51 protein-coding genes, 1 pseudogene and 2 CRISPR repeat arrays (1 of these 54 cut by a window edge) are annotated in these 56,059 nt (G+C 66.4%); of the genes and pseudogenes, 12 read left to right on the forward strand and 40 right to left on the reverse strand.

What is annotated here, in order from left to right:
- Positions 1-108 precede the first annotated feature (108 nt).
- A CRISPR array of direct repeats spans positions 109-1,037; the repeat unit is 28 nt; unit sequence GTTCACTGCCGCGTAGGCAGCTCAGAAA.
- A gap of 36 nt (positions 1,038-1,073) precedes the next feature.
- Positions 1,074-1,880: an IS5 family transposase gene (locus LL964_RS17150; protein WP_104588556.1), complete on the reverse strand. Its 807-nt coding sequence runs from the start codon at positions 1,878-1,880 to the stop codon at positions 1,074-1,076.
- A 47-nt stretch (positions 1,881-1,927) separates the two neighbouring features.
- Positions 1,928-4,417: a CRISPR direct-repeat array (repeat unit 28 nt; unit sequence GTTCACTGCCGCGTAGGCAGCTCAGAAA).
- 217 nt (positions 4,418-4,634) lie between these two features.
- Positions 4,635-5,267, reverse strand: a complete 633-nt coding sequence (locus LL964_RS17155; protein WP_104588555.1) for a TetR/AcrR family transcriptional regulator — start codon at positions 5,265-5,267, stop codon at positions 4,635-4,637.
- Positions 5,268-5,364: 97 nt separating this feature from the next.
- Between LL964_RS17155 and LL964_RS17160 the strand changes: the two genes are divergently transcribed.
- Entirely contained in the window at positions 5,365-6,435 is a 1,071-nt protein-coding gene (locus LL964_RS17160) for an MBL fold metallo-hydrolase (RefSeq protein WP_104588554.1), read from the forward strand.
- A 193-nt stretch (positions 6,436-6,628) separates the two neighbouring features.
- Here LL964_RS17160 and lepB read toward each other — a convergent pair whose 3' ends face one another.
- The 6 genes and pseudogenes from lepB to arfB form a co-directional block, all read right to left on the reverse strand.
- Positions 6,629-7,258: a signal peptidase I gene (lepB, locus tag LL964_RS17165; protein ID WP_104588553.1), complete on the reverse strand. Its 630-nt coding sequence runs from the start codon at positions 7,256-7,258 to the stop codon at positions 6,629-6,631.
- A 412-nt stretch (positions 7,259-7,670) separates the two neighbouring features.
- On the reverse strand, positions 7,671-9,836 hold the full coding sequence (gene dcp / locus LL964_RS17170; RefSeq protein WP_104588552.1) for a peptidyl-dipeptidase Dcp: 2,166 nt from the start codon (positions 9,834-9,836) through the stop codon (positions 7,671-7,673).
- A gap of 196 nt (positions 9,837-10,032) precedes the next feature.
- Positions 10,033-11,042, reverse strand: a pseudogene (locus tag LL964_RS17175) (isoaspartyl peptidase/L-asparaginase family protein).
- A gap of 165 nt (positions 11,043-11,207) precedes the next feature.
- Positions 11,208-11,489: a DUF7660 family protein gene (locus tag LL964_RS20180; RefSeq protein ID WP_104588551.1), complete on the reverse strand. Its 282-nt coding sequence runs from the start codon at positions 11,487-11,489 to the stop codon at positions 11,208-11,210.
- Positions 11,490-11,649: 160 nt separating this feature from the next.
- On the reverse strand, positions 11,650-12,279 hold the full coding sequence (locus LL964_RS17180; protein WP_104588550.1) for a lysophosphatidylcholine acyltransferase: 630 nt from the start codon (positions 12,277-12,279) through the stop codon (positions 11,650-11,652).
- Positions 12,280-12,281: 2 nt separating this feature from the next.
- Positions 12,282-12,713, reverse strand: a complete 432-nt coding sequence (gene arfB / locus LL964_RS17185) for an alternative ribosome rescue aminoacyl-tRNA hydrolase ArfB (protein WP_047694425.1) — start codon at positions 12,711-12,713, stop codon at positions 12,282-12,284.
- Positions 12,714-12,800: 87 nt separating this feature from the next.
- Between arfB and LL964_RS17190 the strand changes: the two genes are divergently transcribed.
- Positions 12,801-13,343: a DUF2059 domain-containing protein gene (locus LL964_RS17190; RefSeq protein WP_104588549.1), complete on the forward strand. Its 543-nt coding sequence runs from the start codon at positions 12,801-12,803 to the stop codon at positions 13,341-13,343.
- A gap of 373 nt (positions 13,344-13,716) precedes the next feature.
- Here LL964_RS17190 and LL964_RS17195 read toward each other — a convergent pair whose 3' ends face one another.
- The 6 genes from LL964_RS17195 to oleC all read right to left on the reverse strand — a co-directional run bounded on the left by LL964_RS17195 (position 13,717) and on the right by oleC (position 20,650).
- Positions 13,717-14,526 carry a pseudouridine synthase gene (locus LL964_RS17195; protein ID WP_228329475.1) on the reverse strand — a complete coding sequence of 270 codons (810 nt, stop codon included), beginning with the start codon at positions 14,524-14,526 and terminating at the stop codon, positions 13,717-13,719.
- A 243-nt stretch (positions 14,527-14,769) separates the two neighbouring features.
- Positions 14,770-16,443: a ubiquinone biosynthesis regulatory protein kinase UbiB gene (gene ubiB, locus LL964_RS17200; protein WP_104588547.1), complete on the reverse strand. Its 1,674-nt coding sequence runs from the start codon at positions 16,441-16,443 to the stop codon at positions 14,770-14,772.
- The gene (locus tag LL964_RS17205) at positions 16,440-17,084 is read right to left on the reverse strand and encodes a ubiquinone biosynthesis accessory factor UbiJ (RefSeq protein WP_104588546.1); all 645 of its coding nucleotides are present in this window, start codon (positions 17,082-17,084) and stop codon (positions 16,440-16,442) included. Before LL964_RS17205 ends, ubiB begins: the two co-directional genes overlap by 4 nt.
- Positions 17,085-17,655: 571 nt before the next feature.
- Complete coding sequence (locus tag LL964_RS17210) at positions 17,656-17,814, reverse strand: DUF1328 domain-containing protein (protein WP_003468167.1); 159 nt, start codon at positions 17,812-17,814, stop codon at positions 17,656-17,658.
- A 64-nt stretch (positions 17,815-17,878) separates the two neighbouring features.
- Complete coding sequence (gene oleD / locus LL964_RS17215) at positions 17,879-18,889, reverse strand: 2-alkyl-3-oxoalkanoate reductase (RefSeq protein ID WP_104588545.1); 1,011 nt, start codon at positions 18,887-18,889, stop codon at positions 17,879-17,881.
- 99 nt (positions 18,890-18,988) lie between these two features.
- Positions 18,989-20,650, reverse strand: coding sequence for an olefin beta-lactone synthetase (gene oleC, locus LL964_RS17220; protein ID WP_104588544.1), 1,662 nt, complete (start codon positions 20,648-20,650; stop codon positions 18,989-18,991).
- A 353-nt stretch (positions 20,651-21,003) separates the two neighbouring features.
- Between oleC and LL964_RS17225 the strand changes: the two genes are divergently transcribed.
- Positions 21,004-21,387, forward strand: a complete 384-nt coding sequence (locus tag LL964_RS17225; RefSeq protein ID WP_104588578.1) for a YkgJ family cysteine cluster protein — start codon at positions 21,004-21,006, stop codon at positions 21,385-21,387.
- Positions 21,388-21,523: 136 nt separating this feature from the next.
- On the opposite strand, the gene LL964_RS17230 is transcribed toward LL964_RS17225, so the two are convergent.
- The 5 genes from LL964_RS17230 to LL964_RS17250 all read right to left on the reverse strand — a co-directional run bounded on the left by LL964_RS17230 (position 21,524) and on the right by LL964_RS17250 (position 25,460).
- Positions 21,524-22,441: an alpha/beta fold hydrolase gene (locus tag LL964_RS17230; RefSeq protein ID WP_104588543.1), complete on the reverse strand. Its 918-nt coding sequence runs from the start codon at positions 22,439-22,441 to the stop codon at positions 21,524-21,526.
- 21 nt (positions 22,442-22,462) lie between these two features.
- Positions 22,463-22,795: a hypothetical protein gene (locus LL964_RS17235; RefSeq protein ID WP_104588542.1), complete on the reverse strand. Its 333-nt coding sequence runs from the start codon at positions 22,793-22,795 to the stop codon at positions 22,463-22,465.
- Positions 22,788-23,951: a protein adenylyltransferase Fic gene (fic, locus tag LL964_RS17240; RefSeq protein WP_104588577.1), complete on the reverse strand. Its 1,164-nt coding sequence runs from the start codon at positions 23,949-23,951 to the stop codon at positions 22,788-22,790. Before fic ends, LL964_RS17235 begins: the two co-directional genes overlap by 8 nt.
- A 70-nt stretch (positions 23,952-24,021) precedes the next feature.
- Positions 24,022-25,038: a 3-oxoacyl-ACP synthase III gene (locus tag LL964_RS17245; protein WP_104588541.1), complete on the reverse strand. Its 1,017-nt coding sequence runs from the start codon at positions 25,036-25,038 to the stop codon at positions 24,022-24,024.
- A 101-nt stretch (positions 25,039-25,139) separates the two neighbouring features.
- Positions 25,140-25,460, reverse strand: coding sequence for a DUF4156 domain-containing protein (locus tag LL964_RS17250; protein WP_104588540.1), 321 nt, complete (start codon positions 25,458-25,460; stop codon positions 25,140-25,142).
- 383 nt (positions 25,461-25,843) lie between these two features.
- On the opposite strand from LL964_RS17250, the gene LL964_RS17255 reads away from it, so the two are divergent.
- Entirely contained in the window at positions 25,844-26,305 is a 462-nt protein-coding gene (locus LL964_RS17255; protein WP_104588539.1) for an XAC0231 family protein, read from the forward strand.
- Between the two features lie 27 nt (positions 26,306-26,332).
- A complete protein-coding gene (locus LL964_RS17260) occupies positions 26,333-26,809 on the forward strand; it encodes a tRNA (cytidine(34)-2'-O)-methyltransferase (RefSeq protein ID WP_104588538.1) in 477 nt (158 codons plus the stop codon).
- Between the two features lie 251 nt (positions 26,810-27,060).
- Here LL964_RS17260 and LL964_RS17265 read toward each other — a convergent pair whose 3' ends face one another.
- The 6 genes from LL964_RS17265 to poxB all read right to left on the reverse strand — a co-directional run bounded on the left by LL964_RS17265 (position 27,061) and on the right by poxB (position 34,715).
- Positions 27,061-28,335, reverse strand: coding sequence for an MFS transporter (locus LL964_RS17265; protein ID WP_104588537.1), 1,275 nt, complete (start codon positions 28,333-28,335; stop codon positions 27,061-27,063).
- A gap of 103 nt (positions 28,336-28,438) precedes the next feature.
- Complete coding sequence (locus LL964_RS17270) at positions 28,439-29,044, reverse strand: hypothetical protein (RefSeq protein ID WP_104588576.1); 606 nt, start codon at positions 29,042-29,044, stop codon at positions 28,439-28,441.
- Positions 29,045-29,178: 134 nt separating this feature from the next.
- Positions 29,179-29,976: a hypothetical protein gene (locus LL964_RS17275; protein WP_104588536.1), complete on the reverse strand. Its 798-nt coding sequence runs from the start codon at positions 29,974-29,976 to the stop codon at positions 29,179-29,181.
- Between the two features lie 213 nt (positions 29,977-30,189).
- Positions 30,190-31,530 carry a sigma-54-dependent transcriptional regulator gene (locus LL964_RS17280; RefSeq protein WP_104588535.1) on the reverse strand — a complete coding sequence of 447 codons (1,341 nt, stop codon included), beginning with the start codon at positions 31,528-31,530 and terminating at the stop codon, positions 30,190-30,192.
- Positions 31,515-32,957 (reverse strand): sensor histidine kinase, encoded by a 1,443-nt coding sequence (locus LL964_RS17285; protein WP_104588534.1) that lies wholly within the window; start codon positions 32,955-32,957, stop codon positions 31,515-31,517. The genes LL964_RS17280 and LL964_RS17285 overlap by 16 nt, the downstream gene beginning before the upstream one ends.
- Positions 32,958-33,005: 48 nt before the next feature.
- Positions 33,006-34,715, reverse strand: a complete 1,710-nt coding sequence (poxB, locus tag LL964_RS17290; RefSeq protein WP_208621483.1) for a ubiquinone-dependent pyruvate dehydrogenase — start codon at positions 34,713-34,715, stop codon at positions 33,006-33,008.
- A 346-nt stretch (positions 34,716-35,061) separates the two neighbouring features.
- On the opposite strand from poxB, the gene LL964_RS17295 reads away from it, so the two are divergent.
- Positions 35,062-35,658 (forward strand): OmpO family porin, encoded by a 597-nt coding sequence (locus LL964_RS17295; protein WP_104588575.1) that lies wholly within the window; start codon positions 35,062-35,064, stop codon positions 35,656-35,658.
- A gap of 413 nt (positions 35,659-36,071) precedes the next feature.
- Here the strand turns inward: LL964_RS17295 and LL964_RS17300 are convergent, their stop codons facing one another.
- From LL964_RS17300 to LL964_RS17325, 6 genes are all read right to left on the reverse strand, one after another.
- Positions 36,072-37,097 (reverse strand): NAD(P)H-dependent glycerol-3-phosphate dehydrogenase, encoded by a 1,026-nt coding sequence (locus LL964_RS17300; RefSeq protein WP_104588532.1) that lies wholly within the window; start codon positions 37,095-37,097, stop codon positions 36,072-36,074.
- A 14-nt stretch (positions 37,098-37,111) separates the two neighbouring features.
- Positions 37,112-37,627: a protein-export chaperone SecB gene (secB, locus tag LL964_RS17305; RefSeq protein WP_104588531.1), complete on the reverse strand. Its 516-nt coding sequence runs from the start codon at positions 37,625-37,627 to the stop codon at positions 37,112-37,114.
- 109 nt (positions 37,628-37,736) lie between these two features.
- Positions 37,737-38,171 (reverse strand): rhodanese-like domain-containing protein, encoded by a 435-nt coding sequence (locus tag LL964_RS17310; RefSeq protein ID WP_104588530.1) that lies wholly within the window; start codon positions 38,169-38,171, stop codon positions 37,737-37,739.
- A gap of 76 nt (positions 38,172-38,247) precedes the next feature.
- Positions 38,248-38,670 (reverse strand): hypothetical protein, encoded by a 423-nt coding sequence (locus LL964_RS17315; RefSeq protein WP_104588574.1) that lies wholly within the window; start codon positions 38,668-38,670, stop codon positions 38,248-38,250.
- 28 nt (positions 38,671-38,698) lie between these two features.
- Positions 38,699-39,169 (reverse strand): YiiD C-terminal domain-containing protein, encoded by a 471-nt coding sequence (locus LL964_RS17320; RefSeq protein ID WP_167395427.1) that lies wholly within the window; start codon positions 39,167-39,169, stop codon positions 38,699-38,701.
- A 255-nt stretch (positions 39,170-39,424) separates the two neighbouring features.
- Complete coding sequence (locus LL964_RS17325) at positions 39,425-40,234, reverse strand: glycosyltransferase family 25 protein (RefSeq protein WP_104588529.1); 810 nt, start codon at positions 40,232-40,234, stop codon at positions 39,425-39,427.
- A 221-nt stretch (positions 40,235-40,455) separates the two neighbouring features.
- Here LL964_RS17325 and LL964_RS17330 point away from each other — a divergent pair, with 221 nt between their 5' ends.
- The 3 genes from LL964_RS17330 (at position 40,456) to LL964_RS17340 (ending at position 43,569) form a co-directional block, all read left to right on the forward strand.
- Entirely contained in the window at positions 40,456-41,226 is a 771-nt protein-coding gene (locus LL964_RS17330) for a uroporphyrinogen-III synthase (protein ID WP_104588528.1), read from the forward strand.
- Positions 41,227-41,329: 103 nt separating this feature from the next.
- A complete protein-coding gene (locus LL964_RS17335; RefSeq protein WP_104588527.1) occupies positions 41,330-42,307 on the forward strand; it encodes a uroporphyrinogen-III C-methyltransferase in 978 nt (325 codons plus the stop codon).
- Positions 42,304-43,569, forward strand: a complete 1,266-nt coding sequence (locus tag LL964_RS17340; RefSeq protein WP_104588526.1) for a heme biosynthesis protein HemY — start codon at positions 42,304-42,306, stop codon at positions 43,567-43,569. The genes LL964_RS17335 and LL964_RS17340 overlap by 4 nt, the downstream gene beginning before the upstream one ends.
- Before the next feature lie 188 nt (positions 43,570-43,757).
- On the opposite strand, the gene LL964_RS17345 is transcribed toward LL964_RS17340, so the two are convergent.
- Both LL964_RS17345 and LL964_RS17350 read right to left on the reverse strand, forming a co-directional pair.
- The gene (locus tag LL964_RS17345) at positions 43,758-44,303 is read right to left on the reverse strand and encodes a hypothetical protein (protein WP_167395424.1); all 546 of its coding nucleotides are present in this window, start codon (positions 44,301-44,303) and stop codon (positions 43,758-43,760) included.
- A 119-nt stretch (positions 44,304-44,422) separates the two neighbouring features.
- Positions 44,423-45,718 carry an acetyl-CoA C-acetyltransferase gene (locus tag LL964_RS17350; protein ID WP_104588525.1) on the reverse strand — a complete coding sequence of 432 codons (1,296 nt, stop codon included), beginning with the start codon at positions 45,716-45,718 and terminating at the stop codon, positions 44,423-44,425.
- A gap of 88 nt (positions 45,719-45,806) precedes the next feature.
- Between LL964_RS17350 and LL964_RS17355 the strand changes: the two genes are divergently transcribed.
- Together LL964_RS17355 and LL964_RS17360 are read left to right on the forward strand one after the other, a co-directional pair.
- Positions 45,807-46,691, forward strand: a complete 885-nt coding sequence (locus LL964_RS17355) for a hypothetical protein (protein ID WP_167395423.1) — start codon at positions 45,807-45,809, stop codon at positions 46,689-46,691.
- Complete coding sequence (locus LL964_RS17360; RefSeq protein ID WP_167395422.1) at positions 46,688-47,125, forward strand: VOC family protein; 438 nt, start codon at positions 46,688-46,690, stop codon at positions 47,123-47,125. The genes LL964_RS17355 and LL964_RS17360 overlap by 4 nt, the downstream gene beginning before the upstream one ends.
- Positions 47,126-47,361: 236 nt before the next feature.
- On the opposite strand, the gene LL964_RS17365 is transcribed toward LL964_RS17360, so the two are convergent.
- The 7 genes from LL964_RS17365 to glnA form a co-directional block, all read right to left on the reverse strand.
- Positions 47,362-48,009, reverse strand: coding sequence for a superoxide dismutase family protein (locus LL964_RS17365; protein WP_104588523.1), 648 nt, complete (start codon positions 48,007-48,009; stop codon positions 47,362-47,364).
- Between the two features lie 47 nt (positions 48,010-48,056).
- The gene (locus LL964_RS17370) at positions 48,057-48,656 is read right to left on the reverse strand and encodes a superoxide dismutase family protein (RefSeq protein WP_167395421.1); all 600 of its coding nucleotides are present in this window, start codon (positions 48,654-48,656) and stop codon (positions 48,057-48,059) included.
- Between the two features lie 630 nt (positions 48,657-49,286).
- Positions 49,287-50,714, reverse strand: a complete 1,428-nt coding sequence (gene ntrC, locus LL964_RS17375; RefSeq protein ID WP_104588522.1) for a nitrogen regulation protein NR(I) — start codon at positions 50,712-50,714, stop codon at positions 49,287-49,289.
- Positions 50,707-51,762 (reverse strand): two-component system sensor histidine kinase NtrB, encoded by a 1,056-nt coding sequence (locus LL964_RS17380; protein ID WP_425478198.1) that lies wholly within the window; start codon positions 51,760-51,762, stop codon positions 50,707-50,709. The genes ntrC and LL964_RS17380 overlap by 8 nt, the downstream gene beginning before the upstream one ends.
- A 259-nt stretch (positions 51,763-52,021) precedes the next feature.
- Positions 52,022-53,461: an ammonium transporter gene (locus tag LL964_RS17385; RefSeq protein WP_167395420.1), complete on the reverse strand. Its 1,440-nt coding sequence runs from the start codon at positions 53,459-53,461 to the stop codon at positions 52,022-52,024.
- A 22-nt stretch (positions 53,462-53,483) separates the two neighbouring features.
- Positions 53,484-53,822 (reverse strand): P-II family nitrogen regulator, encoded by a 339-nt coding sequence (locus tag LL964_RS17390; RefSeq protein WP_002808480.1) that lies wholly within the window; start codon positions 53,820-53,822, stop codon positions 53,484-53,486.
- Positions 53,823-54,099: 277 nt separating this feature from the next.
- Complete coding sequence (glnA, locus tag LL964_RS17395) at positions 54,100-55,509, reverse strand: type I glutamate--ammonia ligase (RefSeq protein WP_104588520.1); 1,410 nt, start codon at positions 55,507-55,509, stop codon at positions 54,100-54,102.
- Between the two features lie 222 nt (positions 55,510-55,731).
- On the opposite strand from glnA, the gene LL964_RS17400 reads away from it, so the two are divergent.
- Positions 55,732-56,059: the start of an undecaprenyl-diphosphate phosphatase gene (locus LL964_RS17400; protein WP_104588519.1), read on the forward strand. It continues 467 nt past the right edge of the window; only the first 328 of its 795 coding nucleotides appear in the window; it begins with the start codon at positions 55,732-55,734; the stop codon falls past the right edge of the window.

The raw sequence follows: 56,059 nt of genomic DNA on the forward strand, positions 1-56,059 counted from the left end.
TCAAAAGGCCACCATCGTGGCCCAGGTGGGTCACTTTTACTTCGGCGCTGTGGGTCAGTTTTACATCGGCGCTAACACCTACAGCGTGCGAGCGCAGATCACCAGCGCGTTCACTGCCGCGTAGGCAGCTCAGAAATGCTTGACCGCCTGGCGCAGCTTGTTGAACTCGTTCACTGCCGCGTAGGCAGCTCAGAAAAAGTCCTTCGCCGCCCAGGCCAAGTTCTCAGCGTTCACTGCCGCGTAGGCAGCTCAGAAAGCAACGTAAACAGGTTGAAGATCACGATCGATGTTCACTGCCGCGTAGGCAGCTCAGAAAACCTGGTCCACTCAGCCCGGCTACTCCGTTCAGTTCACTGCCGCGTAGGCAGCTCAGAAATGGACCAGTAAGGTGCATAGCGATCGAAGTGAGTTCACTGCCGCGTAGGCAGCTCAGAAACAGACACGGCGACAGCGCATATGGCGGATGCGGTTCACTGCCGCGTAGGCAGCTCAGAAAACGGCTTGGCAGGCGCGGAGCTGGTCGTCGGCGTTCACTGCCGCGTAGGCAGCTCAGAAAGCCCAGCATCTGGAATGGCTCCGCATACGCAAGTTCACTGCCGCGTAGGCAGCTCAGAAAACGTCGCATTCGCTGAGCCTGCTTCGCCCCACGTTCACTGCCGCGTAGGCAGCTCAGAAAGAAAGGCCAGGCACTCGGTGCCGCCGCATCGCGTTCACTGCCGCGTAGGCAGCTCAGAAAGTACAACCCGGATCCGCAAGCGCCTGGGATTCGTTCACTGCCGCGTAGGCAGCTCAGAAAAATGACCCTGCGCCTGTGCCGTCCGGCTGCGAGTTCACTGCCGCGTAGGCAGCTCAGAAAATATGCGCTGTCGCCGTGTCTGGGCAGATGACGTTCACTGCCGCGTAGGCAGCTCAGAAATCAACACGGGATGACAGAGATGATGTACCTGCGTTCACTGCCGCGTAGGCAGCTCAGAAAAATCAGCAGCTGCCCCATGTACGGGATCACAGGTTCACTGCCGCGTAGGCAGCTCAGAAATTTGGGATACACCACGGCCGCTGGCCTCTAGAGCGTGTTATGAACTTTGGAGGAGCGTGGCCGCATTGCCGAGCATGAGGATGGTGAAGACGACGAAGTGCAGGCCAGCTAGTGTTTCTGGCAGGCGCTCGTAATCGCGGGCCAAGCGCCGGAACCGATTGAGCCAGCCGAAGCTTCGCTCCACTACCCAGCGACGGGGCAGCAGCACGAAGCCCTTCTTTGCCTCCGGCAGCTTCACCACATGCAGCTCGATCCCTTCTTCCCGGGCCGCTTCAGCCGCTTCCTGCCCCGTGTAGCCCTGATCGACGAAGGCGAGCTTCACCGTCTCTCCCGTGACGTGTTGAACCTCCTGCGCAAGCGATCGCACCTGGGCACGTTCCTGCTCGTTGGCAGGCGTGACCTGTACGGCCAGCAGGTGGCCCAACGTATCCACTGCCATGTGCACCTTGCTGCCCTTCTTACGCTTATAGCCATCGTAGCCGGCCCGCGGTCCGCTCTCGCAGGTGGACTGCAAGGTGCGGCCATCCAGGATCACGGCACTAGGCTGACCTTGCTTGCCCTGCGCCACGCGCAGCACCGAGCGCAGATCGCTGACCATTGCCTCGAAACAGCCGGCCTGCAGCCATCTTTGGGTCTGCTGGTAGACCGCCTCCCACGGCGGGAATTCATGGGGAATCAAGCGCCACTGTGCCCCAGCACGCGCCATCCAGCGCAGCGCGTTGAACATCACGCGCAGGTCGTACTTGCGCTGCCGCGCCTGCGGATCCATCAGCGTCAGGTAGGGCGCGGCGAAGGCCCATTCTTCATCGGAAACGTCAGTGGGATACGGGCGTGCTGGCTTCATCCCGATACGATAGCCGCGTCTCCAGGAAGTTCATAACACGCTCTAGGGTTCACTGCCGCGTAGGCAGCTCAGAAACAGCTGGCCTAGATAGCCCAGCGCATTGCCGGGTTCACTGCCGCGTAGGCAGCTCAGAAATGTTCCGCGCCCTGGTGTGGCCGTATCTGTTCGTTCACTGCCGCGTAGGCAGCTCAGAAAACCGGCGGGTTCCCTGGAAAGGATCATGACTAGTTCACTGCCGCGTAGGCAGCTCAGAAAATCCGGCGAGGAGGTTTATCTGACGCGTCAGAGTTCACTGCCGCGTAGGCAGCTCAGAAATTAGGGTCTTGCAGCTGTTTCATGAAGAACTCGTTCACTGCCGCGTAGGCAGCTCAGAAAAAGCGCGCAACCAGGCGCACCTCGGCCGGCAAGTTCACTGCCGCGTAGGCAGCTCAGAAAGTCATGCGCCGCGTCTGGATGCCGAGATTGACGTTCACTGCCGCGTAGGCAGCTCAGAAACAGATACTCTTGCCGCCTTCTTCATACACCTCGTTCACTGCCGCGTAGGCAGCTCAGAAAAAGTGCGGGCCGAACGCGAGGCAGCGGCGGGAGTTCACTGCCGCGTAGGCAGCTCAGAAAAGCGTGATGCGCTGGACTTCATCGAGGACTGGGTTCACTGCCGCGTAGGCAGCTCAGAAAGAGCCGATGGCACCCGCGTGCTGTCGATCCACGTTCACTGCCGCGTAGGCAGCTCAGAAACGGAGCAGTTCAAGGTGATCGGCGTATTCCTGGTTCACTGCCGCGTAGGCAGCTCAGAAAAACAGTTCGCCAGCGATCAGGGCGCCCCGCCCGTTCACTGCCGCGTAGGCAGCTCAGAAAACAACAGGCGACGGTAGTAGCGAGCGGTAACAGTTCACTGCCGCGTAGGCAGCTCAGAAAAATTAACCGGGACAAATAAGACGACTTATCTTGTTCACTGCCGCGTAGGCAGCTCAGAAAGGCACGGGCAACTGCCTAAGTCATGTCGACCTGTTCACTGCCGCGTAGGCAGCTCAGAAAAATCGATAGATTGGAAATCAGCACTGTCGGGAGTTCACTGCCGCGTAGGCAGCTCAGAAAGAGCAGGCATACGCCGATCACCTTGAACTGCTCGTTCACTGCCGCGTAGGCAGCTCAGAAAAAGGGCCGCGCCGCGGTCCTCGACCTGGAACGTGTTCACTGCCGCGTAGGCAGCTCAGAAATTTGCGCTTCCGCGCCTTCGGCAACGATGATCGTTCACTGCCGCGTAGGCAGCTCAGAAATGTTTGGCACACGTGGCACACATCAGAACCGCGTTCACTGCCGCGTAGGCAGCTCAGAAATGACTCGTGTCGATATCGCTATCGATGACCACGTTCACTGCCGCGTAGGCAGCTCAGAAAGCAGGGATTTGACCCTCACCAGCTCCCAGCGCGTTCACTGCCGCGTAGGCAGCTCAGAAAGTGTCGCGACTGGTTGCTGTGCGCTGGCTCGCGTTCACTGCCGCGTAGGCAGCTCAGAAAAAGCGCTGTAGACCTCGCCATTGTGCAGCGTGGTTCACTGCCGCGTAGGCAGCTCAGAAAGTCCGCGCCGGTGAGTTCGACCCCCTTGCGCTGTTCACTGCCGCGTAGGCAGCTCAGAAAATCCGCAACAACAACTACACGGACGGCGAAGGGTTCACTGCCGCGTAGGCAGCTCAGAAGCCGCAGGCACATGGATAGGATTGCACAGGCTGGTTCACTGCCGCGTAGGCAGCTCAGAAGTGTTTGGTGGGGAATGCCCAGCCAAGGCTCACGTTCACTGCCGCGTAGGCAGCTCAGAAGACCCAGCGCGGTGTGCCTTGGTACTACTACGCGTTCACTGCCGCGTAGGCAGCTCAGAAGTTGCGCACGTTGATGCCGACACGCTGGGTGTCGTTCACTGCCGCGTAGGCAGCTCAGAAGAGCCACACCGCCACCGAATGCACCTGCAGCGGGTTCACTGCCGCGTAGGCAGCTCAGAAGGGTCAGTCCGGGCCAGTAGATCATCGATAAAAGTTCACTGCCGCGTAGGCAGCTCAGAAGCTGCAGCACCGCGCGCAAGGTGCCCTGGGTGCGTTCACTGCCGCGTAGGCAGCTCAGAAGGAGTGCCACGGCGATGATGCCAGTGACAAGGGGTTCACTGCCGCGTAGGCAGCTCAGAAAAAGGCGAAGGCGGTGCTCGAGGTGATGGGCATGTTCACTGCCGCGTAGGCAGCTCAGAAAGATGGCGCGGCGGTGCGGGGCGAGCAGGTCCAGTTCACTGCCGCGTAGGCAGCTCAGAAATCTACAGGCTGCGCGATCAGCGTCGGTGCCTGGTTCACTGCCGCGTAGGCAGCTCAGAAAAATCATCGGGCGCAGGCTCCACCCCGGCCAGGGTTCACTGCCGCGTAGGCAGCTCAGAAATTGCACTGTTCCGACCAGCCCAGGCGGTAGGTGTTCACTGCCGCGTAGGCAGCTCAGAAATTGGCCAGCGCCGCACTGCCGCGCACCGTTGCGTTCACTGCCGTGTAGGCAGCTCAGAACTGCGGGTTGTCGACTTTGCTGTCGCCGCCGATTCAAGTCTGCCCCATTCCGGCTGGATCGCCGAAGTAAATCTGACCCTCCCGGGTTCAATCGCCTGGGCATACCTGCGGTGTCGCATGGCACTGTCGATGCAGTGCATACCGGCTGCGCAACTGCGGCGTGCGATGCGGCACTACAGGCAGACGATGGGTCGTGCTGCGGCGCTGCCGAATACCCATCACTCGCGTCCGTAAACCCCCAGAAACATCGCCACCGCCGATTCGGCCACCTGTGCCTGTTGCTCGGCCGACAAGGGGGGCTGGCCGAAGGCCAGCTGCGGCCAGAATGCGAATCCCTTGATCAGCGATTGCAGCTGTTGCGAGGCGAATTCCGCGTCCATCGGCGCCAAGCGGCCGTCGGCCAGTGCCGCGCGCAGCCAGGTGGTGGTGCCTTCTTCCTTGCTGCCCAGTTGCGACAGCAGTGCGCGCGCGCGTTCGGGCGAGTGGATGCCTTCGGCGATAGCCACGCGCGACAGATCGATGAAGGCCGCGTCGTCGAGCAGGCGCAGCTTCTGCTGCAGCAATTGGGTCAACTGCGTGCGCACCGGCTGGTCGGGGCGATAGACCAGTTTCACGGCTTCGGCACTGCGCTGCCACAGGCCACGCAGGATTTCGCCGAACAGGGCGTCCTTGCTGGGGAAATGGTTGTAGACGGTGCGCTTGGAGACGCCAGCCGTGGCGGCGACCCGATCCATGCTGGTGGCCTCGAACCCGTGCTGGCGGAACTGCGCGATGGCCGCTTCGAGGATGGCCTGGCGCTTGCGGTCGGTGAGCCGCTGCGGCGCGGGGGCCGAATCGGATGAACTGGACATGGCTGCATGGTACACCGGTCAGTTTACATTTTCAGGATGAAACTACACTGTGCAGTGTATTTTCCACTCCGGCCATGCCGGATCCACCCCCATTCCAATGCTGGATACCGCCGTGCTCGCCCAGTCCCGCCCGCTCCCTCACGCCGCGTCGCATGCCGCCTCCCCGCAATTCCGCGACGGGCGGTTCCGCAATACCCTGCCGACCACACTGAGCTCGCCAGGGCTCTGGAGCGGCCTGCGTCTGCTGTGGGAGGTGCTGTTCAACAAGCCCGCGCAGACGGTGCCGTCGCAGGCGCTGCCGGTCATGCCGTTGACTGCCGCCCAGTTGCAGGCCGCACCGGATCGCAGCCTGTTCCGGCTGGGCCACTCCACGGTGCTGATGAAGCTGCGCGGCGGCCTATGGCTGACCGATCCGGTGTTCTCCCAGCGCGCCTCTCCGTTCGCGTTTGCCGGCCCCAAGCGGTTCCATGCGCCGCCGATCGCGCTGGAGGATGTACCGCCGTTGGCGGGGGTGATCCTGTCGCACGACCATTACGACCATCTGGACCGCGCCACCATCCGCGCCCTGGCCGGCCGTGTCGGGGTGTTCGTTGCCCCGCTGGGCGTGGGCGATCTGTTGGTGCGCTGGGGCGTGGATCCGGCGAAGGTGCGGCAGCTGGATTGGTGGCAGTCGGTGGAGGTGGAGGGCATCACCCTCACCGCCACGCCATCGCGGCATTTCTCCGGGCGCGGCTTGTTCGACCGCGACCGCACGCTGTGGTGTTCGTGGGCGATCCAGGACGCCGACCTGCGCGTGTTCTTCAGCGGCGATGGTGGGTACGGCCCGCATTTCAAGACGATCGGCCAGCGCCTGGGGCCATTCGATGTGGCACTGATCGAAAACGGCGCCTACGACGCGATGTGGCCGGAGGTGCACATGCAACCGGAGCAGAGCCTGCAAGCCTTCATCGACATCGGTGGCCGGACCCTGCTGCCCATCCACAACGGCACCTTCGATCTGGCCATGCATGTCTGGTCCGAGCCGTTCGAGCGCATCGCGGCGCTGGCGGCCGCCGCAAACGTGCGGTTGACCACCCCGCAGATGGGCGAACGGGTGGACCTGCGCCGCCCGGCGGCGGGCGAGCGTTGGTGGCGCACGCCGCCGGCGACGCCAGCATTGGCGCAATGACCGGCTGGACGCTGGCCGAGCCGCGGCAGCGGGCGGGCAGTCGGCACCGCGGCCAGTGCCGGTGGACCAGGCTGCGGAACAGCGCTGTATTGCGCCCTTTGGGCGGAGCGGCGGAGCGCAGCGTCCTGCACGTCTGCACGTCTGCACGTCTGCACGCAGGATGCTGCGCCGGCATGCCGCGATTGCGTGCCGATTACAGCCGGATCCACTCCAGGCCGTCTCCGCGCCGGTAGTACACCGCCACGGCCTTGCCATACACCGATGCGGCATCCACGAATCCGAAATAGCGCCCATCCAGGCTGTTGCCGCGATGGTCGCCTACCACCAGCAGCTTGCCCGGAGGCACCTGCACGCCCTGCAGGTCCGGCCCGCCGCCGGCATCCAGGTTCAATTGCGCCACGCGCGCGCCGAAACATTCGCGCGTGCGATCTCCGCCGATCTGCAGCGGCTGTCCGTCGATGGACAACTGCCCATCGTGCAGATCCACACGGTCGCCGGCCACCGCCACCACGCGCTTGATCAGACGGGTGCCGTCGCGCGGCGAATCGAACACCGCCACATCGCCACGCTGCGGTTGCCCGCCTTCGACGAGGATGCGGTTGCTCAGCGGCAACCGCCAGCCATAGGCATGCATATCGACCACCACGCGGTCACCCGGCTGCAGCGTCGGCTGCATCGATCCGGTTGGCACCTGGTAGTGATTGGCGAACGAAGAGCGTGCGGCGGTCAGCAACACCAACAGCACCAACAACGGCAGGAGTTCCTTGCGCGACCAGTGCGCGGCGCGCTGCAGGCGAGAGCGGAGACGGCTTGGCTGAGTCATGGTGCACCTGTTGGTTTGAGGGACGCGTCGCGCCCCTGATGACGATGCGCCCCGGCGACCAGGCGATGGAAGTGACGAAAGGCATGGCGTCGGCCTGTCGGCTTGTTGCTGCCGCGGGTGGAGTGCCGTGACCGTATTTTCCCTGTTGCCGCCTTTTTTCCTGCTTTGTATTTGGTCTGAAGACCTGGTGCGCAGGCATCGAATCCTGTCAGAGGCAAAGCTGGACAACAGCGCGAGCGAAGGCTGCGGTTGAACGACGGGCAACCCGCGCTGATAACGACGACAGAGTCGAGGGTGCCCTCAAGCGCCGATGCAATCGGCAAAAACAAGACGGGATGGCGCGTGGCCATCCCGTCCTCACTGCTAACTGCACTTGCTAGGTGTGCATGCCTCACCTACGCATGCACATCGCTCACTCGGTCAACCCCCGGTTGTCCAGCAGCGCTTTCACGCTGGGATCCTTGCCGCGGAAATCGCGATACAGCGTGGCCAGGTCGACCGTATTGCCGCGCGAGAGGATCTTGGCGCGGAAGGTGTCGCCGTTCTTGCGGGTCAGGCCGCCGTTTTCCTTGAACCACTCGAATGCGTCGTCATCGAGCACTTCCGACCAGAAATACGCGTAGTAGCCGGCCGAATAACCGCCGCCCCAGATATGGTCGAAATAGGTGCTGCGGTAACGCGGCGGCACTTCGGCCAGATCCACCTTGAAGCGCTTCAGTGCATCGGCTTCGAACTTGCTCACGTCCTGCAGCGGCGCATCGGCCGGCTGGGTGTGCCAGGCCAGGTCCAGCAATGCGGCGGACAGGTATTCGGTGGTGGCGTAGCCGCTGTTGAAGGTCTTGGCCTTCTTGATCTTTTCCACCAGTTCGGCCGGCATCGCCGCGCCGGTCTGATAGTGCTTGGCGTAGTTGGCGAAGACCTTCGGATCGGACGCCCAGTGCTCGTTGAACTGCGAGGGGAACTCGACGAAGTCGCGCGAGGTGCTGGTGCCGGCGATCGAGGGGTACTTCACCTTGGAGAACATGCCGTGCAGCGCGTGGCCGAACTCATGGAACAGCGTGGTGACGTCGTCGAAGCTCAGCAGCGCGGGCTGGCCGGCGGCCGGCTTGGTGAAGTTGCACACGTTGTAGACCACCGGCTTGGCGCCGGTGAGGCCGTCCTGCTCCACGAACACGTCCATCCAGGCGCCGCCGGACTTGCTGTCGCGCTTGAAGTAGTCGGTGTAGAACAGCGCCATCGAGGTGCCGTCGGCATCGAACACCTCGTAGACCTTCATGTCGGCATGGTAAGTCGGGATGTCGGTGCGCTGCTTGAAGGTGATGCCGTACAGCTGCGTGGCGGCGTAGAAAACGCCGTTCTGCAGCACGTTGTCCAGTTCGAAGTAGGGCTTGATCTGCGCCTCGTCCAGATCGTACTTGGCCTTGCGCACCTGCTCGGCGTAGAAATCCCAGTCGGAGGCAGCGAGTTTGAAACCACCCTTCTGCGCGTCGATGACCTTCTGCATCTCGGCCACTTCACGGCGCGCCTTGGCAGTAGCGGCCGGCACGGTGTCGGTGAGCAGCTTGAGCGCAGCGTCCGGCGTCTTGGCCATCTGGTCGCCCAGGCTGTAGGCGGCGTAGTTGTCGAAGCCCAGCAGCTTGGCCTTCTGCGCGCGCAGCTGCGCCAGTCGCTGGATGGTCTGGCGGGTGTCGTTGGCATCGCCCTTTTCCGCGCGCGTTTCGGAGGCCTTCAACACCTCCGCGCGCAGCTCGCGATTCTTCAGCGAGGCCAGCACCGGCTGCTGGGTGGTGTTCTGCAAGGTGAGCAGATACTTGCCATCGAGCTTGCGGGCCTTGGCGGCATCGGCCGCGGCGGCGATATCGCCTTCGCTCAGGCCATCGAGCCTGGCCTTGTCGTCCACCGCCACTGCAGCGGCGGCGGAGGCGGCGACCAGACGGGTATGGAACTGGGTGGAGAGGGTGGTTTCTTCCACGTTGAGCTTGCGCATGCTGTCCTTGTCGGCATCGGACAGCTGGGCGCCGGCGCGCACCAGTTCTTCGTAGTCGCGTTCGAGCAGACGCTTCTGCTCCGGGTCCAGATTCAGCGTGTCGCGCTGGTCGTAGAGGGTCTTGACGCGCGCGAACAGCTTGGGATCGAGGTTGATCTCGTCCTGATGCGCGGCCAGCTTGGGCGCGATCTCTTCCTGGATCTTCTGGCGCGCATCGCTGGTATCGGCCTGCACCAGCCCGAAGAAGATGCGCGACACGCGGGTGAGCGTTTCGCCGCTGCGCTCCAGCGCTTCGATGGTGTTGTCGAAGGTGGGCGCGTCTGGGCTGTCGGCGATCTTGCGCACGTCGGCCAGGTGCTGGCGCATGCCTTCTTCGAACGCAGGCAGGTAATCGGCGTCCTTGATCTTGTCGAACGGCGGCGCCTGGAACGGCAACGTGCTGGCGGTCAGCAGCGGGTTGGCCGCAGCATCGGCGGCCGGGGCGGCGGTGTTCTCGGACACGGGGGTGGACTCCTTACCGGACGGCTCTTTTCCAGAACATGCGGCCAGCGCCAGGGTGATGGCGGCGGCCAGGACGACGGTACGCGACATGGCGTGTGATTCCTGAGTGGTTGGTACGGCAGCCGGTCACGCTAGCGGGTTTGCGCGACGCCGGCATGTGCCGTTGGCTGGGCATCGATGAATGGCGATGCGCTGAGCAGAGGCGGCCGGCGGTGCGGGAGCCCTCATCCGCCCTTCGGGCACCTTCTCCCGCGTGCGGGAGAAGGCAACGCCCCTGCAGGCGTCCTCAAAGGGTCTCGTCCTTGAAGATCGCCACATGCGGGGTGCCGTCGGCGCCGATCCAGCCGCGGTACATGCCCTCGGTATTGAACGGAAACGCCACGTTGCCCTGGGCGTCCAGCGCGATGGCGCCGCCATCGCCGCCGGCCTTGGGAATCTGCTGATCGATCACCGCCTCGGCGGCCTGCTGCAGCGACTGGCCGGCATACTTCATGCGCGCGCAGATGTCGTAGGCGGCAACCGCGCGAATGTAGAACTCGCCCCAGCCGGTGCCGGACACCGCGCACTGCGTATTGGCGTAGGTGCCGGCGCCGATGATCGGCGCATCGCCCACGCGGCCATAGCGCTTGTTGGTCATGCCGCCGGTGGAGGTACCGGCGGCCAGGTGGCCGTCGCGGTCCAGCGCCAGTGCGCCGACGGTGCCGAAATGCTTGGCGGTTTCCAGCTCCAGCGCGGCCTGCGCCTGGCGGTCGCCTGCTTCGGCCTTGAGCGCCTTCTGCAACTGCTGCCAGCGCTTGTCGGTACGGAAATAGCTCGGATCCACCAGGGTGATGCCCTGCTCGCGTGCGAACTGTTCGGCGCCATCGCCGACCAGCATCACGTGCTTGGAGCGGTCCATGACGCTGCGCGCCAACTGGATCGGGTTTTTGACCGTGTGCACGCCGGCAATCGCCCCGGCCTTGCCGCTGGCGCCGTCCATGATGGCCGCGTCCAGTTCGTTCCTGCCGTCGTGGGTGAACACCGCGCCGCGCCCGGCGTTGAACTGCGGCGCATCCTCCAGCACGGCGATGGTGGTGGCCACTGCATCCACCGCACTGCCGCCGCGGTTCAGCACCGCATGGCCGGCGCGCAGCGCGCGTTGCATCGCCTCACGGGCCTGGGCCTGTTCGTCGGGCGAGAGGCTGGATTTTTCCACGCCCGCGCACCGTGGATGACCAGCATCGGCGTTGCCGACAGCGCCGGTGCGGTACACAGCAGCAAGGACAGCAATAACGCGCGGTTGGACGAAGCGATCATGATGTTTCCTCAAACCTTCATGGCAGTGAATGGCGACACTGGCACTGCGGGAGGTGCCATGAGCAAGATAGTCTCGTCTCATGCACGTTTCCCTGCTCTATCGAACACGCCCTGGGTAAGGCAGCAACGCGGAACGGTGTCGGCTTGAATGAAGCATTAGCTGCGTTACTCATAAATGCGCCCAGCCCATAGAAATAGAGCGAACGCCTGCCAAGGATTGCTCGGTTTGGGTCCAGGCAGCTCGCCGAAAGATGAGCTGGTCGCCCACGCGGACGCTGCCTCCAGAAAGTCGGCGATTGACTGATTAGCCCATTCCCCCTGAAACCCATCGAGAGTAATTGCAAGAGAATCTGCTGAACGACGATCAGCAGCCAGGAGCTCAGCAAAGCCCACGAACGATGCCTCATCCTGCACGGCTTCCAGAACTTCGAACAGTCTGTCCCCCATTGCTCGTTTGAACCCTCGGCTTTTTATCTGGGTAGGTAGCGCCCTTGAGTCACGAATGAAGAGACTGCCTCATACAAAAGCCCTAACCTGCCCGCTGCTCTTATGTCTGGTCCCCAGCGCCTCTGGGCAAGGCACATCGGCACGCTGCACACCACGCCAGCTACAACGTATCGCGATGCTTGCCGCGCCATGGCCGGTACCAGGTGCGGATGGCAGCGATGTCGGCGGCCATGTCGGTTCCGGTCCAGAACGGCTCGCCGATGCCCACGGTCTTGCTGGGGTAATCGAAATACACCGGCAGGATCGGCACCTGCGCATCCGAGGCGATCTTCCAGAAGCCGGCCTTCCACTGCTCCACCCGCTTGCGCGTGCCTTCGGGGGTGATCACGTACCACATCTGCTCGGAATTGCGGATCAGCCGCACCGCCTGGCCGATGGTGCCCTGCGGCGAGCTGCGGTCCAGCGGAATGCCGCCCAGCTTGCGCAACAGCGGGCCCAGCGGCCACCAGAACAGCTGCGCCTTGCCCAGCACGCGCACTTCGAAGCCCAGCGCGAACTTGGCCGCGAAGCCCAGGAAGCCGTCCCAGTTGGACGAATGCGGGGCGACGATCATCACCAGCTTGGGCTCGTCGGGCAGCCGCCCGAGCAGGCGCCAGCCGGTGACACGCAGGGCGGTACGGCCCAGCCAGCGGATGAAACGGCCATGCGCGCGCGGCATCCGGGGCGGAGATGGCTGCAGCAGGATGTTGGCCTGTGTTACCGGTGGCAACGACGGGTCGGGTTGACTCACGCTTACTCCCAGTGGGACGCAGAGCGTCCACGCTTGATCTGACTGCGCTCACGCTTGGCATCCAGCCGCCGCAGCTTGGCACCATGACTCGGTTTGGTGGCGACCCGGCGCTTGGGCACCGACAGGCACGCACTGATGATTTCGGCCAGGCGCTCGCGCGCATCGTCGCGGTTGCGGTCCTGGGTGCGGAAGCGCTGCGCATCGATCACCAGCACGCCCTCGGCCGTCATGCGGCGGTCGCGCCGCGACAGCAGCCGCGCCCGCAACGGCTCAGGCAGCGACGGCGACCCCGCCACATCGAAACGCAGCTCCACTGCGGTGGACACCTTGTTGACGTTCTGCCCACCCGCGCCGCTGGCGCGCACGAAGCGTTCGACGAGTTCGCTGGGCGGAATCGTCAGGCTCGGGGTGATCTGGATCGGGTCGCTGGCCATACGCGCCGATTGTATCGGCAGCGGCGCGCATGCGCGCATACGCCGGCTCCCGTATGCTGCGGCCGGTTCCCACTGCAGGATGCTCCGATGACACCTACTTCCTCGCTGGCTGCCGTGCGCGGCGTTGCCCGCCGCCTGCTGCTGGCGGCCTCGCTGGCGGTGGCCGCCCCGGCCGCGTTGGCGCAGGCTCCCTCCGATGCCGACATCAACCGCCTGCTGGCCGCCTCGCGCGCGCAGACCATGCTGGACACCATGCTGCCGCAGATCGAAGCGATGCAACAGCAGCAGTTCGCCCAGCTCACCGCGCAGCGCCAGCTCGACGCCGACCAGCAGGCGCAACTGCAGCGTATCCAGGAACGCACCCGTCAGACCGTGCGCAAGGCGCTGTCGTGGTCCGAGCTGCGGCCGATGTACGTGGATATCTACAAGCGCTCGTTCTCGCGCGAGGACGTGCTGGCGATGGCCGAGTTCTACGAGAGCTCGGCCGGCCAGAGCCTGCTGGACAAGACCCCGGCCCTGACCCAGAACCTGATGGGCGCCATGCAGCAGAAGATGCTGCCGCTGTTTGCCGATCTGCAGAAGGACCTGGAGGCCATCGTCAACGCGCCTGCTCCGGCAAAGAAGCCCTGAGGGGCGGGATTGGAGAATCGAGATTGGGGAGTGGGAACCGCGTGATCGCTGCGACGGGGTCGGGTGTGGGATTGGCTTGCCTTGTTGGTGACGGCGGTGCGTTACCTTTTCAGTCGCGGAAGAACACGGTGTGTCCTTCTCCCGCCGCGAGCAAGCAGGCCCCCATCCGCCCTTCGGGCACCTTCCCCCGCAGGCGGGGGAAGGAAGCAGCACGGGGAGGTGGGCATTGCGCGTCGCGCTTGAGCCCCTCTCGCCCGCCTGCACGCTTGAGCCCCTCTCCCGCCCGCGGGAGAGGGGTTGGGGTGAGGGAACGCTTGCGCAGATGTCCAGCAGACCGAGTGGATGCCGCGATCTCTGAACCAGGCACGCCACATCACGCAGGCTGCGTGACTCCCAACCCTGCCATCTCCCACCCGAACAACGCGCAGGCCTTGGCGAACTCCACATCCAGCGGTGCGCTCACGCTGAGGCGGCGGCCGTCGGCCGGGTGCGGAAACTCCAGGCGTTCGGCGTGCAGCAGCATGCGGTGGATGCCGAGCATGCGAAAGCTGCGGTTGTGGCGGCCATCGCCATGGCTGGTGTCGCCGATCATGTGATGCGACAGGTGCTTCATGTGACGGCGGATCTGCCGGAAGCGGCCGGTCTGCGGCTGGCAGCGCAGCAGCGCATAGCGCGAGGTGGCAAAGCCGGTGGACGGGATGTCCAGCTCACCGGTGGCGAGACGTTGGAAATGGGTCACCGCAGGCTTCTTCACCGGCTTGCCCGGGCCGCCGTCCAGGTCGTGGTCGACGATGAAGCGCTGCTCGGCCGGCCAGCCACGGCAGACGGTCAGATAATGCTTGTCCACCTCGCCAGCCATCAGCGCCTTGCCCAGCACGCTGGCGCTGTCGCGATCGAAGGCCAGCAGCAGGCAGCCGCTGGTGGCGCGGTCGAGCCGGTGTACCAGGAAGATCGGCCGGCCCAGCTGTTCGCGCAGGCGGTCGGCAAGAAAATCGTCTTCCCCGCGCGCCAGCTTGCTGTCGTGGACCATCAGGCCCGCGGGTTTGTCGACGACGGCCAGGACGTCATCCTGGTGGAGAATGTGCAGGTGCTTGGGAGAGGTGTTCACCGGTGGATTATCGCCGACGCCGCCTGCCACCGTCTCAGAGCGGTGACCCGCAGTACCCGGCCCGGTCACGCGCATGCCAGATCCCGTGCCCACCGACCGCACCGGCCCCCAGGAACGATGGGCCCACCCGATCGCCAGCGCAGCCCTGCGAGGGTATGGCTACCGTCCGGGAGCCAACGGAAGAAGGCCACGCATCCACGCATCCAGCAGCGATAAAGGGGAACCGCAGGCCGAGAGTCCGGCCGCCGCCCATCTGCGCTGCAGCCGATGCGTCCACAGACCGCCTGGCAGGCAGCGGACTTGCCTGGGCGTCGCTGCCTAGCGCCGCAGCCAGGCCACCAGCAAGGCGGCCGAGCCGGCACCGCCGCTGACCCAGCTCCACACCGGCACCGTGCCCAGATACCAGCCGTCCGGATGCAGGCCGTACAGCACGGCGGCCACCACCAGCAGTCCGCTGCCGGTGATGGCGGTGACCACGCGCGTCTGCAGCTTGCGCAGGCTCAGCTCCAGTGCGCGCAGCTCGGTGGAGCGGATCTCCAGCTCATGGCGGCCTTCCACCTGCTGCTTCAACCAGCTGTGCACCAGGCGCGGCATGTCCGGGGCGTGGGTCATGATCTCCGGCAGCCGCTTGCCCAGCTCGCCCAGTACGCGGCGCGGGCTGTAGCGCTCGCGCAGGATGCGTTCGAGCACCGGACGCGCCACCGCCCAGATATCCAGCTTCGGATCGAGCTGCCGGCCCACGCCTTCGATGTTGAGCAGGGTCTTCTGCAGCAGGATCAGCTGGGGCTGCAAGGTCAGTTCATAGCGCTGCGCCACGCGGAACAGCTTGATCAGCACCTGCGCCAGCGAGATCTCCGACAACGGACGGGTGAAGTACGGCTCGCATACCGAGCGCGCGGCCGCTTCCAGCTCGTCGATACGCACGTTCGAGGGCATCCAGCCCGCCTCCACGTGCAGCTCGGCCATGCGGCGGTAATCCTTGTGGAAGATCGCCATGAAGTTCTCTGCGAGGTAGTACTGATCCTCCTGCGAGAGCTGGCCCATGATGCCGAAGTCCAGCGCGATGAAACGCGGATTGAGCCGGCGCTCCGGGTCCGAATCGACCCAGATGTTGCCGGCATGTGCATCGGCATGGAAGAAGTTGTCGCGGAACACCTGCGTGTAGAACACGCGCACGCCCTTGGCCGCCAACGCCTTGCGGTCGATGCCGGCGGCATCGAGCTTGGCGATGTCGTCGGAGGGAATGCCGTACACCCGCTCCAGCGTGAGTGCGCGCTCGGCGGTATGCGACCAGATCACTTCCGGCACGTACAGATCGTCCGAACCTTCCCAGAACCGGCGCAATACGCTGGCATTGGCGCCTTCGCGCTGCAGGTCCAGTTCGGCCGACAGGGTGGCTTCGATCTCGGCCACCACCTCGCGCGGACGGATCTTGTCGGCACGCGGATGGGTGCGCTCGACCAGGGTGGCCAACGAATGCAGCAGGGCGATGTCGGCATCGATCTGGCGCTCGATGTCCGGGCGCAGCACCTTGACCACCACCGCGCGGCGCACGCCATTGGCGTCGGGCGGCAAGGTGGCCGCATGCACCTGCGCGATCGACGCCGAGGCCAACGGAACGGTATCGAAACTGGCGAATGCCACCCCGACCGGCAGGCCCAGCGCACCTTCGACGATCAGGCGCGCAGCCTCGCCATCGAACGGCTTGACCCGGTCCTGCAGCAGGGTGAGTTCTTCGGCCACGTCGGCCGGGATCAGGTCGCGCCGGGTCGACAGGATCTGCCCGAACTTGACGAAGATGGGCCCCAGTTCCTGCAGCGCCAGACGCAGCCGCGCACCGCGCGATTGCGCAGCGATTTCTGCGCTGGCGCGCGGCACGAAGGGCTTTGCCAGGCGCAACCAACGCTCGGCGGCACTGCCCTGCAGCAGATCGTCCAAGCGGTAGCGCAGGATCACCCGGCCGATGCGGCTGGCTCGCAGGATCGCCTTCATGCCGCGCCTCCGGTCGCGCGCAGGCGGCTCACGCGTGCGGCGAGCCGTTCGACGTCATCGCGCAGCTCGTCCACATCGTCGTGGAAGGCCTCAAGCTCGGCGCGTGGCACCACGTCGCGCGATTCCTCGGTGACGAATTCGGCGGCGCTATGGGCCAGATCCGATGCACTGCGGCGTGCCTGCTGCAACGCTGCACGCACCGCACCAGCGATCTGCACGCCCAGGATCTGCCCGAACACCGCCACGAACGGCAGCTGCCAATCCGGATCGAAGCGACCGGCCAACTGCTGCAGCTGACGCGCCAGCTCGGCATCGCCGGACACCTTGAGCCGGCCGGCCGGCGCGCCCGTGCGGCGCGCGTTGGCCAACAGCGGCAGTTGCCCGAGCAGACCAGCCAGGCTGCTGCGCACCGCCAGGTCCGGTTCCTGCGCCGGATCCACCGGCCCCACCAGCAACCGGCGCTCGTGCACGCGGATCTGCAGGGCCAGGGCGGGCGCGTCCAGGGTCAGCGCGATGCGCTGGCCTTCCAGCGGCAGCAGGGCATCGCGGGTATCCGGGTCCAGCGCCAGCGCGCGATTGAGCGCGGTCTGCAGGGCCTGGCCGGCGAGCGGCTTGAGTGAGTCGAAGAGTGATCCGGGCATGGATGCATTCTACCGCCCCTGTCTGTCACAGCCGACCGATGGCGTGATACGGGCCGCAGTCGCCCTATCGATGTCACGCATGGGCGAGCACCTCGCCGCGCTTGGCGCGAGGTCGCCTCACTGCAGCGGCCGCTTACGTGCCGGACTCGCCGGCAGCGTGTCGGTCGCCCAGCAACGCTGCGTCGTGGGCACCCATGCCGCCTGGCATATCGTGCGGGCGCGTAGTGCGGTGGGCGTGGTACGACCGGAGCGTGGCCGCTGGACGACGGCCTCATCCGCCCGGCATGCACCGCAACGCAACTGCGCTCGATGTGCTGCAATGTGCGCGCCGGCGACGCCCGCCCAATCTGCGCGCACGCGGTGTGCGGTGTGCGTCGGCGGTGCGTCGGCGGTGCGTCTGTTGCGCGGAATGACCGCTAACGGGAGCCTCCCAGGGCTGCTTCGCACTCACCCTTGCTGGCGGCTCGGTCAATGCCATAACGCAAACGCACAGGGCCCGCTCCTTGCGGAAGCGGGCCCTGTGCACGCCGATTCGGCAGCGCCGCTGCCGTGGCGTTTCGCGTGTGAGGCGTTATACCTTGCCGCGACGGAACATCGAGATCACGGCCAGGATCAGGAACACCACGAACAGGATCCAGGCGATGTTGGTCGCCGCACCGGCGATACCGCTGAAGCCCAGCACCGCAGCGATGATGGCGATGACGAAGAAGATGATGGCGTAATGCAGCATGGCAATGATTCCAAAAGTTGTCGTGCCGAATCGGCGCAGACGTATCTTGTGGATCTGCCGGTCTTTACCGGGTGATGGCAATGTCGTTGGAAGATGAGGATCGCAGCCGGTTGAGCCCTTCTTCGATGCTGATCCTTGGCACATAGCCGAAGTCACGCTGTGCCGGCTGCATGCTGTACCAATGCGGCGTGCACAGCTGTTCCACCAGGAACCGCGTCAGCGGCACTTCGCCTGGCAGGCGCAACAGTGGCCACAGCGTTTCGCACACTGCACCGATCCGGTAGGCAGTCTTGAACGAGAGCGAGCGCGTCACCGCCGGTGCGTCCACCGCGGCCAGCAGGCGGTTGAGCAGTTCGCGCATCGGCAGCGGCTCGCCGTTGGAAATGAAGTAGGCCTTGCCTGCGCAGGCAGCGCCCACGGCAAGGTGCTCGAACGCGTCGAAGTGCGCCTGCGCTGCGTTGTCGATGTAGGTACTGTCCACCAGGTTGCTGCCGTCGCCCACCATGCGCAGCCGCCCGGCGCGCGCACGCGCGGCCAGGCGCGGCAGCAGGTGGTTGTCGCCCGGTCCCCAGATCAGGCGCGGACGCAGCGCCACGGTCGCCAGCTGCGCATCGTTGGCCGCAAGCACCGCACGCTCGGCGATCGCCTTGGTGGCCGCATACGCCGCACGCAGGTCTTCGCCATACGGTACCTCGTCGGCTCCGAGCCCTTCCACTGGATTGGTGGCGCGGTGGGTGACGCTGGGGGTGGAGGTGTAGATCAGGCGGTGCACGCCTTGCGCGCGACAGGCGTCGAGCACGTTCTGCGTGCCCACCACATTGGCCTGGTGATAGCTGTCGTAGCTGCCCCATGCACCGGCCTTGGCCGCGTTATGGAACACCGCATCGATGCCGGCAAACGCGTGGCGCACCGCCTGTGCGTCGGCCAGGTCGCCACGGATCTGGCCCACTCCCAGGCTCTGCAACACAGGGTAATCGCCGCGCTGGAAGCTCACGACCTCGTGCCCACGCTCTCGCAAGCCGCGGCACAACGCCTGGCCGAGAAATCCGCCACCACCAGTCACCAATACCTTCATCGCACCGCACCTCTTCTCTGAGGGACGACACCATAGCCGGACGCAGCCGACTTGGCGATCTGCCCGTCGATGTGCGGTCTGCAGTCTGTCGTCTACCGTTTATCCAAGTTGCTGCGCCGCCCAGACAGCCAGTTTCTCCCGGCCGATCTTGGCGTTGTGGCGAATATCCACCGGGAAGCCCGGATGGCGCAGGAAATCGACGATTCCCGCAGTGAGCGGATGCGCGGCAGCGGCAACACGCAGTCGCTGTTCGAACTCCTCCAGCTCCAACGGGCTGGACATGCAGGCGTAACCGTCCAGTTCGTAGCACAGCACCGGACGCTGCCGGCCGATCTCGCCCAGACCCACCAGCGCGCTGCGCCACATTCCGGGCAACGCATTGAAGATCGGCTCCACCTGCTCGGTGTAGAGCGGGCCCTGCGCGGTCTCCACGCGCTGCGTCTTGCGGCCGCAGAACCACAAGCGTCCTTCCGCATCGAAATAGCCGACATCGCCCATGCGGTGCACGGTGCGCTCGCTGCCATCGCTGCGGCGTTCGCGGATCTTGGCGATGCGCGTGGCGGCGTCGCGGTTGAAGTAGGTATCGGTGGCGGTGGGGCCGGCCACGGTGATCTCGCCGATCTGGCCCACTGCCAGCTCGCGCACGCCGCTCCAGTCGGCAATCGGCGCATCGTCGATGGCGATGATGCGCACCTCGTTCGGCGCGACCACCTGGCCCACGCAGGTACCGGCGCCGGCTTCGGTGGCTGCGCGCGTGGCCTCCAGCGTGCGGCCTTCGATGGCCGCCACCGGCAGACACTCGGTCGCGCCGTAAGGGGTCCAGAACTGCGCATCGGCCGGCAGCAGCGCGCGCATCTTCGCCACCACATCCGGTGGCACCGGCGCCCCGGCCGAGGTGGCCAGGCGCACGTTGGGCAGCGGCTGACCATACTCTGCGAGCACGCGCATCAGCGCCGGCGAACCGAACAACTGGGTCACGCCGAAGCGCGTGATCGCATCGTGCAGCTTGCGCGGGTCGGCCGTGGCCGGGCGGGTCGGATCCATGTCCGGAATCACCGAGGTCAGGCCCAGCGCCGGGTCGAACAAGGCGAACGGCGGAAACGTCGGCAGGTCCACGCCGCCGGGCTGCATGCCGAACGCGTTGCGCAGCAACTCGATCTGCCCGACGAAATGCCGATGCCGGTACACCACACCCTTGGGCACGCCGGTCGAGCCGCTGGTGAACAGGATCGCGGCCACGTCGTCCGGCGCGGTATCGGCCAATTGACTGCCGGCGCCGGCGCCATCGCGTTCCACCCGCGCCAGCGTCACCCCGCCCCAGCCGTAGCGACCGCCGACGGTGACGATGCGTCTGGCAGAGCGCGCCCAGCGCAGCAGGCGCCGCGCAAGCTGTGCCAGCGGGATGCCGATGAAGGCCTGCGGCTGCGCTTCGTCCAGGCACTGCTTGAGCGCGCGCTTGTCGATACCCGGATCCACCAGCACCGGCACCGCGCCGGCCTTGAACAGCGCGAACATCAGCAGGAAGAACTCGGGCGACGGCCGCACCATCACCACAGTGCGCATGCCGCGGCCAATGCCATGCACACCGAGCCCGGCCGCGATCGCGTCGCTGCGTGCGTCCAGTTGGGCATAACTCAGGGTCACGTCGTAGGCGGCCAATCCGTCGGGTCCACGGCGTCCCGGGCAGCGGATGGCGATCTGGTCGGGGCGCTCGCGCGCCAGCTGCGGCAGCGTGGCCGCGATATTGCAGAGACTGGTCATTGCCCGATTATCGCGGATAAGGCGGTGCGCACGGGAACTCCATGCTATGTCGTCATGCCTGCACCTTCGCATCCGGCCAGACGCTGCGTCGGTGATGCGCAGCCCAGGCAGGCCCGTCCGCCTGCAAGGCTTCACCACGCTTGCCATTCCGGGGCGTCCTGCCGTCGCATCGGCCGATCGGCAGTACTGCGGACGCGCTGTCGATCCGGTTCGGCACCTCGGCCGCAGGTGGCAGGCACTGCCAGCGCGTGAACCGCTAAGAGCGCCGCAGCGCGCACTCTTGTTTCGCGGCGCAATTCGGTCAGAATGCCGCGCTCTCCACGTTCGTTTTGCCGCGCAAGGCCCGGCATGCCATGGCACATCCCTGCCTTACCTGCGGCGCCTGCTGCGCCTATTTCCGCGTCAGCTTCCACTGGAGCGAAACCGATCCGGCGTTGGGCGGCAGGGTGCCGATCGAATTGACCGATGCGCTGCGCACCCATGAACGGGTGATGCGCGGCACGTCGCAGTCGCAGCCGCGCTGCATTGCGCTGGATGCCGATATCGGCCGCTACAGCCGCTGCAGCATCCACGACCGCCGCCCGTCGTCCTGCGCGGCGGTGCCGGCCTCGCTGGAATTCGGGCAGCGCAGCGCGCAATGCGACAAATCGCGCCTGGCGCACGGCCTGCATGCGTTGACCGAGGCCGACTGGGTCGGCGTGGACGACGCGCAACGCAATCCGCTGCCAACGCTGTAAGGTTCCGACGCACGCCGCGCGCCGGGGTGTCGAGTGACGGACACTGGCATGACAGAGGCCATGCCACGCCGCTAAGGGAACGGCACCAGGTGACCGCGCTTCATGCACGATGCGCTGGCATGCGTGGCGACCGCTCTTACAGCGGATTTCGCTCCAGAAACGCGCGAATGGCCGGCACCAGCACCTCGTGCTTGTCTTCCAGCACGTAGTGATTGGCATCGTCGAACGCGGTGACCTCGGCCTGCGGAAGCGCACGGCGGAAGCCGGCCAGGAAATGCTTGTCGAAGCAGATGTCGCGCAGGCCCCAGGCGATGAAGGCCGGGCGATCGGCAAACGAGGCAAGCGCCTGTGCAGAGCGCTCCAGCAACGACCATCCCCTGTCGGCCGGCGACAGCGGAATGTCCTGCATGAAACGGATGGTGGAGATGCGGTTGCGCCAGCTGTCGTACGGCGCCACATAGGCGCGCCGCACATCGGCAGGCATCCGCCGCGACACGCCCAGCCACGACGCACCGGACGAAAACGCATTGAAGGTGCGGATGAACCATTCGCCCGGCCCCCAATGCCGGCCCATCGCGATCTGCCATGGCATCGGCTTTTCCGGCGGCAGTGGGAACGCCGCCGTGTTGGTGATGACCAGGCGCTTGACCTGCGCATGGTGCGACAGCGCCCAACCGAAGCCGATCATGCCGCCCCAGTCGTGCACCGCCAGCGTGACCGGGCCGGTGATGCCCAGGTGCCGCAGCAGCGTGTCCAGATCGTCCACGCGCGATTGCAGGGTGTAGTCGTAGCGCGGCTGCGCATCGGCTGCATCGTCGGGCTTGTCGGACAGGCCCATGCCGATGTGATCCGGCACGATGCAGCGGTAGCGATCGGACAAGCCGCTCACCAGATGCCGCCACAGATAGCTCCACGAGGGATTGCCGTGCAGCATGACAATCACTTCCGCAGCAGCCGCCTCGCCATCGCGCGGGCCTTCGTCCAGATACGACATCGCAATGCCGGGCCGCACCTCGAGGCGCTTGGGAGTGAAGGGGTAGCCGGGGTAGTTCATGTAAATCGCATCCGATCCAGATCAAAGGAACTCGCGCCTTGCGGGCGTCCACCCACCTCGCGCAGAGAAGAAATCGCGCTCGTCGCGCTGACGGCCAACCACGAAGACCGCGTCGACATCACGATGGATGATCGCGCTCCTGTCCACGTCACCGGGCTTGCCCGACACGTTCTCGCCCTTCAACTTCAGCAGGGCGGTACCGCGAGCGGAATGCTCGGCCGCAGACACCACCAAATGAGGGCAGAAGTCGTCCTCCTCCCAGCGATAGGGAACGGTACCCAACTGGGCATCGCGCCGCCGCGGCAGACCGATCAAGATTTGGCCATCGAGCTGGTCGTCTTCTTGCTCATGCATTCTGTTCCACACTCCGTGCAGGTATGTGGTAGGCAGGCAACTGATTGTCGTCATTGGACAGCAAGCGAAGGAATGCCGGATGCAGGAATAGCTTTTCCTTTCCCAGGCGCTGCTCCTGCAGCACACCGATGTTTGTCAGCTCTTTGAGATGTCGTGCGGCGGTCTGGCGCGTGACCTCCGCCATGTCGACGACATTCTGGATGCGGCAGTAAGGCTGGTTGAAAATCACCTCCACCAACTCCCGGCTATAGGCCTTGGGCGCGTGATCACGAATGTAGTCCCGGGCTTGCGTCTCCAGCCCACGAATCGCCTGGATCTTCGCCGTCGTCCATGCGGCGGTTTCGGCAACCGCAGCCAGCATGTAGTGAATCCATTCGGCCCAGTGGCCATGCCGCGTCACATCCAGCAGCAGGCGATAGTAGTCGCTGCGGTGGCGGATGATGTAGCGAGAGAGATAGAGCACAGGCAGATCGAGCAAGCCCTGCTCGATGAGCATCAGCAAGTTCAGTACCCGCCCGGTGCGGCCATTGCCATCGGTGAACGGGTGGATCGCTTCGAATTGATAGTGCGCGACAGCCATGCGAATCAATGGATCGACGTCGGTGTTCTCATGGATGAAGCGTTCCCAGTTGGCCAGTTTGTCGCGCAACAGCGTTTCGCCAACCGGCGGCGTATAGATGACCTGCTGGATCTGGTCATTGGCCAGCGCAGTCCCGGGCACGCGACGGATCTGCATCTGCACCGCCTTGATACGGCTGCAGACGACGACCGCGGTGTCCGTGCACAAGGGCCGCTGCCGTAGCGACTGAAATCCTTCGTAGAGCGCACTGCGGTAACGCAACGCTTCCTTGGTGGCAGGCTTTTGTGCCTTGTCCTGATCTTCGGCGTAGCGGAACAGTTCGTCCGTCGTCGTCACGATGTTCTCGATCTCGGAACTGGCCTGCGCCTCCAGGATCGGAATGGTATTGATCAACACCGTAGGATTTGGCAACAACGCTGTTGCCTGCTTCAGTTCGGCCAATGCAGTTCGCGCAGTGATGCAGGCCTTGAGCAGGCTCCGTGTCTCGATATCTCCCGCTGGCGGAAGCAGCGGGAGATCGTTGTAAGGGAGCTCAGAGTTAAACGTCGACACGCTTTCCATGCCTGCCTCGCTCATGTTCTTCAAGCGAACATGATGCTGCAACGTGTACTAAAAATCCATTTTTTTTAACACGTCCCGCAAGGACTCACCAAACCACTTCCGCCATCGAGCAGTTCAGCCCCGAGCCAATGCCCAGCAGCGCGATCCGGTCGCCCTTCTTCAGCCGGCCCAGCTCCTTGAGCTTGCTCAGCACGATCGGCACCGACGCCGGGCCGATATTGCCGTGCTCGCCGAAGATGGTCATGACCTTGGCCGGGTCGATGCCGAACGACTTCACGAACGCGGCGGTATGCGGGCGGCTGACCTGGTGGATGACGAACTGGTCCAGCTCTTCGACCGCCCAGCCCAGCGCCTGACGGGCGGCCAGGAAGGTCTTCTGCGCCAGCTTGATGCCTTCGATCAGCAGCAGGCGGGTGTCGGTGACCATGCGGTCCAGGTTGCCCCGGCACAGCTTGTTCCACTCGGTGGCCGAGCGGGTCACGCCGCCCTTGTAGCGCGGTGCGTCCGGCACCAGCTCCGAGCGCGCCATCACCATGGCGGCGGCGCCGCAGCCCAGGGTCAGCGCGGCCAGCTCGTTGCGGAACTCTTCTTCGGTGACATCCGGCGAGGTCATGCGTTCCAGGGTCTTTTCATAGACCAGGTTCGCCGTTTCGCCATCGACGACCAGCGCGTAGTCGATCTCGCCGCGCTCGAGCATGCGTGCGGCGATATCCATGCCGTTGATGAAGGCCAGGCAGGCGTTGGCCACATCGAAGGTGACGCAGTGGTCGCCCACGCCCAGGTTGCCGGACACGATGGAGGCCGTGGACGGCTCCAGGTAGTCGCGGCTCACCGAGGTGTTGACCAGCAGGCCGATCTTCTCGATGCCGATCCCGGCATCGATCAGCGCCTTGCGCGCGGCCTGGGTGGCCGCATCGGAGGCCTGGACATCCTGGTCCCACAAGCGCCGTGCATGGATACCGGCAACATCGCCCAACACGTCGGTCTTGATGCCGAGACGGTCGTAGGTCGGTTGCAGGCGCTCGTTGATTTCCTTGGAAGTCAGCGTATGCGGCGCATCAATGTGCGCCAGTCCCGCGATGGAGACATTCTGGAAGAGCATCGAAGTAGCGCCATGGCGTCAGGCGAGGGGGCGCTAGTCTAGCTGCTGGCCGGTTTTACCGCATCTTTACAATTGAATCGCCGCCTGCCCAGCCCAACGGTTCAGCGCGGCGGGCAGCGGAAGGCGGTGAAACGCTGGCTGCCCTCGGCCGGCTGGCCCTGGGCCTGTACGGCATTGGCGTTGGCCCCCGGTGCCTCGTTGCGCGCCAGGGTTTCCAGTTCCTCCTGCACGCGCAGCGGATTACGGTTGTAGAAGCCGACCTTGCTCTTGACCGATACCACCACCTCGCCCTGCTGCTGACAGCCCGCCGGGGCGGGGCCTGCGGGGAGAACCCGCACCGTCTTGCCGCTTTGTTCGATCGGCACCCAGGTACAGGCGGCGGCAGTCGTGGCAACCAGAACGGACAGCATCAGCACGCGCATACGTCTTCACACCTGAGGGCAAAGCCGGATTGTGCCGCAGTCCAGTGGCAGTCAGGCACGCCAGTCTGCCTTGCCGACACACCGCATTCAGTCCGCACGCACCCGCCGGAACGCGTGGCGTTGCGGGCGATGTGGCGTGTCCGTTGCCGCACACATGTCCGCGTGTCCGGACGCGGACACCAAGCAAAGCACAAAATACCCTTATAAAACAGTCACATGTGATTGGCACACGGCTTGCTCTGATTTCACTGCGTCCAGACCCCTTCGCCGAAAATGACTTTTAGCTGAACAATCATCAGGACGCGACGAAAGTTCTTGCACATACCGAAACGGTGTACTACCTTACTACCACACCACTGATCACCCACACCAAGAGACCCGCCATGAACACCCAGACCCTGCGCCTCGCCCTCTCCGCCGCCCTGATCGCCGGTTCCTCCCTGGCCGGCTTTGCACATGCCGGCACCCTGACCACGCTGGACACCGTGCAGGTGCGCCCGTCCGCGGACCAGATCGCCCAGCAGACGCTGGAGCGCAACAGCGACATCCGGACCCTCGCCGCCGTGCAGGTGCGGCCTTCCGCCGAGCAGCTGGCCGCGCTGGCCGCCGAACTGGCCGGCCCGCGCGTGGTCACTCTGGCAGCGGTGCAGGTCCGTCCGTCGGCCGAGCAGCGGGCCGAGAGCATCGTCCACAGCGCCGCCGCAACCGCACAGGCAGCTTCGCGCCAGGCCGCCGCTGTGATCGGCGCGCTGGTGGGCGAGGTCATCGTGAAGCTGCCGGTCCCGCAGCTGCAGCCCTCGCCGGTCGAACTGGAAGCGCTGATCAGCGCCGCCGCAAGCCTCTGAGCCACGCGCGCCGCTACACTTGCGCGCATGTCAGCGCCCGTTCTCGATGTCATCCTGTTCCAACCGGAAATTCCGCCCAATACGGGCAACGTGATTCGCTTGTGCGCCAATACCGGCGCGCGCCTGCACCTGATCGAGCCGCTCGGCTTCGACCTCAGCGACAAGCAGCTCAAGCGCGCCGGTCTGGATTACCACGAATATGCCCAACTGCAGGTGCACGCCGATCTGCCCACCGCATTGGCAACGATCGCGCCACGTCGCGTCTTCGCGCTGAGCACGCGCAGCACGGTGCGCTACGACACCCCGCGGTTCGCCGATGGCGATGCGTTCCTGTTCGGCCCTGAAACACGCGGCCTGCCGGCCGAGGTCCTGGAGTCGATTGCGCCCGAGCACCGGCTACGCCTGCCGATGCGCCCGGACAACCGCAGCCTCAATCTGTCCAACACTGTCGCGGTGATGGTGTTCGAAGCCTGGCGGCAGTGGAACTTCGCCGGCGGCCAATAGCCGCGGCCTGCGACAACTTCCCCGAACGGCACGACCGGACTCACTTTCCCTCGTGCGCCGCACCGCTCCGGGTGCATTGCCCGCCGCGCGCGGCCACTCACGCGTCAGATCTGAAGACTGTCCACTGTGGCAGTGCAGCGCGTAGTACTTGTCGCCGCCCCCCGCAGTCGCTTTCCGCTGGTGCCGCATGCCCGTGGCATGCGACCAACACTGGGAAGACGCTGACCAATCTCACCCTCGCCCCATTCTGATCAGGCATCGGCCACAGCTCGCGATCTTCCACCGCGAAGTACGCCCGCGTCTCGCGTTGCCGACTCCAGACCGATGGCCGCCTGCACCACGCCGCGGCAGCCCGCCCATAACGCCACCGCCAGCAAGGCGATCGCGCCCAGCGACAGGAACGCGGCGCGGTAGCCGAACGCGTGCGCCAACCAGCCACCGAGCGCCGGGCTCAGCGCCGCGCCGATTCCCTGCACCGTCATCACCGCACCCTGGCCGACATTGACCCGGCCGGTGCCATGCAGCAGGCGCGCCACCAGCGCCGGCACCACCACGCTTTGCAAGCCGGCCCCGAGCCCGTCCAGCACCTGCACCGGAAACACACCCCAGCCCTGGATCACCGACGCCGCCACCAGCGCGCGCAGCGGCAAGGCCAGGAAGGCCACCAACAACACCCACCAATGCCCGTGTATCCGGATCCAACGCATGGCCAGCAAGGCCACCACCACCATCGTGGCCTGCGCGACCACGATGGTGGTGGCGGTCAGTGCACTGGGATCGCCGGCATGCGCAGCCACGATCGCCAGGCCGTACAGCGGCAACATGGCGGCATTGCCCAGATGGAACAGCCCCAGCGTGAGAGCCAGCAGCGCCAAGGGGCGGCAGGTCAGCAGTACCCGCCAGCCGCCCGGCATAGCGCGACCTTCGTCATGGCGAAGGCCGCGCGCGGCGCGATCGTCGATGGCGCTGGCTGGAATCGCCAGCGCCGCCGCCACCGCCAACGCACCGAACACCGCGGTCAGCACGAACACCGCACCAAATCCGTAGCGCCATCCCAACCAGCCGGCCAGCAGCGCAGCCAGCATGTTGCCGGCATGATTGGCAACCTGATTGCGTGCCAGTTGATGGTCGAACCCACGTGCGTGCACCAGCCCCAGCGTGATGCCGATCAGCGCCGGGCCGATGCCGGCGGCAGCGAGCGCCGAGGCGATTTGCGCGGCGACCATGCCGGACGAGGTCGGCCGCAGCCAGATCGCTGCGGTGGCGAACAGAATTGCCATGCACCCGATCACCACCACCGCACGCTTGCGCCGGGTGGCATCGACCAGCGCACCGGCCGGTGTGGTGGCGAGCATGCCGGCGATGCCACCCACGCTCATCACCGTGCCGATCGCCGCCACCGACCATCCCCTGGACTGCAGGAACACGCTGAGAAACGGCCCCAACCCGTCCTGCACGTCGGCCACACTGAAATGCAGCGCTTCCAGTGCGCGCGTGCCGCGCGGCCTGCCCTTGGTCACCCGCATCGCCGAACTCCCCTGCACGATGCATCGCCATCGGACAGGCCGGCACGCGTCGCAGACCCGGGAGCGAACCGCGCAAGCACGCAGGGCAGCTGCATGACCGCTCCTAGTGCCTGGGCCCGGGTCGATGCGCAGGACCATGCGCCAGTTGCTTCAGCGTGGCCGCCTTGCCACCCAGCGCATGGGCATGGATCAGCACACCGTGCGGCGTGGCCTGGGTTTCGCCTTCGGCCACCAACGGCCTGCCGACCACCAGCTGCTTGGCGAAGTCGGCACCGGCATGCGGCGGAAACCGCACCGTGACCTCGTCGTCGAGCAGTACGCCATGCACCTGACCATGCGGGCCATGCAGCAACCGGGTAATGCTGCCGCTGTGCCGAACGTGCCGCGACTTGGGCGGTTTGCCGGCAGGCGGTTTGGGTCTGGCCTTGGCATGCGGCGCATGCGGGCCCTTATCGAGGATGCGCTTGCCGCCCTCCGGATCGATCGCCACTGCCACCAGCATGTCGACGTCGCGCGGTTTGAGGCCACGCACGGTGAGCGCACTCCCCGGCTTGAGCGCCTTGCGCAGGGCCGCCGACAGATGCGGCGGGGTGTGCACCTCGGTACCGTCGGTCAGCAGCAGGCCGTCGATATCGGCCTTGGGATTGAGCAGAAAACGCGCCAGTGTGCCGCGCGTTTCAGGAAGGAAATCAGGATCGACCCAATGCATGGTGAGCTCCAACAAGGTAGGACCGGCCAGTGCCGGCGAGCCGCGTCCGCCACCAGCCTTGGGCATGGCGACGGCGGGCGTGAGCGAAGGTCCGAACGGGCCTGTCACCGTGGCGGCTGGCCACGGCTCCCCGGTCAGCGCGGCGGCGGCGCAGCCGGCGGCACCGGCGGCACCGGCGGCGGCAGCGGACCATCCGGGCGCGGAGAGCTGAACAAGTCACGCTGCGAAGCGCGGTCGCGGCCCAGTCGAGTGGCCTCGATCGAACGCCCGGCACCATTGGCCACCCCGAAGCCGCGCACGCTCAGGGGCGCGCCGATACGCAACAGGTCGGCGAACTGCAGCGCCAGGTGCGGCGGCATCCGCACCACCGTGCCATCGCTCAGCAACGCGCCATTGGCCTCGCCACCCGGGCCGTAGACCAGCCGCTCGATGCGGCCCTGTGCCTCCAGCGGCGTCAACGCGGGCGGTGCCGGGGGTGCGGGGGGCGCAGGGGGTGCCGGCGGCACGCCGTCGGCCATGGGCGGACGATCCACCACCTCGCGCTTGCTGCGCGTGGAGCGGATGCTGCTGGCCCGCACCACCGGCAGCCCGCCCAGGCGATAGCCCTGCACGGTCACTGCATCGCCTCGTCGCACCGCGGCCAGCAGATCGGCGGACAGATGCGGCGCGAACCCGACCTGGGTGCCGTCGCGCAACCACAGGCCATCCACCTCACCGTTGGGATTGAGCATGAAGCGCTCCACGGTGCCGGTGAGCTGCACCGGGGTGGCGGCTACCGGTGCGGGCGGTGCAGGCGGCATCGGGGGCGGCGGTGGCGGCATGCCGGCCGGCGCCCGCGCGGCGGTCGGCGGTGCAGGCGGTGGAGGAACCTGCGCGGCGGCGGTGGCCACGCCGCAGGCCAAGGCGAGGGCAAGTGCGGTCTGACGCATCATGAGTGATCTCCAGGGCGGCAGGAGCGCCGCCCGCAATGAGCACATCGCAGCAATCGTGCCAACCGCCCAAACCTTGTGCCGAAAGGATTCCCGGCAGGCGAGCGGCCGGCAGACGTCTGCAGTTCATCCACCGCTGTCCGCTTTGCAGACACCGCTGCCAACTGCCCGGTGTGCGATTCGCTCACCGCCGCGGACCCGCTTCGCATTGCGGCGCTACTGCAGCCCATACTCATCGAGCTTGCGATACAGCAATTGCCGATGAATGCCCAGCCGACGCGCGGCCTCGGCGCGATTGCCGTGGCTGCTCGTCAATGCCTGCTGGATCATCTGCCGTTCCAGCCGCGCCACCGCTTCGGGAAGACTGGTGTCCGGCAGGGGTGGCGCGATGTGCAGCGGCATGGCCTGCCCCAGCGCCTCGTCCAGATCCTCCGCCTCGATGCCGTGCCCGCGTACCAGCACCTGGCAACGCTGCATCACGTTGCGCAATTCGCGCACATTACCGGGCCAGGGATGCGCGAGCAGGCGCGCCTGTGCAGGGGCCGACAGCGTGCGCGCACTGCCCTGCCCGCTGCGCAGGAAGTGCTGCGCCAGCAACACGATGTCCTGCCCGCGCTCGCGCAACGGCGGCAACTCGATCGGCACCACGTTCAAGCGATAACGCAGGTCGCTGCGGAACTGCCCGGCAGCCACCCAGGCCGCCAGATCGCGATGGGTCGCCGCCAGCACGCGCACATCCACCTTCTGCGCGCCGCGCCCACCCAACGGGGTTACCTCGCCTTCCTGCAGAAAGCGCAGCAGTTTGGCCTGCATCGGCAGCGGCATGTCGCCGATCTCGTCCAGAAACAGGGTGCCGCCGTCGGCTTCGCGAATCAGCCCGAGACGGTCGCCGATGGCACCGGAGAAGGCGCCCTTGCGATGGCCGAACAATTCGCTTTCCATCAGTTCCAGCGGGATCGCAGCGCAATTGACGGCGACGAAGGCCGCGCTTGCGCGCGCACTGGCACGATGCAGGGCACGCGCGGCCAGCTCCTTGCCGGTGCCGGTCTCGCCGGTGATCAGCACCGGCAGATCGGAAGCCGCCGCCAGCCCGATGCGTTTGTGCACGGTGCGCATCGCCGGACTATGCCCGACCAGGGCGCCGTCTTCCTCAGACAAGCCCACCGGCGCAGCCTCGGCTGCGACATCCGCACCGCTCAGCAGGGCGCGCTCGACCACATCGACGATATCGGCGCGCCCCACCGGCTTGACCAGGTGATCGAACGCGCCCAGCGTCATCGCTTCGATGGTGTTGCCGCTGGACACGTGCGCGGTCAGCATCACCAGCGGCACCGGCCGCGCTGCGGCATCGCCCACATGCGCGCGCAACACCTCGATGCCATCCATGCCGGGCATGCGGAAATCCACGAACGCCAGGTCGATACCGCCGCTACGCAGTTGCGCAAGCCCCTGCGCACCATCGCTCGCGGTGACTGCCTCGTGCCCGAGCGAGCGTAGCGTGGCCTGCAGGGTCGCCAGAAACGCCGCGTCGTCATCGATGATCAGGATGCGCGCCATGGCAGCTCCACATTGAAGGAGGTCACGCCATCGGCATGGCGATATTGCACCTGCCCGCCATGCGCGCGGACGATCTCGCGCACCAACGCCAGGCCCAGGCCATTGCCGTCGCTGCGGCCGCTGACGAAGGGTTCGAACAGCTGTGCGGCGATGGGTGCGGGAATGGGTGCGCCGCGATTGCGTACCTGCAGCTGCAGCGCACCTTCGTGCTCGAAGGCGTGCAAGGTCACCGGCGTCTGCGGGTCGGCATGCTGCAGCGCGTTGCGTACCAGGTTGTGCACCGCACGCCCGAGTTGCTGCCGATCGAGCCGCCACTGCAATGGCGCCGATGGCAATTGCAGCTGCAGTCGATGCGCATCGTGCGGAAACTGCGCCGTCTCCAGCAGATCGGTCAGCCAGTCCTGTACGGGCACCGTCTCCAGGGACAGGCGGATCGGCTGCACCATGCCGAGCAGGCTTTCGACGACCCCGTCCAGGCGCCGGATCTGCCCGAGCATCAGCTCGGCATACGCCGCATCCTCGGTGGAGGCAGCGCGGCGCGCGATTTCGTTCTCCACCGCCAGGCGCATGGTGGCAATCGGGTTGCGGATTTCGTGGGCGACGGTCGCGGTCATGCGCCCGAGTGCGGCCAGGCGTTCGTGTCGAGCCAGCTCAGTGGCCAGCGTGCGGGTCTGCGCCAGTGCCTGGGCGTTGCGCTGCGCATAGTCGTTGACCGCTGCGCCCAGCCGATCGAGCTCCGGCGCTCCGGTGATCGGAATCTGCGGCAGTTCGGAGTCGGCCGCCAGCGCCTGCCCGATACGCTGCAGGCGCTGGCTCCAGCGCCGCACCACCACGCCGAGCGTCATCGCCGAGATCGCCACCATCGCAAAGATCAGCACCATGCCCACTACCAGCGGGCGCCATGCATCCGAACTGCTGGCCGGCACCCGCGTCATGGTCCAGGCGGCAGCACCGCTCGCCAGGGGGCAGGCATTGATCAGCACCACCTCGCGGCGACCATCGCGGCGAAACTGCGCCGGCTTGCCACCGCTCGCACTCTGTCGCGCGGTCGCCACGATGGTGGCCCATTCGGCCGCCGGGATATCGGTCTTGTGATCGCTGCCGTCATAGGTCGGATACGCATAGGCAATGAAGCCTTTCTTCACGCTCCATACCCCGCCCTCCACGCCGGGTGCATCGGCCAGCACCAGCTGCACCACAACCGCGGCCAGCCCGGCGCCATTGTCGCCGCTACGCGCGGCTTCGCTGGCGCCGGCATAGCGCTGTACGATCCGCGCGCATTGCGTGCTCAATTGCTGGCGCGCCTCGTCCAGCCGTACGCCTTCGGTCTGCCGATACAGGCCGTACAGCATCGTGGCCACGCCCAGGCAGGCAGCCACGATGACCACCCAGATCAACAGCAATTGCTGCAGCAGCGAACGAGGCATGACGAGATCCGCAGTGGTCGTGCGATGCGACAGAGAGTGGACGCCCGCTCAGCGGAAGTTGGTTTTCAGCAGATCGATCACCTCGTTGCCACGTCCGCTCATCACCGCCTTGAGCAGATACAGCCCCATGCCCTTGGCCTGCTCGGCCTTGATCGCCGGAGGCACCACCAGCTCCTGGGTGGCCACTCGCACATCCACCAATGCTGGCCCGGAATGCGCGAATGCTTGCCGCAAGGCGCGTTCCAGCTGCGCCGACTCGTCCACGCGCAGACCCAGGATGCCCATCGCATTGCTCATCGCGGCGAAGTCGGGGTTACGCAGCTCGGTGCCGGTATCCAGGTAGCCCGCGGCCTTCATCTCCATTGCCACGAATCCCAACGAGGCATTGTTGAAGACCACCACTTTCACCGGCAGATCGAGCTGGGCCAGGGAGATGAAGTCACCCATCAGCATCGCAAATCCACCATCGCCCGCCAACGCGATCACCTGGCGCCCGGGAAATGCCGCCTGCGCCCCCAGCGCCTGCGGCATGGCGTTGGCCATCGAACCATGGTTGAACGAGCCCAGCAGGCGACGCTGACCATTCATGCGCAGATAGCGTGCGGCCCACACCGTGGGCGTGCCGACGTCGCAGGTGAACACCGCATCCTGATCCGCGATCTCACTGATCAGCCGCGTCACGAACTGCGGGTGCAACGGCTCGCCGGGATCGGCGGGCACCGCCAGATCGTCCAGCCCCTCGCGCGCGCTGCGATAGTGCGCGAGCGACTTCTCCAGGAAGCTGCGATCCTCGCGACGCTGCAGCTGCGGCAGCAGTGCCGCAATGGTCTCGCCCACATCGGCGGCGATCCCCAGCTGCAAAGGCGTGCGCCGTCCCAGCGCGCCCGGATCGCGATCCACCTGCACGATGGTCGCGTCCTTCGGATAGAACTGACGATACGGAAAGTCCGTGCCCAGCATGATCAACGTGTCGCAGTTGAGCATGGCGTGGTAGCCGGAGCTGAAACCGATCAAGCCGGTCATGCCCACATCGAACGGGTTTTCCCATTCCACGTGCTCCTTGCCGCGCAGCGCATGCACGATTGGCGCACCCAGCGTATCGGCCAACGCCACCACCGCATCGTGCGCACCCGCGCAGCCGCTGCCGCACAACAAGGTGACGGCCTTGCTCTGCTGCAGCAGCTCGGCCAGTTGCTGCACGTCTTCGGCCGCTGGCAGCACGCGCGGCGCACGCAGGGCCGGCCACGCGCTGGACAACTGCTTGTCCACCTCCAGCAGCGCGATGTCGCCGGGAATCACCACCACCGCCACCCCCTGCTGCAGGATCGCCGTGCGCATCGCGCGATGCAGCACTTCCGGCAACTGCGCCGGATTGGTCACCAACTCGACGAAATGGCTGCACTCGCGAAACAGCTCCTGCGGATGGGTCTCCTGGAAGTAGCTCAGGCCGATCTCCGAAGACGGAATGTGCGCAGCGATCGCCAATACCGGTTGACGGCTGCGGTGACAGTCGAACAGACCGTTGATCAGATGCAGATTGCCCGGCCCGCAACTGCCTGCACACACCGCCAGCCGGCCGGTCACCGCCGCTTCGGCGCCTGCGGCAAAGGCGGCCACCTCCTCGTGACGCACGTGCATCCATTCGATCGTCTGCATCTCGCGCAAGGCATCGGTCAGCCCATTGAGGCTGTCGCCGGTCACGCCCCAGATACGCTCGACACCAGCGCTTTCCAGTGTTTCGGCCAGAAACCGGGCCAATGTCTTCTTCTTTGCCACGAGGCAACTCCGGATTGTGCGATGGAACCAATGCTCCCAGCGTCGCCGTCAGCGCGATGTGCTCTTGAGCATCGTCGAACGCGCATCGCGACATTCCTCGCAATGGCACATCGTCGCTCGATAACCGATACGTCATCACGCTTTACGTATGCGCTCGTCGCACCGACGCGAAACACAAGAAAGCGCAGCTGAATCTGGTGCGATGATTCATCGACTGGTCAGTCCAGAATTCATGTCGCGTTCCATCGCATAACGGAGAATTTACATCTCGGCAGCGAACGGCATTCGCCTCAGCGCCGGCCCAAACCAATAAGTACAGGTATTGATCATGAAGAATTCCCTGCTGGCCCTCGGCCTCCTCGCCGCCCTGCCGTTTGCGGCCTCCGCTGCTGAAAACATCTCCTACAACTTCGTCGAAGGCGACTACGTGCGCACGCCGACCGAAGGTCGCGATGCCGACGGCTGGGGTCTGAAGGCCTCGTACGCGTTCGCACCGAACTTCCATGTGTTCGGCGACTACAGCAAGCAGAACGCCGACGACAACAACAGCGTGTTCGAAAGCTCCAACTCCGACTTCCAGCAGTGGGGCGTGGGCGTGGGCTTCAACTACGAGATCGCCACCAGCACCGACTTCCTGGCACGCGTTGCCTACCGCAAGCTGGATCTGGACACCCCCAACGTCAATTTCGACGGCTACAGCGTGGAAGCGGGCCTGCGTAATGCGTTCGGCGAACACTTCGAAGTCTACGCCCTGGCTGGCTACGAAGACTTCTCGAAGAAGCGCGGCATCGACATCGGCGACAACTTCTACGGCCGCCTCGGCGCCCAGGTGAAGTTGAACCAGAACTGGGGCATCAACGGCGACATCCGCATGGATGGCGACGGCAACAAGGAATGGTCGGTCGGCCCGCGTTTCAGCTGGTAAACCGCACGTTTGACTGCGGCGCGACTCTCTCCCGCGCCGCATCGGAAGCCCGGTCCCCCGACCGGGCTTCTTTCTTTTGCGCGATCGGGCGGGCACATGTGCCGCCGCGTGTTGACCGGCTCGCGCCCACCGGATGTTCGCCGACACGCCGTGCGGCCACAGCGCACCGTGGCAATGCCGGCATGCGCTGCTGGACGCTCTGCATCTGGTAGCGCCGGATTATCTGCAGGCAGGCAAGGAGTGATACGTTCGCGGCCGAGTCGGCAGGCAGCCCGGCGATATGCAGGGCGATGCCGTTGCCTGGCCAATACCTGCGCCGCCACAAGGCTTACCGCAATCGCTAAACACAACGCCCGGCGATGCCGGGCGTCTGGTTCGGGTTGTGCTGTCGCCTCGGATCGGCGTGCCGACGATCAGGTGAACAGGGTGTGCGGATACTCGGGCTTGCGCTCGCGCGCCAGCAGGCCCTTCAATCCGGCTTCCGGGGTGATTTCCCCATGCAGGACCGCACGTACGGCGTTGGAGATCGGCAGCTCGATGCCGTGCTGTTCGGCCTGGCGCATGACTTCGTCGGCCGTCTGCACCGACTCGACCACCTGGCCGATCTCGCGGATCGCATCGGTCAAGCTCTGCCCGCGCCCCAATGCCAGGCCCAGCCGGCGGTTGCGCGACAGATCGCCGGTACAGGTCAGCACCAGATCGCCCAGCCCGGCCAACCCCATCAAGGTCTCGGGACGTGCGCCGATCACGGCTGCCAGGCGCAGCATCTCGTTCAGGCCACGGGTGATCAGCCCGGCACGGGCATTGAGACCGAGCTGCATGCCATCGGCCACGCCGGTGGCCACGGCCAGCACGTTCTTCATCGCACCGCCGAGTTCGGCGCCCACCATGTCGTCGCCGGTATAGGCGCGAAAGGTCGGGCCATGCATGGCATCGGCCACAGTCTGCGCGAAGGCGGCATCGTCGCCATGCACGGTGATGGCGGTCGGCAGGCCGAGCGTGACTTCCTTGGCGAAGGACGGCCCGGTCACCACGGCCAGCGGAACGCCGGGGCCAAGCAGATCGCGCGCCACTTCATGCAGGAAACGTCCGGAACCCGGTTCGAAGCCCTTGGTCGCCCAGGCCACGCCCGCGCCGGCCGGACGCAACGGTGCGATCACCCGGATGGTCTCGGTGAAGGCATGCGACGGCACCACGACCAGGATCCACTGCGCATCGGCAATGGCCGACTGCAGATCGGTGGTGGCACGCAGATTCTCCGGCAAGGCAATGCCGGGCAGATAGCGCACGTTCTCGTGGCGACGGTCGATGGCGTCCACCATCGTCGCATCGCGTCCCCAGAGCACGGTCCGATGACCGTGTCTGGCAAGAAGCGCGGCCAAGGCCGTGCCCCAGGAACCGGCGCCGAGAACGGCGATCTTGTAGGTCGAATCGCTCATCGGCGCAACGCAGCTCAGGCGTTGCCGGCCGGCTCGGAATCGGCCAGCGAGGTGCCTTCGCCCTGCGAACGCTGACGCAGGGTTTCTGCGTACAGGGCTTCGAAGTTGATCGGCTGCAGGTAGAACGGCGGGAAGCCGCCAGCCTGGATCAGGTCGCTGACCAGGGTACGCACGTACGGGAACAGGATGTTCGGGCACTGGGTGCCGAGCAGCACGTCGATCGCCTGCGGCTCCAGGCCGACCAGGCCGAACACGCCAGCCTGCTGCACTTCGGCCACATAGGCCGTCTTGCCGCCTGCGGTGCAGGTCAGGGTCACGGCCAGCACGACTTCGAAGGCGTTGTCGTTCAGGCGCTGAACCTTCTGGTTGAGGTTCAACTGCAGCTCGGGCTGGTTGGCATCGTTGAACACGGCCGGGGCGTTGGGCGATTCGAAGGAAACGTCCTTGACGTAGATCTTTTCGATGGTGAAGGCGGGGCCAGCAGCGGTGTCGGCCGGCGCGGCGGCGCCGTTGAGGATTTCGTCGGACATTCCTAACTCCAGAAAACGGTTCGGTGGATGCAGCGTTGGGTGATGCAGACGTGAAAGCGCGAGTCTCTCACGCAAGCAATGGGGGCTTGGAAGCGCCGCACAAGGCGGATCAACGGCCCTTGATCAGAGGCAGCTCGGCCATCTGCCAGGCGGCGACGCCGCCTTCGAGCCAGTACACCTGCTCGAAGCCGGCCTTCTTCAGTGTCTTGGCGGCGCCTGCAGAGGCGTTGCCGCTGCGGCACACCACTACCACCGGCGATGCCTTGGCGTTGGCAAGCAGCTTGCCGGCCGGGTCGAACTTGGCCAACGCCACGTTGCGGCTGCCGGCGATATGGCCTTTCTCGAAATCGGCAGCGGGCGACAGATCGATCACCAGTGCATTTTCGCTGTTGATCAGCCGGGTCAGCTCGGCCGGCTTGAGCGCGCGGTAGCCGCGGAACAGGCGCGCGACCTCGGTGACGATCAGGGCAATGGTCAGGCCCACCAGGGCAAGCGACAGCATGGGGTTGCGGCCGACAAAGGCCTGCAGCTCTTCGAAATTCACGGGATCAGGGTCAGTCGAGCGGGCGGGAATTGTCGCACAGCTGGCGCACGCGACGGCCAGCGCGGCGTATCGCCGGCTACTGGCCTTTCCACAGATCCGGCAGGCCGCTGGCCAGCCACCAGCGTTTGCGCTCGGCGTCCCAGCGCCAGATCTCGACGCTGCGCACCAGCCGTTCGGCCTGGGTATTGCGATTGATCACGCGCAGTTCGACTTCCCGGCGCAGGTCCCCGGCCGGGTCTTCGCCCACGCGCAGCTCGCGATAACCGGAAATCTGGATCTGCTCGTAGCGCGAGCGCTCCAGGTCGCTGAGCGGATGGGCCTGCGCGTAGGCCGGTTCGACGAAGCCTTGCGCGGCATCGAAATCGCTCCAGCGCACGGCGGCGGTATAGGCGGCCTGGGTGGTTTCCAGCGCGCGCGCCTGCGCCCGGCTGCCGGCGGTGGCCGCCCCGCTCAACATCGCCAGCCCCAGCAGGACCACCGCTCCAATGACTGCCCGCATCTGCATTCCCCCCGATTCAGACCGCATCCTACCGCTTCGGAAACGCCACGAAGCGTCCGCTCAGGGTCGCCGCGGCAGTGCCCGACCCCAGCGCGATCTGCGCACGCATGCCGATGCGCGCCTTGCCACGCTGGCGGAAGGTGGCCAGGAACGCCTCCCATCCACCCAGCTCCGAGGGGGCCGCGTCGGCCACCAGGTCTTCGTACACCGGTGCGACATAGCGCAACTGGCTGTCGGCGACATAGACATCGGCATCGTGCCCTGCCAGCTGCAGTTGCAGGGTCAACCAGCCCCAGCCGGCCAGCGTCATCAGCGAGGCCAGGCTGCCGCCGAAGGCATTGGCCTTGTCGTTGACGTTGGCCTGCAGCGGCGCGCGCAGGCGCAGCGCGCCGTCGTGCAGGCCATCGACGGCGATGCCCATCGACTGGACCGGCGGCATGGCGATGAACTGCTGCTGCAGCGACTGCAGGGCGGATGCGAGCGAGCACGAAGAGGTCATCGGCAACGGCTGGAAGACGGCGAAGGGCGGCATCATGCCGCAATGTCCGGCGAGCGTCTTGTGCGACGACACGACATGCGGTACCGCATGGTGAACGCGTATGGGATTGCAGCGGTGGGCACCGCAGGCATCCATCACTTCGGCTGCCGTTGGCAGCAGCGCGGTCGACCACGCGAGTGCCGGCATGCATGGAGGCAGCATGCCGGCCACCGCCGCATCGCCCCTTGCAGCCGCCGCGCGGCGGCCGGTACGAGGTCAGGGAGCGAACTGCACTTTGCGATAGCCCTGTGCGACGCGCAGCAACGCGGTGGCCTTGGCTTTCCAGTGCGCACTGCGCTGTCGTTGCGCCTGTGTCAACGGCGCATCGATAGTGCTGGCGAACACGATCTGCTCCGGCGCCGCATGGAAGAACTTGTCCTGGATACAGGCAGCCGGCGAGAGCTGATAGGTGGCCAGTCGATGCGCGACCGGCGATTCGTTCCAGCCGAACAGGAAGATATCGGCCATGGTATGCCAGCGCGCCTCGGCTGCCAGCAGCAGCCGTGCCGCATCGCGGCTGACGATCAGCGCGCCGGCGCACACCGGCCAGCAATGCTGATGCGGCGACGGATGTACCGGATGCAGCCGGCGTCCGGCGATCTCGGTCACCTGGGCATCCAGCTTGATCCGGTTGTACGAGGGCTCCAGGCGCACGATGCTGTTGCCCGCCGGCAGCCAAGCGGTATCGCGCAGCAAGCAGGGCAGCGCGTCGGACAGGTGCATGTCGTCCTCGAAGATGGCGGTGTAGGCGTCCTGCGAGTCGGCCGCAACGCGCCATGCCGCGTAGTGGCTCAGAAAGCAGCCGATGTTGGAGGCCGTCCATCGACGCGGCCCGGAACTGTAAGCATCGCCGGAGCCTTCCAGCGGGCGCTCGCGAACGAAGTCGGCGATCTGCTCGGGCGTCAGGGTCGCGCCGTCGACGGCGGGCAGGCGCTCGAACGGCAGGCCCAACGCCTGGAACCGTGCCGACATCGCCTGCAGCCGGTCGCCGCTGCGCTGCATGTTGATGAGATACGACTTGATCACGGCGCCACTCCAGCTCGGTTGGGAGTGGCGGATCGTGGCGGGATTGGAGGCGTTTGCAAGAGGGGACAGAATGAGGTGCAAGTCTCAAAAATGAGCTATCCGGACCGGGCTGCCCTGGCGACCTCGCGTACCACGCGGCAGCCATGCCCCCGGATCGCCCCACGCGCCGTGCCCGCCCCCGCTATCGCACCACGGCGTTGTGGCTCTCGCATAATCGCGGCATGACCCGCGTTGCCTCCGATCCCTGGACCCTGATCTCGCTGCGACCCAGCGGGGAGCATGCGCCACTGCGGCGTGCCGCAGCGCGGTATGGCGGCCGCGTGCTGGCGCTCTCGCCCTGGCGGCTGCAGACCGACGACACCGAGCAGGCCCACGCTGCGCTGCAGCTGGCACTGCAGGCACCGATCGTGGTGTTCACCAGCCCGGCGGCGGTGCAGGCCGCGCATCGGCTCGCGCCGCTACGACCACCGGCGCAGACGCACTGGGTCAGCGTCGGTGAGGGCACTGCGCGTGCCTTGCAGGCTTGCGGGGTCGATGAGGTGGTGTGTCCGCAACGCATGGACAGCGAGGGCTTGCTGGACTTGCCCCTGCTCCGCGCGCCATTGCAGGCGGTGGGGCTGATCACGGCCCCAGGCGGGCGCGGCATGCTGGCACCGGCGCTGGAACAACGCGGCGCATGCATTCTGCGCGCCGACGTCTACCGGCGCGTGGCCCTGCCACTGCGCCGCTCGGCGATGCAGGCGCTGGTGGAGGCACTTCCGCGCAGCGTGCTGGCCCTGAGCAGTGCGCAGGCGCTGGCGCTGATCGTGCAGCAGTTGCCCGATGCGGTGCTCGATGCATGGCGGCAACGCCCCGTGGTGGCCTCCAGCGAACGCATGCTGGCAGCGGCGCAGGCAGCGGGCTTCCATCAGGTGACGCGCGCGCCAGGACCGCTGCCGATGCAGCTGGCCGCCGCTGCGGCAGCGGTCGTGACACCACCGCGACCTTGCTGAACTACGAACTCGAGCACAGCTTGCGGGTGTCCGCTGCGGCACGCCATGCTGTACTGGATGACTGCGGCGCTTGCGCCGATCGTGACCGCTCGAGGATGTCCGAATGACCGAAATGTCCGCTCCTGCGCGACGCGTTCCCTGGGTCTGGCTGCTGCTCGCAGTCGCGGCAGCGGCCGTGGCCGCGGCACTGTTTTTCGGCTGGCGCGCATGGCAGGGGTACCAGGCGGCGCAGGTGCAGGCCGCGCAGGCGCAGCAACAGCGTTGGGACGGCACGCAACAGCTGTTGGAAACGCTGCGACGCGATCAGCGCCTGGCCAATGAACGCCTGCAGGACGCGGCGGCCACCAATCGTGTCCTGCGCGATGAAATGTTGGGCCTGAGCCAGCGTAGTGCCTTGCTCGAAGACACCGTGCAGAAACTGGCCGACCCCAATCGCCACGGCGCGCAGGCGCTGCGATTGGACGAAGTGGAATTGCTGTTGCGGCTGGGCCAGCAGCGGCTGAGCGTGGCCGGCGACGCCGACGGCGCGCGACGCGCCTACGCCTTGGCCAATGGCGCGCTCAACGGCATCGACGATCCGGGCTATCTCAACCTGCGCCAGGCGCTGGTGCAGGAGCGCGATGCGCTCGATCGCCTCGGCGCCGGCCCGCAGGCCCAGGTGGGCCAGGCCTTGGACCGGCTGGCCGGCGATCTGCAGCGGCTGCCCGAACGTGCCGCCCAGCCCGGCGACGCCGCACGCCCATGGTGGCAGAAGGCGCTGGCGCCGCTGGTGGACATCCGTCCCAGCCGCGGCCAGACCCTGCTCACCGGCAGCGAACGTCACGCCGCAGCCGACGCCTTGCAGGTCGAGATCAGCCTGGCCCGCGCGGCTGCCGAACGCGGCGATGCCGACGGCTTGGCGCAGGCATTGCGCCGTGTCGATAGCTGGACCGTACGGCTATGGCCCGACTCACCGCAGCGTGGCCAAGTGCGTGCACGCCTGCGCACGCTGCAACAAGCGCCACTGCGTCCGCGCCTGCCGGAGCTGGGCACCACCCTGCTGCAATTGCAGGCCATGCGTGAAGGGAGATCCACCCAATGAAAGTATTGCGTACCGTCCTGATCCTGCTGGTTGCCGTGGCCCTGGGTGTCCTCGGTGCGCAATGGTTGTCGCACCAGAACAGCTACGACCTGGGCAACGTGGCGGTCAGCATCGGCGGCAACGACTACCGCGCCGCCATGCCGCAGGCGGTGTTGATCCTGGTCATCGCACTGCTGGTGCTGTGGCTGCTGTGGACCCTGGTCAGCCTGCCGTTTCGCGTCTGGGGCAAGTACCGGCGCAAGAAGGGCCGTGCACGCCTGATCGAAGGCCTGCGCGCCGCCGATCATGGCCAGTGGCAACGCGCCGAGCGGCTGCTGGTCAACGCCAGCGAGGACGAGGAAGTCAGCGGCATCGCGCTGGCCAGCGCGGTGCGGGTGGCCGATGCGCGCGGCGACGCGGCCTCGGCCGATGCGCTGGCGCAGCGGCTGGCAGAGCGCGACCCCACCGCGCATGCACTGTTGCAGGGCGAGCGTCACCTAGCCCACCAGCACCCGGTGGAGGCCATCAATGCGCTCGATAGCGCCGCCGCGCAGCCGCTTCCGGCCCGTGGCCTGTTACTGCGCACGCATGCGCTGGCGCAGATCGGGCGCGCCGACGAGGCCTATGGCCAGCTCGGTGCCCTGCGCCAGCAGGCGGTGCTGGCACCGGAGGCATACGCCGCGCTGGAAGCCACCTTGGCCGAGCAGACCCTGCTGCAGGCCGGCGATGCCAACGCGCTGGCCGAACGCTGGGAAGCATTGCCCAAGGCGCTGCGGACCTATCCCGCCGTCGTGGCCGCCTATGCGCAGCGCGCCGCCGTGCTGCACTGGGACGATGCCGCCGTGCACAGCCTGGAGCAGGCGCTGGATGCGCAGTGGGACGAAGCGTTGATACGTCTGTACGGCGTGCTGCCACTGGAGAAATACGATTCGCGCCGCGCCAGTGCGCAGCGCTGGCTGGCCCAGTTTCCGGATAGCCCGGGCTTGCTGCTGACGCTGGCACGCCTGGCGCGCCACCAGCAACAATGGTCGCAGGCCGAGGAATTCCTGCATCGCGCACTCGCCAATGGCGCCGGTAGCGAGGCCTGGGAAGAGCTGGGACACGGGTTTGCTGCTGCCGGCGACCTGCTGTCGGCCCAGCATTGCTATGCCAACGCGCTACGCGCCGCACGCGGCGAGCCGGTGCACGAGGGCCTGCCGCAGCAGTCGCCGCGTGGACCGCTGGTGGCGGTAGGGCCGACGCCCGCCGCCGATCCGCTGGCGCCGGACGACCGCATGCCTTGACCGCACAGCCGCTCCCCGGCGGGAGCGGCCCGAGGCTGGCGGCGGTCGCCGTCGGGACGCCCGCACGCGACTATGCACTCGGTCGCCGCGCTGCTTTCACCCTGGCACCGGAACCGCCGTCGTGCGCATGCAGGTGCGAGAGGAACCGTGCAGGCCATCCATTGCCGAGACATGCGCGGCCAGCGCGATCAGTCGCGGCGCCGTGCGTCCGGTGGGGGCGGTGGCAACGCGTGCAGAAACGCATCGCAGGCCCCGAGATAGCGGGCCTGCCAGTGACCGACCGATCGCGGCGACAGCACCCGCGACCCCAGCCGGCCCACCAGCAGCATGGCCGCCATCACCGCGCTGCCGATCACCCAGCGGAAGTCGCTGTCCAGCGACAGGCCGCAGACCAGCAGCGCCAGCACCGAGGCCAGCGCCACGGCGACGTAGCGCACGCGGCGGCGCTCGTGCCGACTGCACAAGGTGAGCACATGCGCGCTGCGCTTGCGCAGGGCGATCGCCAGGATCAGATACGGCAGCACCCCCAGCAGCAGGGAGGCGTAGATCACCGGATGGTGCCAGTGAAAGATATAGCGCCGCGGCGGCAGATCCGCTGGCGCATTGCACTTGACGCAGCGCGGCGGCAGGTTGGCGCCCGGCGTGCAGACCAGTACATCGCCCTCGCGCCAGACATCGCCGTGTGCCGGGGTCAGATACAGGCTGGGTGGCTCGCGCCGTTCATCGTTCGACATCCATGTCTCCTTGCAGGTTGGGGATTCGGGATTGGAGATTCGGAATTCGTGATTCGCAAGAACGGGTTTTGCCTTTGCCAATCCCCAATCCCGAATGCCCAATCCCGCTGCGCAGCAGCCTAGCGCTCGACGATCGCCACCACGCCCATGCCGCCGGCAGTGCAGATGGAGATCAGCGCGCGCCCGCCGCCCCGCTCTTCCAGCTGCTTGGCGGCAGTGGCGACCACGCGCGCACCGGTGGCAGCGAACGGGTGGCCGGTGGCCAGCGAGGAGCCCAGCGGGTTGATCTTGTCCGGATCGATGCGGCCCAGCGGCGCATCCAGGCCCAGCCGGTTACGGCAGTAGTCCTCGCTTTCCCACGCTCGCAGCGTGCACAGCACCTGTGCGGCGAAGGCTTCGTGGATTTCGTAGATGTCGAAATCCTGCAGCGTCAGGCCCTGGCGGGCCAGCATCTGCGGTACCGCAATGGTCGGCGCCATCAGCAGGCCTTCGCCGTGCACGAAGTCCACCGCCGCCACCTGCGCATCGCGCAGATAGGCCATCGGCGTGTGGCCATGCGCCAGCGCCCACGCTTCGCTGGACAGCAGCACGGCAGCGGCGCCGTCGGTGAGCGGAGTGGAATTGGCCGCAGTCAGGGTGCCGCGGCCGGAAGTCTTGTCGAACGCCGGCCGCAGCGTGGCGAGTTTTTCCAGCGAGGTGTCCGCACGCAGGATGTTGTCACGCGAGACACCGCGAAACGGCGCGATCAGCCCATCGAAGAATCCACGCTCGTACGCCGCGGCGAGCTTGTGGTGCGAGGCCACCGCCCACTCGTCCTGCGAATCGCGCGAGATGTTCCATTCCTTGGCCATGTCCTCGCAATGGTCGCCCATGCTCTTGCCGGTGCGCGGCTCGGCCACGCCGGGGAACTCGGGCTTGAGTTCGGCGAGCTTGAAACCGCGCAGCAGCGTCTTGAGCTTGTCGCCGGTCGCCTTGGCACGATTGGCCGCCATCAACCGGGCGCGCAGTTTCTTGCCGTAGACGATCGGCACTTCGGAAGTGGTATCCGAGCCGCCGCCGATGCCCGAATCGATCTGCCCCAGCGCGATCTTGTTGGCGATGGTGATCACCGAGTCCAGGCTGGTGCCGCAGGCGCGTTGCAGGGTGAGGCCGGGTGTCAGCGGCGACAATCCGGACGAGAGCGTGGCTTCGCGCGCCAGGTTCCAGTCCGCCGAATGCTTGATCACCGCCCCCATCGCCACTTCGCCCAGTTGCTGACCGTGCAGCCCGAAACGCTCGACCAGCGCGCCCAGCGTGCGCACGGACATGCCCAGATTGCCCACATCCGCATAAGCGGTGTTCTGGCGACAGAACGGGATACGGACGCCGCCAAGAATGGCGACGGGACGGGCTGCGGGCATCGGTTGACCTGGCATGGAGGACTCGGGGACATGGCCTGCACAGGGCCGGCAGGCATAATGTCGGCAGTGTAGCTTCGACCCCGTGATGGGCCAACCGCGAATCATGAGCAAGACCGAACACGGCGTGACCGCCATGGGTGTACTGGCGCTGGAATTGACCGGCGGCACCGTCCCCGAGCGCGGCGCATTGGCGCCGGAACAGGCCGGCATGCTGGCCGAACGCATCGGCCGCGATCTGGCGCAATGGATTCCCGAGGTCCGGGAACTCGAGCTCAGCGTGGCCATGGCGCACTTCGACCCGGCCGAAGTGCTGCGCCCGGGTTGGCCGCTGCATCGCCGGCTGGAAGAATTGCACGCCCGTGCGCCGGGACGCGACCAGGGTCCGCGCCTGCTGGCCTTCGGCGCCGATGCGCACGGCGAGATCCCATTGCCATTCCAGGCCGACGCCCAGCTCACCGGCGGCGGACTGCGGGTATTGCCGTTCCTGCTCACCGGCAACGCGCAGACCGTCGCCACGGTGGCAGAAGCGATGGAGGAGGTGCTGCTGGCCCAGGGCATGGCCCAGGCCGACACCGCGCTCCTGGCACAGGAGAGCTTCGGCGCGCGCATCGAGCATGCGCGCTATCTCACCGCGCACGATCTGGCTGCGATGATCTCGATGCAGTACGACAATCAGGGCCTGGCGCCGCTGTGGCCACTGATCGAAGCCGCCCTGCTCGCGCCGACCAGCGAGGAATGGCTGGATCAGGCACCGGAGCCGGTGTTGCGCTATGTCGATGGCGAGGTGCGCATCGCCCTGTTCGATCCCGCAGGCTGGTGCGATTACTACGCGCACGATCGCGGGGATTGCGAGCGCCTGCGCGGCGTCTACGAACACTTCCTGTCACGCCAGCGACAGATGGCGGCGGTGCTGGAGGCACACGGCCTGCCGGTGCTTTATGTGCATGTGGAACCTGGCCAGGATCCGCGTCAGGCGCTGGCCGCGTGAGCCAGACGCCGCTACCGGCACCACCTGCGCTGCAGGGCGTGCTGGAAACCGGCATCTACGTCGCCGACCTGGAACGCGCCTGCGCGTTCTATGCCCGCGTGCTGGGACTGCAGCCGATGCACCGCGATGCGCGCATGGCCGCGTACGCGCTCGCACCGGCGCAGGTCCTGTTGCTGTTCCTGCAGGGAAGTATCTCCACTATGGTCACCCTGCCAGGCGGCACCATTCCACCGCACGACGGCAGCGGGCGCACACACTATGCATTGGCGATCGCCACCGATGCGCTGGATGGATGGCTGGCGCATCTGCAGCGCTGCGGAATCGAAATCGAAGGCCGCACGCAATGGCCGGGGGGCGGACACAGCATCTATTTCCGCGACCCGGACGCACATCTGGTGGAGCTGGCCACACCCGGGCTGTGGGCGAACTATTGAGCCGTGCATGCCGCCGGGGCGTCGGTTGACAAGCCTGGCTCGAAGAAGCATCCATCGTCGGCACTGCGATTGGCAGCAGGGACGACGGCATCGGCATTGCGCCACATCGGTGATGCCCGCACGCGTCGTTTGAACCGGCACGAGGCAGACCAGCCAACCGGCTGGCGATGGTGCCTGAGGACTCCACCGCCGCCTCCAGGCAACGCCGCGATGCAGGCATCGCGGCGTTTTTCCGCTTACCGCGCAGGCGCCGGTGCGTTGTCGGTGGTGATCACGCCGCAGGCCAGACGTCCGCCAGCGTTGCCGGTGGGCTGGGTCTTGTAGTCGTCCGGGTCGGCGTGGACGATCACCGCGTGACCGGCGATATCGGACTGATCGGCCTTGCCGAGATTGACGTTGCTCGACACCGGGCCGTCGATGGAGGCGTTGCCTTGCGCATCGGCCTTGATATTGGGCATGTCGCCACCGTGGTGCGGATCGGCGCTGACGTTGCCGTGATCGGTCTGGGCCGGATTGAAGTGGCCACCGGCGCTGCTGGCGTCCGGCGCGCTGCAGTCGCCCTTCTCGTGGATATGGAACCCGTGTTCGCTATTGGGCTTGAGCCCGCTCAGCTGGCCGGTGACGCGCAGCGCGCCATCGACGGTCTTGAACGTCACCGTTCCCTTGACCTCGTTGCCCTGGGTCGGTTTGAGCTCGGCAGTGGCGGTGGTGGCAGCGGTTGCCTCGGTGACCATCGACGCTGCATGTTCGCCGCCATGCGCGGCTTCGGCCGGCGTGCCGGCCTGCGGAGCGGGCGCCGGCTCGGCCGGTGCGGGCTCCTCGCGTTTGCACGCGGTCAACGCCAGAGCAGTGGCCAGGAACAAGGTGGTAGGAACGATACGCATGAAAGAACTCCCGGAAGCGCCGCGACTGCGGCCATGAATGCCCCGAATCAGGGCTGCGGAGGGGCCGCGCCCCATTGCGTGACGCGAATGACGCCGCATGCGGTGCGGGCGCCTGCATTGCCGCTGGGCTGGCTACGGTAATCGTCGGCGTCCGCATGCACGATCAGTGATTTGCCGACCACATCGGTCGGCGCCGCATCGCCCAGGCTGATGCCCGACACGATCATGTCCAGGTGCGCCACGCCTTCGGCATCTGCACGCAGATTGTCCATATCGCCCAGGTGATGCGGCGCGGTGCCGGCACGGCCGTGCGCGGACGCGGTCGGGTTGAAATGGCCACCGGCGCTGCTGGCATCGGCTGCGCTACAGTCGCCGCGCTCGTGGACGTGGAATCCGGCCGCCGCGCTAGGACGCAGCCCACCGATCGTGCCGGTGATGCGGATGCCCTGCAATGCCGGCACCAGCACCACACGCCCGCTGACCAGGCTGCCCGATGCCGAAGCCAACGCCGCTTCGGCCTGCTGCACCGGGCGCGTGGGCACGACCCGCGTCTGCACCGGCGGCGGCGTGGGAGCCGGCGGCGTGCTGCTGCAGGCAGCGAGCGCCAGAGCGGCAAGCACAACGAGCGTAGACGACCGATAACGCATCGAACTTTTCTCCTGATCAGGTTTGGAACCTATGCGGGTGCGTGTTCACATGTCATGAAATGCACTCGGCGGCAGGCCGGGAGTTTACGGGGCTGGATTGCGGGCCGGGATATGCGCAACTTGCGCCCTCACCCCAATCCCTCTCCCGCAGGCGCAAGAAGGGCTCGACTGCGAAGATCGATGCTTGCCTTGCCCGCGCGTCTTGCCGTCTTCCGCGTGCGGGGAAGGTGCTTGTCCAGGGCGACGAGCTTGCCTGTGATTCCGCCTTCTCCCGCGTGCGGGGGGAAGGTGCCCGAAGGGCGGATGGGGACGTCATGCGCCGCCAGGTCATCGAGACAGTGGCGCGTGCGAGCGAGAAAACGGCGAGCTTGCCTGTGATTCCGCCTTCTCCCGCGTGCGGGGGAAGGTGCCCGAAGGGCGGATGGGGGTGTCGTGCACCGCGAGCTCATCGAGACCGTGGTGGGTGCGAACGAGAAAACGGCGAGCTCATGCGCGCTTGCCGTCGTAATGCCCGTCGAACTCGCCGGTTCGCTGCATGGCTCCGACACGCAGTACGGCTCTTGGCAGGCGCCCCTCACCTCCGCCCCTCTCCCACAGACGGGAGCGGGACTCAACTCCGCGCGCGGGCAATCAGCGTCGCTTGCGGCCCGGGCCGAGCTTGCGGGTGACCGTGTTGCGGCCCAGTCCCAGGCGCGCGGCGGCTTCGGCGCGGCGGCCCTGGGTCAGCTGCAGGGCGGCTTCGAGCAGGGTCTTGTCCAGGCGTTCGCGCGCTTCTGCGTGCAGGCCCTGGGCGCCCTCGCTCAGCCGTTGCGCGGCCCAGCTCGACAACATGTCGTCCCATTGTCCGGCGCTGCTGCGGCCGGTGCGCTGGCGGCCGCGCGCCAGCGCGGCATCCACATCGATCACATCGATGATGTCGGCAGTGGCCAGTGCGGCCAGACGCCAGCAGACGTTTTCCAGTTCGCGCACGTTGCCGGGCCAGTCGTAGTGGCGCAGTGCCTCCAACGCGGCCGAGGACAACCGCTTTGGCGACATGTCGAGCTTGCGCCCTGCCATCGCCAGGAAATTCTCGGCCAGTTGCGCGATGTCGCCGCGGCGTTCGCGCAGCGGCGGCAGCTGCAGGCGCACCACGTCCAGGCGGTGCAACAGGTCGGCACGGAAGCGGCCCTGTTCGACGAGCGCTTCCAGATCCTGGTGGGTGGCGGCGATCACGCGCACATCGACGCGGATCAACTCGCGCCCGCCGACGCGGAAGAATTCGTTCTCGGCCAGCACGCGCAGCAGGCGGGTCTGCAACGGCAGCGGCATGTCGCCGATTTCGTCCAGGAACAGGGTGCCGCCGTCGGCCTGTTCGAAACGGCCGATATGGCGCTTGGTCGCACCGGTGAAAGCACCGGTTTCGTGGCCGAACAATTCGCTTTCCAGCAACTCGGCGGGAATGGCGGCGGTATTGAGCGCCACGAACGGTTTGCGCGCGCGTGGCGATTCGTTGTGCAGCGCGCGGGCAACCAGTTCCTTGCCGGTGCCGGTCTCGCCATTGATCAGCACCGACAACGGCGCCTGCGCCAGCCGGCCAATGGCGCGAAACAGTGCCTGCATCGCCGGGGTATCGCCGATCAGCGATGCCGAGCCGTCGGCCACCAGCGTGGCGATGCTCGGCTGCGCGCCGGCATCTGCATCGGGCAGCGCGCGCGCCGCCAACGCCACCGCATCGTCCAGGTCGAACGGTTTGGACAGGAACTCGTGCGCACCACCACGGAAGGCGCCAGCGGTGCTGGCCACGTCGGTATACGCCGACATCACGATCACCGGCAGCTGCGGATGCCTGGACTTGAGCTTGTCCAGCAGGGTCAGGCCGTCTTCGCCGGGCATGCGCACGTCGGTGAACAGCAGGTCCGGGATGGGCCGCATCGCCAGCGCCTGCAGCGCGGCGGCGGCGCTGTCGAAGCCGTCCACGGCATAACCGGCATCGCGCAGTGCGGTGGACAGCACGAAGCGCACCGAACGGTCGTCGTCGACCACCCAGATATGGTGGGATGCGGCGGCGGCCTCAGCCATGCAGAGAATCCTTGTCGTGGTCGCCGGCCAGCTCGGGCAACAGCAGGGTGAAAACGGTATGGCCAGGACGCGAGCGATAGGTCAGGGTGCCGTGGTGTTCGCGCGAGACCTGCTGGGCCAGCGCCAGGCCCAGGCCGCTGCCTTCGGCACGGCCACTGACCAGCGGCAGGAACAGGTGCTCGGCCAGTTCCTCGGGCACGCCGCCGCCATCGTCGATGATCTCCAGCCGCAGCGACATCGCATGCACGCGGTCGCGGATGCGCTGGCCATGCTCGACGCGGGTGCGCAGGGTCACCCGGGTGGCGCCGGCCTGGAAGGCGTTGCGCACCAGATTCCACACCGCCTGGGTCAGGCGGTCCGCATCGCCGAGGATGTCGGGAATGCTGGGATCGTAATCGCGTTGCACCTGCACCGACCAACCGCCCTCGGCCTCGGCCAGGCGCAGCACGCGCTCGAGGACGACGTGGATGTTGAGGCCCTCGTGCGGGCGCAACGGCGACGGCGAAAGCAGGCGTTCGAGCAAGGTGTTGAGACGTTCGATCTCGGTGCCGATCAATTCGATCAGTTCGCGCTCGTCCTCGTCGCGCCCGGCCGAGCGCCGCGCCAGCAGTTGGGCGGCGCCCTTCAGGCCGGCCAGTGGATTGCGCAATTCGTGCGCCAGCCCCTTGAGCGCGGCGCTCAAGGCGTTGGGCAGCGCATGGGTGGGGTCCAACGCGGGAAACTCGTCGACCGGGTGGGTTTCCAACAACCAGCCGCCATCGTCCAGCCGCGACAGCCAGCCCTCGGCAAAGCGCGGGGCGTCGTTGGGCAGGCCCAGCGCCAGCCGGTGCAGGCGCAGCACATCGCGCTCGTCGTTGAGCAGGAACCGCCCCAACGCATCGCCCTGCACCTCCAGCGCGGCCAGAGGCTGGTCGACCAGGCGACGCGCACTGACCCCGAGCCAGCGCGCGAAGGCCGGATTGACGCCCAGCACGCGACCCTCCCGGTCGGCCCATGCCACCGGGGTGCCCAGGCTATCGAGCGAGGGAGTGGGCACCGTCATCGCCATTGCACCAATCTGGTGCAATCGAGCGCCGGCTGCGCGGATGGCATGCCGGCCGCCGGGGTCGCAGAGGAGCGCGCCGGACGGCGGTGGCGGGCACCGGCCCGGCGCAGCTGCGCGCCGGCCGTGACAGGCGTGGGGCTGGTCATGCAGTCACCTCGGCAATCGATCCGCGCCACGTCGCGGGGGAGACACCGATCCGGCGCAGGCGGCGCCGGTCGGACCGTTGCGCCGCCCGCGGCGATGTCGCCACGGGCGGTCATGCTCAGGACTCGTACGCCGCTTCGCCGTGCGAGGTGATGTCCAGGCCTTCGCGCTCGGCGTCTTCGCTCACGCGCAGGCCGAACACCAGTTTGGCGACCAGGAAGCCCACCGCCGACACCACGCCGATCCACACCACGGTGATGCCCACGCCCAGCGCCTGGATGCCGACCTGATGCACGATGTCGTAGTCGCCACCCTTCTGGCCGCCCAACGAGGCCGCCGAGAACACGCCGGTGAGCAGCGCGCCGACGATGCCGCCCAGGCCGTGCACGCCGAACACGTCCAGGCTGTCGTCGGCACCTAGCAGACGCTTGAGGCCGGTGACGCCCCACACGCACAGCACACCGGCGGCCAGGCCGATCACGATGGCGCCGAACGGACCCACCGTGCCGCAGGCCGGGGTGATGCCGACCAGACCGGCGACCATGCCCGAGGCCACACCCAGGGCGGAGGACTTGCCCTTGATGATCTTCTCGGTCAGCGACCAGCCCAGGATGGCCGCGGCGGTGGCCAGCAGCGTGTTGAGGAAGGCCAGCGCCGCGCCGGCATTGGCTTCCAGGTTGGAGCCGGCGTTGAAGCCGAACCAGCCCACCCACAGCAACGAGGCACCGACGAAGGTCAGGGTCAGGTTGTGCGGCTTGATCGCCTCGCGGCCCAGCCCGGCGCGTTTGCCGACGAAGTAGGCGCCCACCAGGCCGGCGATACCGGCATTGATGTGCACCACCGTGCCGCCGGCGAAATCCAGCGCGCCCAGCCCGAACAGGTAGCCACCGGTGGCCCAGACCATGTGCGCCAGCGGCAGGTAGCCGAAGGTGAACCAGATCACCGAGAACAGCAGCACCGCGGCGAACTTGACCCGTTCGGCGAAGGCACCGACGACCAGTGCACCGGTGATGCCGGCGAAGGTGGCCTGGAAGGCGACGAACACGTACTCGGGCAGGCTCACGCCCTTGGTGAAGGTGGCCGCCAGGCTTTCGATGGTGACGCCCTTGAGCAGCGCCTTGTCCAGATTGCCGATCCACGCACCTTCGCCGGAGAACGCCAGGCTGTAGCCGTAGATCACCCACAGGATGGTCAGCAGCGAAAACACCACTGCGATCTGGATCAGCACCGACAGGACGTTCTTGGCGCGCACCATGCCGCCGTAGAACAACGCCAGGCCCGGCACCACCATCATCAGTACCAGCAGCGTGGAGGTCAGCATCCAGGCGACATCGCCCTTGTCGACCACCGGCGCGGCCTCCGCGGCCACTGGCGCCGCCTGCGGCTGCAGCGAGGGCAGCGGTTCGGTGGTGACCGGCTCGGTCGGCAACGGGGTGATCTGCGCACCGGACTGCGCATGCGCACTGCCCATGCCGCCCGCCAGCAGCGCACTGAACAGCATCAGCATGCACACGCTGTAGAACCGGGCCTTCCACCCGGCAAAAAGAGCTGTCTTCATACGGACTCCGGGGAGGATGGACTCAGAGCGCATCGGCGCCGATTTCGCCGGTGCGGATACGCACCACCTGCTCGATCGCGGTGACGAAGATCTTGCCGTCGCCGATCTTGCCGGTGCCGGCCGCGTTCTGGATCGCCTCGACCACCGCGTCCAGCCGGTCGTCGGTCACCACCGTTTCGATCTTGATCTTGGGCAGGAAATCCACGACGTACTCGGCACCGCGATACAGCTCGGTGTGGCCCTTCTGCCGCCCGAAGCCCTTGACCTCGGTGACGGTGATACCCGACACGCCAGCGGCAGACAGGGCCTCACGGACCTCGTCGAGCTTGAACGGCCGGATGATGGCGGTGATCAATTTCATGCGCATACCCCGAATGGTGGAAGGAACCGGCCGGCGTCGCGCCGACCGGCGGTGTCATTCACCTGGATGCCAACCCCGGCATCCAATGCTTCGCGGATCGCGCAGACCCCGGCGGATGCCACGCATCCGCTTGGTGGGAGAGGGTCAGGCCCGCGCGCCGCGAACTGTGTGCTCTCTCGTACCCCGCAACGCCACGGCAGCGCCGCGGCGTGGTCAGACAATGGGCGGCGATGGCGCAGGTGGGAGGGGGAGCCTGCACCACCGCCGCGGTGGAACCTTAGTTGCCGTAGTACAGCTGGTACTCCAGCGGATGCGTGGCGGCACGGAACTTGGTGACCTCCTGCATCTTCAGCGCGATGTAGCCGTCGATGAAGTCGTCGCTCATCACGCCACCGGCCTTGAGGAACTCGCGGTCCTGGTCCAGCGCTTCCAGCGCCTGATCCAGGCTGGAGCACACCTGCGGGATCAGCTTCTCTTCTTCCGGCGGCAGGTCGTACAGATCCTTGTCGCTCGGCGCGCCCGGGTCGATCTGGTTCTTGATGCCGTCCAGGCCGGCCATCATCAGCGCGGTGAAGGTCAGGTAGCCGGACTGCAACGGATCGGGGAAGCGCATTTCGATGCGGCGCGCCTTCGGGTTGGTCACCCACGGGATGCGGCACGAGGCCGAGCGGTTGCGTGCCGAATAGGCCAGCATCACCGGCGCTTCGAAGCCCGGGACCAGACGCTTGTAGCTGTTGGTGCCGGAATTGGCGAAGGCGTTGATGGCGCGGGCGTGCTTGAAGATGCCGCCGATGTACCACAGCGCCAGCTGCGAGAGCCCGCCGTAGCCGTCGCCGGAGAACAGGTTGGTGCCGCCCTTGGTCAGCGACTGATGCACGTGCATGCCGCTGCCGTTGTCGCCGACGATCGGCTTGGGCATGAAGGTGGCGGTCTTGCCGTTGCGGTAGGCGACGTTCTTGATGATGTACTTCATCGTCAGCAGTTCGTCGGCCTTCTGCACCAGCGAGCTGAACTTGGTGCCGATCTCGCATTGGCCGGCAGTGGCCACCTCATGGTGGTGCACTTCGGTCTCGATGCCGACCTGCTCCAGGGTCTTGATCATTTCCGCACGCAGATCGTGCAGGGTGTCGGTCGGCGGAACCGGGAAATAGCCGCCCTTCACGCCGGGACGGTAGCCGCTGTTGCCGCCTTCGTACTTGGTGCCGGTGTTCCAGGCCGCCTCTTCCGAACCCACCTGGAAGAAGGTGTGGCCCATGTCGTTGGCAAAGCGCACCGAATCGAAGATGAAGAATTCCGGTTCCGGACCGAAGAAGGCCTGGTCGGCGATACCGGAGGACTTGAGGTAGGCCTCGGCACGCTTGGCGATACCGCGCGGGTCGCGCACGTAGCTCTGCATGGTGGCCGGGTCGAGGATGTCGCAGGTCAGCACCACGGTCGGATCGGCGAAGAACGGATCCAGGTAGGCGGTACCGGCGTCGGGCAGCAGCACCATGTCCGATTCGTTGATGCCCTTCCAACCCGCGATCGAGCTGCCGTCGAACATCTTGCCTTCTTCGAACAGCGCCGGCTCGATGATGTTGGCCGGAAAGGTCACGTGCTGCTGCACGCCGCGCATATCGACGAAGCGCAGGTCGACGAACTCGACCTTGTTGTCCTTGATCAGCTTTTCAACGTTTTCCACGGACATCGGAAGAAACCTCGGATTGGAGTGAAGTGGCTCGTGGGCGGATTGACAGCAGGGACCATGCCAAGTCGCGCGCTTTCACAAGTCGTTGATTTCGCTGACCTCGCTTGAGATCGCTGTGGCAGAAGATCACCGACTTGGTGCAAATTGGTTTGCATGCTGCACCAATATGGGGCATGCCGCAATGCACTATCCTCTCGCCTCCCCCGCACCTGTCCCCGTCCGATGTCCGACCTCATCTCCGCCCTGCTGCTTGGCATTCTCGAAGGCCTCACCGAATTCCTGCCGATCTCCAGCACCGGCCATCTGCTGATCGCCGAACAGTGGCTCGGACGCCGCTCGGACTTCTTCAACATCGTCATCCAGGCCGGCGCGATCCTGGCGATCTGCCTGGCGCTGCGACAGAAACTGTGGACGCTGGCGACCGGCCTGGGAGAACGCGCCAACCGCGATTACGTGCTCAAGATCGGCGTGGCCTTCCTGGTGACCGCGGTGGTGGGATTGATCGTGCGCAAGGCCGGCTGGCAACTGCCGGAAACCATCCAGCCGGTGG

The organism is Xanthomonas melonis (assembly GCF_020783655.1).
In the GTDB taxonomy this organism is placed as follows: domain Bacteria; phylum Pseudomonadota; class Gammaproteobacteria; order Xanthomonadales; family Xanthomonadaceae; genus Xanthomonas; species Xanthomonas melonis.

Coding starts and splice junctions, on each gene's coding strand:
- LL964_RS17150 (WP_104588556.1), bottom strand. CDS start 1,880: ATGAAGCCAGCACGCCCGTATCCCACTGACGTTTCCGATGAAGAATGG.
- LL964_RS17155 (WP_104588555.1), bottom strand. CDS start 5,267: ATGTCCAGTTCATCCGATTCGGCCCCCGCGCCGCAGCGGCTCACCGAC.
- LL964_RS17160 (WP_104588554.1), top strand. CDS start 5,365: ATGCTGGATACCGCCGTGCTCGCCCAGTCCCGCCCGCTCCCTCACGCC.
- lepB (WP_104588553.1), bottom strand. CDS start 7,258: ATGACTCAGCCAAGCCGTCTCCGCTCTCGCCTGCAGCGCGCCGCGCAC.
- dcp (WP_104588552.1), bottom strand. CDS start 9,836: ATGTCGCGTACCGTCGTCCTGGCCGCCGCCATCACCCTGGCGCTGGCC.
- LL964_RS20180 (WP_104588551.1), bottom strand. CDS start 11,489: ATGGGGGACAGACTGTTCGAAGTTCTGGAAGCCGTGCAGGATGAGGCA.
- arfB (WP_047694425.1), bottom strand. CDS start 12,713: ATGGCCAGCGACCCGATCCAGATCACCCCGAGCCTGACGATTCCGCCC.
- LL964_RS17190 (WP_104588549.1), top strand. CDS start 12,801: ATGACACCTACTTCCTCGCTGGCTGCCGTGCGCGGCGTTGCCCGCCGC.
- LL964_RS17195 (WP_228329475.1), bottom strand. CDS start 14,526: ATGCGCGTGACCGGGCCGGGTACTGCGGGTCACCGCTCTGAGACGGTG.
- ubiB (WP_104588547.1), bottom strand. CDS start 16,443: ATGAAGGCGATCCTGCGAGCCAGCCGCATCGGCCGGGTGATCCTGCGC.
- LL964_RS17205 (WP_104588546.1), bottom strand. CDS start 17,084: ATGCCCGGATCACTCTTCGACTCACTCAAGCCGCTCGCCGGCCAGGCC.
- LL964_RS17210 (WP_003468167.1), bottom strand. CDS start 17,814: ATGCTGCATTACGCCATCATCTTCTTCGTCATCGCCATCATCGCTGCG.
- oleD (WP_104588545.1), bottom strand. CDS start 18,889: ATGAAGGTATTGGTGACTGGTGGTGGCGGATTTCTCGGCCAGGCGTTG.
- oleC (WP_104588544.1), bottom strand. CDS start 20,650: ATGACCAGTCTCTGCAATATCGCGGCCACGCTGCCGCAGCTGGCGCGC.
- LL964_RS17225 (WP_104588578.1), top strand. CDS start 21,004: ATGGCACATCCCTGCCTTACCTGCGGCGCCTGCTGCGCCTATTTCCGC.
- LL964_RS17230 (WP_104588543.1), bottom strand. CDS start 22,441: ATGAACTACCCCGGCTACCCCTTCACTCCCAAGCGCCTCGAGGTGCGG.
- LL964_RS17235 (WP_104588542.1), bottom strand. CDS start 22,795: ATGCATGAGCAAGAAGACGACCAGCTCGATGGCCAAATCTTGATCGGT.
- fic (WP_104588577.1), bottom strand. CDS start 23,951: ATGAGCGAGGCAGGCATGGAAAGCGTGTCGACGTTTAACTCTGAGCTC.
- LL964_RS17245 (WP_104588541.1), bottom strand. CDS start 25,038: ATGCTCTTCCAGAATGTCTCCATCGCGGGACTGGCGCACATTGATGCG.
- LL964_RS17250 (WP_104588540.1), bottom strand. CDS start 25,460: ATGCGCGTGCTGATGCTGTCCGTTCTGGTTGCCACGACTGCCGCCGCC.
- LL964_RS17255 (WP_104588539.1), top strand. CDS start 25,844: ATGAACACCCAGACCCTGCGCCTCGCCCTCTCCGCCGCCCTGATCGCC.
- LL964_RS17260 (WP_104588538.1), top strand. CDS start 26,333: ATGTCAGCGCCCGTTCTCGATGTCATCCTGTTCCAACCGGAAATTCCG.
- LL964_RS17265 (WP_104588537.1), bottom strand. CDS start 28,335: ATGCGGGTGACCAAGGGCAGGCCGCGCGGCACGCGCGCACTGGAAGCG.
- LL964_RS17270 (WP_104588576.1), bottom strand. CDS start 29,044: ATGCATTGGGTCGATCCTGATTTCCTTCCTGAAACGCGCGGCACACTG.
- LL964_RS17275 (WP_104588536.1), bottom strand. CDS start 29,976: ATGATGCGTCAGACCGCACTTGCCCTCGCCTTGGCCTGCGGCGTGGCC.
- LL964_RS17280 (WP_104588535.1), bottom strand. CDS start 31,530: ATGGCGCGCATCCTGATCATCGATGACGACGCGGCGTTTCTGGCGACC.
- LL964_RS17285 (WP_104588534.1), bottom strand. CDS start 32,957: ATGCCTCGTTCGCTGCTGCAGCAATTGCTGTTGATCTGGGTGGTCATC.
- LL964_RS17295 (WP_104588575.1), top strand. CDS start 35,062: ATGAAGAATTCCCTGCTGGCCCTCGGCCTCCTCGCCGCCCTGCCGTTT.
- LL964_RS17300 (WP_104588532.1), bottom strand. CDS start 37,097: ATGAGCGATTCGACCTACAAGATCGCCGTTCTCGGCGCCGGTTCCTGG.
- secB (WP_104588531.1), bottom strand. CDS start 37,627: ATGTCCGACGAAATCCTCAACGGCGCCGCCGCGCCGGCCGACACCGCT.
- LL964_RS17315 (WP_104588574.1), bottom strand. CDS start 38,670: ATGCGGGCAGTCATTGGAGCGGTGGTCCTGCTGGGGCTGGCGATGTTG.
- LL964_RS17320 (WP_167395427.1), bottom strand. CDS start 39,169: ATGACCTCTTCGTGCTCGCTCGCATCCGCCCTGCAGTCGCTGCAGCAG.
- LL964_RS17330 (WP_104588528.1), top strand. CDS start 40,456: ATGACCCGCGTTGCCTCCGATCCCTGGACCCTGATCTCGCTGCGACCC.
- LL964_RS17335 (WP_104588527.1), top strand. CDS start 41,330: ATGACCGAAATGTCCGCTCCTGCGCGACGCGTTCCCTGGGTCTGGCTG.
- LL964_RS17340 (WP_104588526.1), top strand. CDS start 42,304: ATGAAAGTATTGCGTACCGTCCTGATCCTGCTGGTTGCCGTGGCCCTG.
- LL964_RS17345 (WP_167395424.1), bottom strand. CDS start 44,303: ATGTCGAACGATGAACGGCGCGAGCCACCCAGCCTGTATCTGACCCCG.
- LL964_RS17350 (WP_104588525.1), bottom strand. CDS start 45,718: ATGCCAGGTCAACCGATGCCCGCAGCCCGTCCCGTCGCCATTCTTGGC.
- LL964_RS17355 (WP_167395423.1), top strand. CDS start 45,807: ATGAGCAAGACCGAACACGGCGTGACCGCCATGGGTGTACTGGCGCTG.
- LL964_RS17365 (WP_104588523.1), bottom strand. CDS start 48,009: ATGCGTATCGTTCCTACCACCTTGTTCCTGGCCACTGCTCTGGCGTTG.
- LL964_RS17370 (WP_167395421.1), bottom strand. CDS start 48,656: ATGCGTTATCGGTCGTCTACGCTCGTTGTGCTTGCCGCTCTGGCGCTC.
- ntrC (WP_104588522.1), bottom strand. CDS start 50,714: ATGGCTGAGGCCGCCGCCGCATCCCACCATATCTGGGTGGTCGACGAC.
- LL964_RS17380 (WP_425478198.1), bottom strand. CDS start 51,762: ATGGCGATGACGGTGCCCACTCCCTCGCTCGATAGCCTGGGCACCCCG.
- LL964_RS17385 (WP_167395420.1), bottom strand. CDS start 53,461: ATGAAGACAGCTCTTTTTGCCGGGTGGAAGGCCCGGTTCTACAGCGTG.
- LL964_RS17390 (WP_002808480.1), bottom strand. CDS start 53,822: ATGAAATTGATCACCGCCATCATCCGGCCGTTCAAGCTCGACGAGGTC.
- glnA (WP_104588520.1), bottom strand. CDS start 55,509: ATGTCCGTGGAAAACGTTGAAAAGCTGATCAAGGACAACAAGGTCGAG.